The sequence below is a fragment of the Labrys sp. ALF-8 genome (genome assembly GCF_059699065.1).
Genome location: NZ_AP048537.1, coordinates 1050081 through 1106468, shown reverse-complemented (window position 1 = coordinate 1106468; position 56388 = coordinate 1050081). Strand labels below are relative to the sequence as shown.

Sequence of the window (56388 nt, the reverse complement as noted above, 5' to 3'; positions counted from 1 at the left end):
CGAGGCTGCCCATCTCGACGGCGCGGGTCCGTGGCAGATCTTCAAGGACATCACCTGGCCTTCCATCGCGCCCGTTGCCGCGACCGTGGTGCTGATCCGCCTGATCGAGGCCTTCAAGATCATCGACATGCCGAACGTGCTCACGGCGGGCGGTCCGGGCCTCGCCACCGAATCCCTGACGCTGCATTCCTTCATCGCCTGGCGCACCCAGGACCTCGGCGGCTCAGCGGCCGTAGGCTATCTTCTTCTGTTCGTCTCGACGATCACCTGCGTCTCCTTCTTCAACTTCGTGGTGCGGCCGACCAGGAGATATCAGTGATGTCAACGGCTCCCGATACACGCCCGCTGATGCAGCGCCTTTTCGAGCGCCGGAGCCTCGAAGAGATGGCGCCGGTGCCGAAGGCACTCACCTATCTCGTCCTGCTCGGCTGGACATTCGTGGTGCTGTTCCCGCTGTACTGGGTGCTCGTCACCTCGCTCAAAGTGCAGATCCAGGTCGATGCCGGGCCCTACTACATCCCCTTCGTCGATTTCCAGCCGACGCTGGATGCCTGGAACTTCATGCTGTTCCAGAACAACACGCTCTGGCCCTATGTGAACTCGATCATCGTCGCGCTCTCCAGCACCATCCTGGCGCTGCTGATCGGTTCGGCCGCCGCCTATGCACTGGTCCGCATCCAGTTCCAGGTGAAGATCGCTGCCGTCGCCTCCTTCATCCTGCTGGTGATCGGCATCATCCTGGCTGTGACGCAATTCTCGGTGCCCTGGCAGGTGGCGACCATCGCCGCCATCGTGCTGTTCTTCCTAATCCTCGGCACTATCGGCAAGCGCTTCAAGGCAGCGCTCGGCAACAGCGATATCGAGTTCTGGATGATCTCGAACCGTATCATGCCGCCGATCGTGGCCGTGCTGCCGATCTATGTGATGTTCCAGAATCTCAAGCTGCTCGACACGCAGGTCGCGCTGATCTCCACCTATACCGCCGTCAACCTGCCCATCGTGGTCTGGCTGACGCGCGACTTCTTTGCCGGCATCCCGATCGATCTCGAGGAGAGCGCGGAGATCGACGGCGCCTCCAAGCTGCGCGTGTTCTTCACCATCGCCCTGCCGCTGGTGCGTTCGGGCCTTGCCGCCACCTTCATGCTGGTGCTGATCCTGGCCTGGAACGAATACCTCCTGGCGCTGTTCCTCTCCAACGCCAACGCGCAGACCATGCCGGTGCTGGTCTCGGCCCAGAACACGACCCGTGGCCCGCAATGGTGGTACATGTCCGTGCTGATCGTCATCATGATCGTGCCGGTCATCGTCATCGCGTCCTTCCTGCAGAAACATATCGCGCGTGGCCTGATGGTCGGCGCGGTGAAGGGGTAGGGCGATGATCGGATGCGCTGGAGAAAATGCGTTGAGCTTGGCTGGACCGCATAGAATGGAGCGTGTCGCCTGGACCTTTCCTGCCCCTTATGGGGAGGAAATAGAAGGGTGGGGCGGGCTGCTCGACGGGGAGCGCCCCATCCGATACGACCCCCATCCCTTAACCTTCCCCACAGGGGAGAAGGGAATGGCCGACGTCGTGCCAGAGATACCAATGTTTGAACCAGTCGCCGGGATACGTTGCCGATGCAAGTGACGCTGAAGAACATTCACAAGTCGTTCGGCGCCGTCGACGTCGTCAAGGGTCTCGACCTGGACGTGAAGGACGGCGAATTCCTGGTGCTCCTCGGCGCCTCCGGATCGGGCAAGACCACGGCGCTGCGCATGATCGCCGGGCTGGAGACGGTGACCTCCGGCAATGTCTATATCGGCGAGCGGGACGTCACCAACATCCTGCCGAAGTACCGCGACATTGCGATGGTGTTCCAGTCCTATGCGCTCTATCCGCACAAGACGGTGTTCGCGAACATCGCCTATCCCCTCACCGTGCGCAAACATCCCAAGGCCGAGATCGAGGCGGCGGTGAAGGACGTTGCGCGGCAGGTCCAGCTCGACCATCTGCTCGACCGCTACCCGCGCCAGCTCTCCGGTGGCCAGCGTCAGCGCGTGGCGCTTGCCCGGGCGATCATCCGCCGCCCGGCCGCCTTCCTGATGGACGAGCCGCTCTCCAATCTCGATGCCAAGCTGCGCGGGCATATGAGGGCCGAACTCAAGCACATGCAGCACGAACTCGGGATCACGACCATCTACGTGACCCATGACCAGGTGGAGGCGATGACGCTCGCCCATCGGGTGGCCCTGCTCGACAAGGGCGTGCTCCAGCAACTCGACACGCCGGCAAACATCTACAACCGTCCAGCCAATCTTTTCGTGGCCGGCTTCATCGGCTCGCCGCCGATGAATTTCCTCGAGGGCGAATTGCAGGACGGAAAGTTCTCATCGCCGGCCGGCAGCTTCGGTACCAACGGCCATGCAAGCACGGCGAAAGCCGTGGCCGGCATCCGCCCCGAGGATTGCCGTGTCACCACGCCCGATCTCGGCAAGTTCGCGGGCGAGGTCTTCGCCACCGAGCTGATCGGCGATCACTCGCTCGTGACCTGCCGCTGCGGCTCTTCCACCGTGACCGTCAAGGTCGACAAGGATTTCCAGCGCGAGATCGGCGAGCAGATCGGCATCGGTTTTGACGAGAAGGCGCTGCACCTGTTCGATGCGGCAAGCGGGGAGCGGGTGGGATAGTCCGGAGCTTCAGCACCTGATCGAGATCCCTCCTTTCCGGCGTTTGCATATCCCTGCTTGCCGGGACAAGCTCAGCAATGACAAAAAGCCGGGGTTATGCCGATTTGTGAGTCGAGCTCCTTCAGGCCAACCTCCCTGGACCCCGAGTCCTTCGCAAAGAGTGGGTCTGGAAACCCTGAAGCCAGGAGATATCGATGACCACCGTCAGACTGCTCACCGATGCCGAGGTGGAGGCCATCCCCGCCGCAAAGGCCGTGTTCGACGATATCCGGGCCACGCGCAAATCGGACTTCGTCAACAATTTCTGGCGCGGCCTCGCCAATGACCCCGCATTGCTGAAGCGGACATGGGAAGATCTGAAGGCGGTCATGGTGGGCGAGGGCGCACTCGATCCCCTGGTCCGCGAGATGATCTATATCGCGGTTTCCACTGCCAATGGCTGCCAGTACTGCGTCCATTCACATACCGCGGCCGCACGCGCCAGGGGCATGACCGATGCTCAATATGGCGAACTCCTCGCCGTGATCGGCCTTGCCGGAAAGACCAACCATCTGGTCACGGCCATGCAGATCCCCGCCGATCCGGAATTCCAGATAGGGAACTAAGCGCAAGGGGTGCAATTTGGGGACCGTTACCAGACATACCCCGCACTCCGCGCATCCAGTCAGGGGCAACCGCCGTGAACAAGGCCGACCTTGCCGAGATCTATCGCAACTACATCGCCTGCCTGAACAAGCAGGAGTGGCCCAGGCTCGGGCAATTCGTCCACGGGGACGCCATCCACAACGACCGGCAAGTCGGATTGTCGGGGTATCTTGCAATGCTGGAGCGGGATTTCGACGAGATCCCCGATCTTTATTTCGACGTCGGGATGCTGATTTCGGATCCACCTCGCATCGCGAGCCGGATACTCTTCGACTGCCGGCCGAAAGCAAGGTTCTTCGGGCTACCGGTGAACGGCAAGCGCGTCCGCTTCGCCGAGAACGTTATCTATGAATTTCGTGATGGAAAGATCGCGCAGGTGTGGTCGGTCATCGACAAGGCCGCCATCGAGGTGCAACTCCAGGGGGCGCCGGCTTGAGTTCGCCAGCTGTGCTCCTGGATGGCCGAAAGCCACCGTGGTATCCATGACGCGCTCGTGCAAGAGCCTGTGTTCATGGATTCCGGTTCTTGCGCCGGAATGACGCCTACCCGTCGTTTTCAGCGTTGAGCTCATCCGGGCGCAGGCCCTCGGCCTGGTCAATACCGGAGGCTTCCCTCAGGATCGCGTTGATGCGGTCCTGCCAGCCCGCTCCTTCAGCCTGGTAGTGCTCGATCATGTCCCGGTCCAGGCGCAGCGAGACCAATTCCTTTGCCTTGGGAATGGCGGGCTTTGCGGGCGCCGCGGCAGCCTTCGGGCCCTTGGCCTTGAAAACGGCCTCGGCCTGTTTCCAGGGATCGGCCGGCCGCCGTGTTCTGTCGTTGGTCATCGCGGGCTCCTGCTCTGCCGGATCGGGATGGGATGCTGTGCCACACCCATACGACGTTGCGTCTGCAGCGCCAAGGGCCCTCATACCGGCAGTCCCTGATCCGCCTTGACCTCCTCCATGACTGTATAGGTCCTCGTCTCGCGTACGCCCGGGACGGTCCAGAGCGCGTTGCCGAGGAAGTCGCGGTAGGCGGCCATGTCGGCCACACGCACCTTGAGGAGATAGTCGAAACCGCCGGCCACCATGTGGCATTCGGCGACGTCCGGGGTGCGACGCACGGCGTCGGCGAAGCGGTCGAATACATCGGGCGTGGTCTTGTCGAGAAGGACCTCGACGAACACGAGAAACGAGCGGTCGAGCTTGGCGGCATCGAGGCGAGCGCCGAAACCGGTGATGAAACCGTCGCGCGTGAGACGTTTGATACGCTCCGTCGTCGCGGTCGGCGAGAGACCGATGCGCTCGGCGAGCTCGACGGTTGCGAGGCGGCCGTCGGCCTGCAGGAGGCGCAGGATCTTGCGGTCGGTACGGTCGATGGCGGACGTTTCGGGCATGCGCGTATCCTGCTGTGCCGGCCTCCGGTGCGGCATGATGATATCCTGGCGTCCCACCCAAGGGTGGGTCGGTCCGGAGGCCCGCACACCAAGCCCGCAGGTATGGAGGATATCTCTATATATATCGACTAATATAGGGAATATCGCTACAATTTTGCAAAAATTGCCGTCGAAAAACTATGAATTCGGTGAGAGATTCCAGCATCTCCAAGGGAGTCACTGAAATGCCGAGCCTTCCGCAGTTCCAAGCGCCCTATGCAGCCGACGATTCCACCATTGTGGCGCAGTTGCTGGCCGATCCCGCCATCGACCAGGCGGGCCAGGCCCGCATCGACGCCACCGCCACCCGCCTTGTCGAGGCAATCCGCAAGGGCGTCGGCTCGATCGGCGGCATCGAGGACTTCCTGCGCGAGTACTCCCTTTCGACGCAGGAGGGGCTTGCGCTGATGATCCTGGCAGAGGCGCTGTTGCGCGTCCCCGACAAGGAGACGGCTGACGCCCTCATCGAGGACAAGCTTGGCCAGGGAGACTGGGCCAATCGCGAGACCAAGTCGGAGGCGAGGCTGGTGGCGGCATCGGCCTGGGCGCTTGGCGTCACCGCCCGGGTGATTCAGCCCGGCGAAACGCCGGAAGGCATCGTCGCCTCGCTCGCCAAGCGCATCGGCCTGCCGGCGGTGCGCACCGCAACCCGCCAGGCGATGAAGGTACTCGGTTCGCATTTCGTGCTGGGCCAGACCATCGGCGATGCCCTCAAGCGGGCCGCTTCAGGCGAGGGCAGGGGCTTTCGCTATTCCTTCGACATGCTGGGCGAGGGAGCGCGCACGGCGGAGGACGCCAAGCGCTATTTCAAGAGCTACAGCGATGCGATCGACGCTATCGGACGCTCTGCCGGCAAGGCGGCGCTGCCCTCTCGTCCCGGCATCTCCGTCAAGCTGTCGGCATTGCATCCGCGCTACGAGGCTCTCAGCCACGATCGCGTGATGACCGAACTGGTGCCGCTGGTGAAGGAACTCGCCCGCAAGGCCAGGGACTACGACCTCAACTTTACCATCGACGCCGAGGAGGCCGACCGGCTCGAACTCTCCCTCGATGTCATCGCCGCCGTTCTCGCGGATCCGGCCCTCGAGGGCTGGATCGGCTTCGGCCTCGCCATCCAGGCCTACCAGAAGCGCGCCTATGCCGTGATCGAATATGTCGAGGCGCTGGCAAAGGCGCTCGGCCGACGGCTCATGGTGCGCCTGGTCAAGGGCGCCTATTGGGACACCGAGGTCAAGCGCGCCCAGGAGCGGGGGCTGGAAGACTATCCGGTCTTCACCCGCAAGGCAGTGACGGACCTCAACTACATCCATTGCGCCCGCCGCATGCTGCAGGCGCGACCGCATATCTATCCGCAGTTCGCGACCCACAATGCGCTGTCCATCGCCACCATCGTCGAACTCGCCGGCGGCACCGAGGGCTATGAGTTCCAGCGCCTGCATGGCATGGGCGATCTCGCCTACAAGGCCCTGATGAAGGAGAGGCCCGGCACGTCCTGCCGCGTCTATGCGCCTGTCGGGGGCCACGCAGACCTGCTCGCCTATCTCGTGCGGCGCCTGCTCGAGAACGGCGCCAACTCGAACTTCGTTTCCGTTGCAGCCGATCCCGCCGTGCCGATCTCCAGCCTGCTGCGCCGCCCCGAGATTCAGATCGGCAACGCCAGGAAGGCACGCCATCCCCGCATTCCCATGCCGAGCCAGCTCTATGGCGAGGAGCGGGACAATTCCGACGGCGTCGAACTCGGGTCGCGCGAGGACCTCGCACGCCTGCAGGCCGACCTCGCCAAGGGCGGCCGGGTGGATGCCACGCCCCTGATCGGCGGCAAGCCCGCGGCTGGCAAGTCGCGGCCGGTGATCTCGCCCGTCGACGGCAAGACCGTGGCGGGTACCGTGACCGAAGCCGGCGAGGATCAGGCGCGGGAGGCGATGAAGGTCGCTGCGGGCGGTTTCCGCGCCTGGGATCGCACCGAGGTCACCACGCGCGCCGCCGCGCTCGATAACGCCGCCAATCTGATGGAGGCGCGCCGCGGCCAGCTTCTTTCCCTGCTGCAGGTCGAAGCCGGCAAGACCATCGACGACGCCATCGCGGAACTGCGCGAGGCGGTCGATTTCTGCCGCTACTATGCGGCACAGGCCCGCAGGCTGTTCGAGGCAGGCGAGGCGATGCCCGGCCCCACGGGTGAGGACAATCGTCTCCTCCATCGCGGCCGCGGTGTCTTCGTCTGCATCAGTCCCTGGAACTTCCCGCTCGCGATCTTCCTCGGCCAGGTCGCGGCCGCGCTTGCCGCCGGCAATGCGGTGGTCGCCAAGCCGGCGGAGCAGACCCCGCTGATCGCCTATGAGGCAGTGAGGATCCTGCACGAGGCCGGCGTGCCCGGCAGCGTCCTGCAATTCGTACCGGGCGACGGCCATATCGGCGCCACCCTGATCGGCAACGCCGCCGTGGCCGGCGTCGCCTTCACCGGTTCGACCGAGACGGCCTGGGCGATCAATCGGGCTCTTGCGGCCAAGAACGCACCGATCGTGCCGCTGATCGCGGAAACCGGGGGCATCAATGCCATGGTGGTCGACGCGACCGCGCTGCCCGAACAGGTGGCCGACGACGTGGTGCTCTCCGCTTTCCGTTCGGCTGGCCAGCGCTGCTCCGCCCTGCGCCTTCTGTGCGTGCAGGACGACGTCGCCGACAAGATCATCACCATGATCAAGGGAGCGGCCGAGGAGCTGAAGCTGGGAGACCCTCGCGACCTCTCCGTCCATGTCGGCCCGGTCATCGATGCCGAGGCCAAGGCCGGGCTTGAGGCCCACATCGCGGCCATGAGGACAGCCGCCAAGGTGCATCTCCTCACCGAGCCGCCGGCCGAGGGCAGCTATGTCGGGCCGCACATCTTCGAGATCGGCAAGGTGGAAGACCTCAAGCGCGAGGTATTCGGACCGGTGCTGCATGTGGTGCGCTGGAAGGCGGGCAAACTCGAGGCGCTGCTCGATGCTATCGCCGCGAGCGGTTACGGTCTTACGCTCGGCGTCCATACGCGCATCGACACGACAATCGAGACCGTTACCGACCGCATGCCGGCGGGCAATATCTATGTGAACCGCAACATGATCGGCGCCGTGGTCGGCACCCAGCCTTTCGGCGGCGTCGGCCTTTCGGGCACCGGCCCCAAGGCAGGCGGTCCCAATTACCTCAAGCGCTTCGCCTCCGAGCAGGTGGTGGCGGTCAACACCGCGGCCGCCGGCGGCAATGCCAGCCTGATCGCGATGGGCGAGGAGTAGGCGTCCTGGCACCGCCGGCTTCCAGCCGGCTCCCTGTGAGCGGAAGGAGCGCTCCTTTTCGCTCCGTCACTGAAAAGCCGGCTGGAAGCCGGCGGTCCCAGCGAAGTTCGCCTTTCCGGCCAGGCCTGCTATGAGGCTGCCGCAACAACCAACAGGATTCGGCATGAGCGACGTCAAGGACAGCAACGGCACAACCCTGAGCGACGGGGACTCCGTGACCCTCATCAAGGATCTCAAGGTGAAGGGAACGTCCGTTACCCTCAAGCGCGGCACGCTGGTCAAGAATATCCGCCTGACCGATGATCCCGACGAGATCGAAGGGAAGGTCGAGAAGGTCAAGGGCCTGGTCCTGCGGACGGAATTCGTGAAGAAGGCCTGATCCCAGGCGCCTTTCCTGGGGGGTCGATCATCGGTTGGTACCTTTGGTCACCCCCGCATCCAGAGCGGAAGGCGATCCCGGGGCTTCCATCCTCTCCCCTGCCATGCCAGAAATAGTCAGACATATCAGGGAGGAGAGCCGGCATGGCCAAGACGCGTTGGGGCATCATTTCGACCGCCAAGATCGGCACGGGCAAGGTGATTCCGGGCATCCAGAGGGCACCGTCCGCGGAGGTTGTCGCCATCGCATCGCGCGATCTCGCACGGGCACAGGAGGCGGCGAAGGAACTCGGCATTCCCAAGGCCTACGGTTCCTACGAGGAGATGCTGGCCGATCCGGAAATCGAGGCGGTCTACAATCCCCTGCCCAATCACCTTCATGTGCCACTGACCTTGCAGGCCGTCGCGGCCGGCAAGCACGTCCTGTGCGAAAAGCCGATCGGCCTCGATGCCGACGATGCGGCCAAGCTGCTATCCCTGCCGCAGGACCGGCTGGTGATGGAGGCCTTCATGGTGCGCTTCCACCCGCAATGGCTACGCGCCCGCGAGGCGGCCCGTTCGGGCGAACTCGGCGAGGTCCGCGCGATCCAGGCTTTCTTCTCCTATTACAACGTCGACCCAGCCAATATCCGCAACCAGCTCGACATCGGCGGCGGCGGCATCATGGATATCGGCTGCTACCCCATCGTGGCGGGCCGCTTCATCTTCGGTGCCGAGCCGCAGCGCGTCGTGGCGCTGGTCGATCGCGATCCGGATACGGGTGTCGATCGCCTCGCCTCGGCAATTCTCGATTTCGGCGGGGGGCGGCGCACCGAGTTCACCTGCTCCACCCAGCTCACGCCCTTGCAGCGGGTCGATATCGTTGGCACGAAGAAACGTTTCCAGGTCACCATTCCCTTCAACGCGCCGCAGATGGAAGCCGTGACCGTGATCACCGATGACGGCTCGAAGCTCGGCGACGTCTCGGCGGTGCCTGAGGTCATACACCCCGTCGATCAATATGCGGAGCAGGCCGAAGCCTTCTCGAAGGCCGTGCGCGGCGAGATCACGCTGCCCTATGGTCCAGCCGATGCGGTGCAGAACATGAAGATCATCGACGCGCTGTTCCGCTCGGAAAAGAGCGGGGCCTGGGAGAGGGTGTAGGCTTTCCTGGAACCGCCCGCATCCTGCCGGCCTCCTGGAAGCAATGCCTTATCCGGAAAGCATGGTGTTCGCTTGCCGACCTCCAGGCCGGCAAGGAAGTGGTGCGCCTGACCAGAAATCGTCCTGCTGCCCCGGGGCCGGCAGGATGCCGGCGGTCCCGGGGGACTACCGCCTTCTCCTATCGTACGGCACCTGCTTCCAGTTGCAGATCTTCGTGCGGACCCGGATGGGCCTGCCCCGATATGTGGAGCCGGGGGCGAACCAGCGGCAGCCATACCAGGGCGGGCGGCGGGTCGTGGTCTCGATATGGACGGAGCGATAGACGCCGGGGGTGACCCGGTGGCCGCCGACGAAGACATCGTTGCCGATATGCACCTGCGCCCGGGCCGTACCGCTGGCGACGAGCATCGCCAGCAGGAATGGCAGGATGAGGATACGAAACGGCCTGAGGGTCACTTCGGCGCGACGAGGGCGGCCTCGAGAATGTCGAGGCCCTCCTTCAGCACGCGGGGCTGGATGGTGAGGGGAGCGAGCAGGCGCACCGTCTCGCCGAAGACGCCGCAGGTGAGGATCATCAGCCCACGCTCCAGGCAATCGGCCGCCAGCGCCTTGGCGGCGTTGGGATCGGGCTCGCTGCCGCCGTGGCTGGTGACCAGTTCGAAGGCCGTCATGCCGCCGAGGCCGCGGATGTCGCCGATCGGGCGGCCTTCCTTGCGGCGCTTGATCGCCTTGAGGCGCTTGATGATCGTCTCGCCCTGCTTCAGCGATTTCTCAAGCAGGCCCTCGGTCTCGAAGGCCTCGATCACACCGAGAGCGGCGGCGCAGGCCACGGGATTGCCGGCATAGGTGCCGCCGAGGCCTCCCGGGTCGGGAGCGTCCATGATGGCGGCCTTGCCGATCACGCCGGCGAGGGGGAACCCGCCGGCCAGGCTCTTGGCAGTGGTCATCAGGTCCGGCTCCACACCGGCATGCTCCATGGCGAACCACTTGCCGGTGCGTCCGAAGCCGGTCTGGATCTCGTCGGCGATGAGGAGGATGCCGTGCTCGTCACAGAGTGCGCGCAGGCGCTTCAGGAACTCCGGCGAGGCAATGTAGAAGCCGCCTTCGCCCTGCACTGGCTCGATCACGATGGCGGCGACATTCTTCGGATCGACATCGGTCTTGAACAGCCATTTGAAGGCCTCGAAGGTGTCGTCCGCCGAGATGCCCTTGTGCTCGATCGGATAGGGCACGCGCCACACACCGCCTGGGAAGGGGCCGAACTTGCTCTTGTAGGGCACGACCTTGCCCGTCATCGCCATGGTCAGCAGCGTGCGGCCGTGGAAGGCGCCGTTGAAGACGATGACGTCGGAACGGCCGGTGGAGGCCCTGGCGACCTTGATGGCGTTTTCCACCGCCTCGGCGCCGGTGGTCACCAGCATCACCTTCTTCGGGCCGGAGATCGGCGCCATGGCGATGAGCTTCTCGGCCAGCGTGACGGCCGGCTCATAAGGCGTCACCATCAGGCAGGTGTGCGTGTATTTGTCCAACTGCTCGTAGACGCGCTTCATCACCGTGGGGTGGCGGTGGCCCGTGTTGAGCACCGCAATGCCACCCCCGAAGTCGATGAAGCGCCGCCCTTCCACATCCCAGATCTCGGAATTCTTGGCCTTGGCTGCGAAAACGGGCTGCCCCGCGCTCATGCCGCGCGAAAAGACATTGGCGCGCCGTTCCAGGAGCTCGTCCGTCTGGGTTCTATTGGCGCCGTGTGCCTTCACTGGTGCGTTCATGGTTCCTCTCCGATCCGGGCGATTCTGTCCCGATGGCCTCTTGCTATGGCGCTGGGACGATGCCGCGTCAATCGGAGAGGTTGTCTCGCAAGCCTGCGCATAGCGGCGGGTGTGTGGCCGAAAGGCGGCGGATCGGGGCTCGTCCGCGGAGAAAGACTCACTTTCCGGCAGAGCCCGACCTCGCCTGTCTGCGCATGACGAACTCTGTCTCTCTCAGCCAAAAACGGGCTTATTTGTCAGACAAATTGTTGCAGATTCGCCACTCTGTGGCAAGAAAGTGCTAACCATTCCCTTAAAAAGACCCCCATGTGGAGAAGTTTTGTAGCGCCGTTGTTTTTTCGCCACATAATTCGTTACCGGTCGTTAACTTCCCCACAGCACAACGAGCGTATGAAAACAGACACCCTCAAATTTGCCGCACGTTTCTTCGCGATCGCGATTGCGACGTCCGGCCTTGGCGGCTGCGCCCTCTTCTCCGGCTCGCGTGTGGCCAGCACGACCAATGAGCGTGAGTGCCTGGCGCGAGCGATGTATTTCGAATCCAACCGATCGAGCGACGACGGCATGCTCGCCGTCGGAACGGTCGTGATGAACCGGGTCGAATCCGGACGGTATCCGCGGTCCGTCTGCGGTGTTGTCGGCCAGCGCGTGCAGTTCGCACCCGGCGTCCTCACCAAGCAGATGGCCGATTCCGGCAAGCCGCGTGCCTTCCGCATGGCCGACGCGGTCCTCTCCGGCAAGCGTTATCCCGGCATGGCGAAGAATGTCATGTTCTTCCACACCGCCGGCTACACCTATCCCTACAGCAACATGCACTATGTCGCCGTTGCTGGCGGCAATGCCTTCTACGAGAAGCGAAGCACGCCGCGTAACGGCGCACCGGCTCCGGCACCCGTGATGGTGGCGCAGGCCGACATGCCGCCGCTTCCGTCGCCGGTCCCCGCTCCGCTTCCCAAGCAGGCTCGCATGGTCGTGGCTTCGGCCGAGACGCCCTTGCCGCCGCTCGAGCCCCGCAAATATACGCGTGGCGCTGCGGCTCGCCCCCTGGCGGCTGCGGCTTACCAGGCCGATGCCGGCCCGCAGGCGGATCCTGTCATCGATATCCTCCCGCCCTCGCGTCCTGCCCGCCTGAACGCTGCGAAGAAGGTGCGCGCGCCTGATACGGAAGTCGCGCAGAACGATATCGACGCGGGCAATGTGACCGAGCCGCTGCCGCCGGTTCGTCCATCGGTCGGTCAGGTTCACCTGGCGCCGGCACGCAATCGTCCGTCGCAGCCCCAGTTCAACTTCGAACAGGGTCCGTCGGGTGTGGCCGATGCGGCTCCCGCTCCCAAGCCCCAGCGCCCGAAGGCGGTCGTTGCCCAGGCCTCCCGCTCGGTGCCGACCGTGGCCATTCGGCCGGTCGCCGTCGAGGCCAACATGGGCGGCATGCCGGAACCCGCACCGAAGCCGCGGCCCAAGTCCCGCTCGTCGTTGGAGCCCGAGCCTCTTTTCTGAGGCGGGCGTTCTGAGAGGATATCGCCCTCCCCAGGGAGGGCGTCAAAGGGCGGATGAGGGGTCTCTCCGCCCTTTTCCTTTGGATGAGGGCTGTGCGCCTCACGCGATCATTGCATATCCCTGCGCCCTGGCTTCCCGATCCCAGGCAAGCGTGCGCTCGAAGTCGGAGAGCTCCACCGGCGCGAAACCGGCGAGGCGCAGCGTCTGGCCCAGCGGCGCGAACCAGGGCTGGCGATGGGCGGCGGAGAATGCGGACCTGAGCTTCCCGATCGTCTCCGGCGGCAGGCCCGGGGCGGCGACGAAGGAAGGAATGGGAGCAAGATCCGTGCTGCCGATAACCCGGATGCCGTCGGTGAGGTCGGGGCGGTGGGCGCGGATCAAATCATGCCAATAGGCATCGAGCGGGCCGACATCGATCTCGCCCGCCAGCACCTTGTCCAGGATGCCGCGCGCGGTGATGAGGTTGCCGTGGACCTCGCCATAGAGCGTTGGACGCTCCGGCCTGCGATAGGCGAGGAGATGGTAGCGCAAGGCATTGAAGCCCGAGTGGGAGTGCTCCACCGTCCAGCCGATGCGATGTCCGAACGTGTCCTCGATGCGCTGGAAGGGGCTGTCCTTCCGGACGATCAGGTCCGAACGGTAAAGGGGCTTGCCTTGCGACCAGGAAGCGGAAGGGATCGGCGCGGCGATGGGGATGACTTCCGATAGCTGGAAGGCGATCGGGTAACCGCACATGAAGACGCAGCCCAGATCCTCCCGCTCCCAGAGCACCTCCAACGGTTTGGGCGCGGGGTAGGGCACATAGTCAAAATCGGCGCCTGCCATGGCCAGCACGTTGCCGAGGAGCACCTTCCAGCTCTCCTCCACCTCCGGCGTGACCGAGTACATGCGGGCATTGGCGATGAAACGTGTCATGGAGGGTTTCTTGTTCTTATGCCTGGGACCTGCGCGGGGAGGGCAAGGCCTATAGGCCGCCCGGCTGGATGGCCAACCCGGTGCCGATCATGGAATCGCGGGTGATGAGCTGGGCGAGCGCCATTTCACTCCAGCCCTTGGTGCCGTCCGGCCTTTCGGGCAGCACGAGGTAGCGCAGTTCCGCGGTGGAATCCCAGACCCGGATTTCCTTGTCGGCCGGCAGCTTCAGACCGAATTCCTCCAAAACACCACGCGGATCGATCACCGCCCGCGAGCGATAGGGAGCCGACTTGTACCAGACCGGCGGCAGTCCGAGGACGGACCAGGGATAGCAGGAGCAAAGCGTGCAGACGATCAGGTTGTGGACCTCTGGCGTATTCTCCACGACCTTCATGTGTTCGCCCTGTCGCCCGGAATAGCCTAGCGAGGCGATCGCGGCCGTCGCGTCCTTGAGAAGCCAGTTGTGGAACTCCTCGTCACGCCAGGCGTGGGCGACCACATGGGCCCCGTTGCGCGGTCCCACCTTGGTCTCGTAGGTGTCGATGTAGACGTCGAGGGCCGCCGGATCGACATAGCCCTTCTCGACCAGCACGGCCTCGAGTTTCTTCACCCGCTCGGCCATCGGCGACGGCGGCGCGCCATGATGGTGTCCATCATCATGGTCATGGTCGTGATCATGCGTGCTCATGGCCGATGTGTCGCAGAGATTGTTGCGGGAGGCAATGCGTTTTGGGGGCCCATGCCGCGCAAACGGCTGCTCGGGCCCCTTGCCGTGCGGCCGGGTGCTCGCTAGATCATGAGAGGTAAAAATGACCAGGAAGCCACGATGCGTCCCCTTCTCGAGATCGTAATCTATCTCCTTCAGGCCTATGTCTTCGTCATATTGGCGGCCATCGTCCTGAACTGGCTCGTGGCCTTCAACATCGTGAACCGGCGCAATCCAGCCGTCGCCTCCATCGGCGATGTCCTCTACCGCCTGACCGAGCCCGTGCTGGCGCCGATCCGCCGTCGCCTGCCGGATTTCGGCGCGTTGGATCTGTCCCCCTTCGTGGTGATCCTGCTCATCTATTTCATCCAGCGGGTGATCGCCCTCTACATCTATCCCAACGTCTTCTGATCGTGGGGGAGGCCGTTCCCTGGCGCGTCACGCCGGACGGACTGGTCGTCGCCGTGCGCCTGACCCCGCGCGGCGGCAAGGATGCGCTCGGCGCAGTCGAAGTTCTCTCGGACGAAAGGCCGGTGCTCACGGCGCGCGTGCGCGCCGCGCCCACGGAGGGCGAGGCCAACCAGGCGCTGGTGAAACTCCTCGCGAAGACCCTGAGAGTGCCTGCCTCTCGCGTCTCGATCGCGCAGGGCGCGACTAGTCGCGTGAAGATGGTGCTCGTGGAAGGGAACGGACAGGATCTGTGCGCGGCACTCCAAGGACTGTTGCGGTAAGCCGGGGCGTCCGCGCGTCTGCCTTAGCGCGACACGTCGCCCAGGCTGGTATCCTTCTCCCATCTCGGCCTCACCAGTCCTTCCTGGGCGACGGAGGCGATCAGCCTGCCCCCCTGCCAGATCTGGCCGCGGGCGAAGCCGCGTGCACCGCCGGTGAAGGGGCTCTCCTGGGCGTAGAGCAGCCATTCGTCCATCTTGAAGGGAGCATGGAACCAGAGGGCGTGGTCGATCGAAGCGGCCTGCACGTCTATGTCGAACACGCTCTTGCCATGGGCCACGAGCGTGGTGTCGAGCAGAGTCATGTCGGATGCATAGGCGAGCACGGCTTCGTGCAGCGCGGGGTCGTCCGGCAGCTTACCCGCTGCCCGGATCCAGATATATTGCCGCGGTTCCTGCGGGATGCGGGCGACATAGCGCGTGAGATCGACCGGACGGAGTTCGATCGGCCGCTCGCGCTCCCAGTAGTCGCGGACGCTCTTCGGCATGAGCGCCAGGAAGCGCTCCTTCAGCTCGCTGTCGCTCGGCAACTGGTCGGGCTTGGGCACCTCGGGCATGGTGGACTGGTGATACCAGCCCTCCTCCTGGCGATGATAGGAGCAGGACAGCGAGAAGATCGGCTGACCGTGCTGGATGGCGATGGCGCGGCGGGTGGCGAAGCTCTTGCCGTCGCGCAGGCGGTCGACTTCGTAGATGATCGGGACGCTCGGATCGCCCGGCCGAAGAAAATAGCCATGCAGGGAATGCACCCGGCGCTCGGCGTCGACGGTGCGGGTTGCCGCCACGAGGGCCTGGCTGATCACAAGGCCGCCGAAGACCCTTTGCCATCCCACCTGCGGGCTCGTGCCGCGGTAAAGGTTATGTTCGAGTTGTTCGAGATCGAGTATCGAGAGCAGATTGGATATGGGATCGGGCATGGAACTTTCCTTGGTAGCCGCATGCCAGCCGTCCCGGCCGCCGAAAGTCAAGTGTGAGGATCAACAATGGTGAAGCAAGCCGATCTCATCATCGCGGGTGGCGGCTTTGCCGGTCTCGGCCTTGCCGTGGCGCTGAAGGTTGAACTCGGCGCCGGGTTCGACATCGCAGTCGTCGATCCCCTGCTCGGCGGTGCACCTTCGCGCGATGCCAGGGCATCCGCCATTGCCGCCGGCGCGCGCCGCTTCTTCGAGAGGCTCGGCGTCTGGGGCGAGGTGGCCGCGGAGAGCCAGCCCATCCTCGACATGGTCATCACCGATTCCAAGCTGGACGACCCGATCCGCCCGACCTTCCTCTCCTTCGGCGGCGATGTCGAGCCGGGCGAGTCCTTCGGGCACATGGTCGAGAACCGCCTCCTGCTCGATGCGCTGGCAAGGCGCGCCGAGGCGCTCGGCGTCGACTTGCGAGGCCAGGGGGCGACCGTCAGCCGATACCGGTTGGACGGCGAGGAGATCACCACGATCCTGCCGTCGGGAGACGATATCACGGCGCGTCTGCTGGTAGCCGCCGACGGTGGGCGCTCGCGCCTGCGTGAGCAGGCCGGCATCGCCATGCATGGCTGGGACTATGGCCAGTCCGGCATCGTGACGACTGTGGAGCACGAACTGGACCATGAGGGCCGCGCCGAAGAGCATTTCCTGCCCGCCGGCCCGTTCGCCATCCTGCCGCTGACCGGGCGGCGATCGTCGCTGGTGTGGACGGAAAGGACCGCGGAGGCCCAGCGCATCGTCGGCCTCGACGACGATGCCTTCCATGCCGAACTCGAGAAGCGCTTCGGCCTCAGGCTCGGAGAGTTTCGCGCGGTCGGCCCGCGTGCTGCCTTTCCACTCGCCATGCGCATCGCCCGCAGTTTCGTCGGCGAGCGCCTCGCCCTTGTGGGAGACGCGGCCCATCTCATCCATCCGATTGCCGGGCAGGGGCTCAATCTCGGCATACGCGACGCGGCCGCCTTGAGCGAATGCATCGCCGACGCGGCGGGACTCGGCCTCGATATCGGCTCGCCCGATGTGCTCGAGCGCTATCAGCGCTGGCGCCGCTTCGACACGGTGTCGATGGGCATGGCGACCGATGGTCTCAACCGCCTCTTCTCCAACGACCACGATGCCATCCGCCTGGTCCGCGATGTCGGCCTTGGCCTGGTGGAGCGCTTTCCGCTCGCCAAGCGCTTCTTCATCCGCGAGGCGACCGGACTGACCGGTACCGTGCCGCGCCTGATGCAGTAGCGCCGGAGGCGCAAGCCGCCTTGCCTTTAGATCTATCCCGGCCGCCATTTCTTCGTCAGGCGGGCTTCACGTCCGGCCGGCGCGTAGGAGCGGCAGCGAGAGGAGTAGATGCAATGCGGGGTCTTCCATCGGCTCGCGCCACGTTGCTCATTCCTCCGCCATCTGACACTCTCTGCTCCCTTTTGAAGTGAGCAGAGCATGGATCTCGAATTTGCCGGCAAGGTGTTCGCGCTGACCGGCGCATCGCGCGGTGTGTGTCTCGCCATTGCCGAGCGCCTTGCCGCAGAAGGAGCGGCCGTGGCGATCGCGGCGCGTTCGGCCCAGGAGCTTGCCGATGCGCATGGCGTGATCGAGGGACATGGCGGGCGTTGCCTCGCCTATGCCTGCGATCTCTCCGTTCCCGGCGAAGCCGCGGCCTTCGTCGCCAGCGTGGTCGAGATATTCGGACGCCTGGACGGCCTGGTCTGTAACGGCGCCATTGCTTTGAAGAGCGGCCCTGATCGGGACATGTGGCAGGCCGGGCTCGCGCTCAATGTCGGCCACGCCGTCGAGGCGATCGAGGCGGCCGCGCCGCTGATGCATGCCTCCAGCTCTATCCTTCTGGTCGCGGGCGCGGAGAGGAAGGGAGAGGCCTGGCCCTCCGCCGGCATACGCGGCGCCCTGGCCGAGACCGCGCGGCACTTCAGCGATGCGTTCGCGTCGCAGGATATCCGTGTCAACCAGGTACTGGCCGGCACCCCGGCATTCGCCGACATTGCGGCCTTCCTGCTTTCCAGTCGAGCCGCCGATGTGAGGGGCACGACGCTGCCGCCGCGTTGAGGGGAGTGTTCACGACAGGGCGACCGCTTCCTGTCCGCTGCCTTGCGATGCCCTTCGTAGGGCGATCGGCGTCACGCCGAAGGCTTCCTTGAAACGCCGGGAAAAGTTCGAGGAATGGGTGAAACCCGTCACGCCGCCGATCTCGATCATGCTCTTTGCCGTCGACGTCACCATCTGATGCGCGATCTCGAGACGAAGGCGGACATAGGCCGCGTTGGGTCGCGTATTGAGGGTATTCATGAAAACCCGCTCCAGGCCGCGGGTCGAGAGACCGCAGCGGCTGGCGATCTCTGAGATCGGCAGCGGATCGGCCATGGATTGCTCCATGATGAGCAAGGCCCGGCGTACGCGGTTGTCCGAGACCGGCGGCTTGGCCACGGGCATGTGCGGCTGGGGATCTGAGGGCGCGCGTGCCTTCTCGATCTGGAGGACGTCGAGGGCCTTCTGCTTCGTCGCAAGGCCGAGATGGCGCTCGATCAGCAAGGCGGCAAGATCCGCCGCCCCCGCGCCGCCGGAACAGGTGATCCGGTTGCCATCCACGAAGAAAAGTCGGTCGGCGATCGGTGGGTTGTCGGGGAACTCCGTGCGGAACTCGTCGAGGTGATACCAGCTCACGCAGACCTTGCGGCCGCGCATCAGCCCGGCGCGCGCAAGGATGAAGGCACCGGTGCAAACCCCAATCAGGGGGACGTTCTCATGTGCCGCCCGGCGCAGAAAGGCGAGGGCGGCGACGCCGACCGGCTCGATGTCCCGAAGCAGGCCGCCGACCACGGCGATGTGCGTGAAGCGGCGGGGATCGCCGAACGTCGCCGTCGGTGCCACCTCGATCCCGGTGCTCGAGCGGATGAGATGGCCGTTGGCGCTGAGCACATCCCAGTCGCAATGGATCTTGCCGCTCCGGTCGCCTTCGTCGCTGGCGAGGCGCAGCGTGTCCACGAAGAGGGAGAAGGCCGAGAGCGTGAAATCGTTGGCCAGAATGAAGCCGATGCGCAACGGCTTGCTGACGGTGATTTCGGCGCGAAGGGGCATATCGATCTCGGTTTCGGATCCCTGACGTCTCAGGCCGCCAGTTCCTGCTGGGAAACGGTTTCCCGCAGGAACGCAGCAAAGCGCCTGGTCGCGACGCTTGCATTGGCGGGAACCACCAGAGCGATGTCCAGCGGCGGCAATTCCGGAAAGCCCTCGGCCTCGCCGAGGCGGCGCCATTCCTTCGGGATCGAGGAAACGCCGAGGATCGAGACCGCCATCCCCGCATTCACCGCCGAGTGGATCCCCGGCATGTGGCTGGAGGTATAGGCGATGCGACACGGCCGGCCCATTGCCTCCAGGGCGGCAAGCGCATCCGGCCGGCAGCGGCAGCCTTCCGGGAACATCGCGAGCGGGAGCGGGTCGAGAAGCTCCGGCCGATGGTCGCGCGCGGCGCACCATGCGCGGGGCTCGCGCCGCAGAACCTCTCCAAGCGGACGGATCGGATCCTGCGTGATGATGGCGAGATCCACTTCGCCACGTTCGACCATCGGCTCCAGGCGAAAGGAGAGATCGCAGCGCATTTCAAGTTGCACGCGCGGGAAACGCCGCGAGAAGGCGCCGATCAGCGGCGTCACCATCATGTCGACGAAGTCGTCCGGCACGGCCAGGCGCACACGGCCCGCGGCTTCGTCGCCGCCGATGGCAGCCAGGGCTTCATCTTCCAGGCTGAGGATGCGGCGGGCATAGCCGATCAGGATCTCGCCCGCGAAAGTGGGTGTCACCCCCTTGCGCGAGCGCTCGAGCAGGCGCTTGCCGACGCGCGCCTCGAGGCGCGACACGATCACGCTGACGGCTGCCTGCGTCTTGCCGAGGGCCTCGCCCGCGGCCGTGAAGCCACCGCGATCGACGATGGCGACCAGCGTTTCCAGACTGTCGGTATCGAAATGGCGCATGGCTGCGATCCATAAGGATTTGATATCCAACTATATGATACATTCGTTTTCGATTATGAGAAGCCTCGCCTATGGTCGGGCGCTGAATTATTGCCCCCCTTTGTGTACCCATGAGCGACATTACCTCATCGAGCCGTTCCGCCGCCCTGCCAGCCGTTGATTCCGTCGGTCTCGGCGCCATGATCGCGGCCGTGCTCGCGATCTCCTGGTCGCCTATCCTGGCTCGTTTCAGCGACGTCGCGCCGGCGGCAACGGCTTTCTGGAGGCTGTTCTTCTCCTTGCCCGTACTCCTCCTGTGGGCCCGTGCCGAGACAACCAGAGCCGGCGGTGCGTCCCCCATCGCCTTGCTGCGCAGACCGGGCCTCGTCGCAGCCATCCTGGCCGGTGTCGCCTTTTCCGCCGACCTCGCCTTCTATCACGCCGCGCTGCCGCTCACTTCGGTCGCCAATGCAAGCTTCATCTCCAATCTCGCTCCTGTCGCTTCGGTCGTCGCCGGTTTCATTTTGCTCGGAGATCGCCTGCGCCTGGTGGTGATGATGGCTCTCGCGGTTGCCCTCGTCGGCGTGGCGATCACGAGCGGAGCACACCATGGCGGCTTCGCGATGGGGCGCGGCGACCTGCTCGCCACGGCCGCGGCGTTGTCCTATGCCTTCTATCTCGTTGCCCTGCGCGTGGCTCGCGGCAGTCGCCTTGCCGCCGACGTGACGCTGGTCTCCACCGTCGCCGCCACGCTGTGCCTGCTCGTCATCGCCCTGGCCGAGGGAGGGACCCTCGTGCCTCGCTCCGTTGCGGGATGGGCCGTGGTCGTCTCTCTCGGGCTGATCTGCCAGGTGCTGGGCCAGGGGCTGAGCGCAGTCGGGATCGGGCGATTGCCGGCCGGCATCGTCGCGACGATCCTGCTTTCGCATCCGATTCTCTCGGCCGTCATCGCCTATTTCGTCTTCGGCGAAGCTCTCAGCATGGACCAGTTCGTCGGCGGCGTGTTGATCCTGGGCGCGGTGATGATGACCAGAATCAATATGAAGTGATCGCCTCCAATGGCTTGAGGTCTCGACTCCCGTGCATATTGAGGATTACCTTGTGACAGGAGTGTTACGGAGAGTGACGTGACGCTCATTTAGGTGACCCATGCGTCTCATCTGCATGTTGTCGGCCCTGATGATCGTGGCCCTGCCGGCAACCATGGCTGAGGCAGCCGGTCGCAGCGCCACGACTGATCCGACCTTCGGCGACGTGAGGCTGTTCAAGCCATTCGCGGCACCCAAGAACGTGATCGTGCTCCTGTCCGACTCCGATGGCTTCAACCGTGACGAGAGCACGCTCGCCGTCGAGTTCATGCAGCGCGGGGATCTCGTCGTCGGCCTGAGCTGGCCGATCGTTCGTCACGCGGGTGGCCTCGGCCGGGCGATGAGCTGTTCCGAGCTCGCTGGCCATATCGAGAACGTCACCCTGCATGTCGAGCGTGCGCTGGATATCGAACCCTACCGGACGCCGGTGCTGGCCGGCGCCGGCCTCGGCCAGAATGCCGCGAGGGCGCTGGCACTGGAGGCGGCGGGCCACAGCATCGCGGGGGTCATCGCCCTTCACACCACCAGCATGAAGCCCGATACGGTGCCGGCCTGCACGGTCAATGCTTCGGCTTTGACCAATGCGGACGCCAGCGCGGCGACTTCGGCAAGTTTCACGGCCTTGCGTGAAATCGAGGATGGAGACGAGACTGCTGCCGAGGAGGCGGCCGAAGCGCTGGGAAGGGACGCCGGCCCGCATGGCCCCACCGATCTCGCCGACCTGCCGCTATATGTCGCCCAGCCGGCCACGCCTCCCCATCGCCTGGCCGTAGTGCTCACCGGAGACGGAGGCATGGGCCCGCTCAACCGCAATCTCGCGACCTCCCTCACCAGGCGTGGCGTCGGCGTGGTGACCGTCGATTCCCGGCGCTATTTCTGGGCCAAGCGGGATCCGGGTGATGTCGCGGTGGATCTGCGCCGGATCATCCGCCACTTCCGTGCGGCCTGGCCGGTCGATCGTGTCGCCTTGGTCGGCTACTCCTTCGGGGCGGACGCCTTGCCGCTCGTCTACAACCGCCTGCCTCCGGCCACGAAACGCATCGTGGCGGTGGTGTCGCTGCTTTCGATCGCGCCGGTGACCGACATGCGCGTCGAACTCAGCGACGACGACTATCCAAACGAGACGCCGCTGCTTCCGGAGGCCGCACGCATCGACGCGCCGAGCGTGCAGTGCATCTACGGCAAGGAAGACCGCATGGCGGCGATGGCCTGCCCGGCGCTTGCCAATGCCCGGCCGGATTTCACCATCCTGCCGGAAGCCGGTGGCCATGGCTTCGATGGGGACGCCGACCGCCTCGCCGACATCATCGTCTCTCCCTTGCTCTCGGCGCCGCCCGTTCCTCCCCGCCAGAGACCTGCGCCGTCGCAGGCGATCGCGAGGCATTAGGGCGGGCTGCATCTAGGTCGAGACGATCGTCCCGGACCGTGGATCGCTCAACTCCCGGTCTTCTGCAACGGCAGGGCCTGCTGGTGCCGGGCATCGACCATCGCCTGGAAATGCCGGAGCAGCTTGCGATAAAGATCCTCGCCGGCTGCCGCATCCTCCATGCCGATATCGATGTTGGGATTATCGTTGATCTCGATGACCAGCACGCCGGCCTTCGTCTGCTTAAGGTCGACGCCATAGAGCCCGCCGCCGATCAGGCGAGCGGCAGCAATCGCAGGATCGAGCACCTCGCGCGGCACATCCTGCACGGCCACTGCCTGAGTGCGGCCCTCGACATATTTGCCGGCCCCCTCATGCTGAATGATCTGCCAGTGGCCGGAGGACATGAAATACTTGGCCGCGAAGATCACCTCGCCGCCAAGGATGCCGATGCGCCAGTCAAACGAGGTGTAGATGAATTCCTGGACCAGGATGAGATCGGATTCCTTGAGCATCGCCGTGGCGATCTCCTGGAACTGCGGCCAGTTCTCGGCCTTCTTGACGCTGAGGCTGAAGGCTCCGTCCGGCACCTTCAGCACGACCGGATAGGCGAGGCCGGCTTCGAAAGTCGTCAACGTGCGCTTCGTCAGGAACAGGGTACGGGGCGTTGCAATGCCGTTTCCCGTGAGGAGCTCGGAGAGAAAGGCCTTGTTGGTGCAGCGTAGGATGGAATCGGGATCGTCGATCACCGGCATTCCCTCGTTCGCCGCCTTGCGGGCAAAACGGAAGGTGTGATGGCCGATAGCCGTGGTTTCGCGAATGAACAGCGCGTCGAACTGCGTGAGGCGCGGAAAATCCTTCTTCTCGATCAACTCCACGGCGATGTCCATGTCCCTGCCGATGCGCGCCATCGCCTGCAGCGTCTTGAGCTTGGAAGGCGGCATCGGATCCCTGGGGTCGTGCAGCACGGCAAGGTCCATGCGAGGGCCGCTCGATGCCGGGGCCGCCCTCCAGGGCCTTCGCGAGAATTTGCCGAGTGCGTCGAGGAAGACCTTGTCGCGGCTGACGTCGACATCGCGCGGATCGAGGGGATGGAGGTTGGCGATCCTCCAGCCATCGCCTCCGCCGATGCGTTCGAGATCTATGGCGAGCAGGGGGCAGCGGAACAGCTCGAAGCTGCGCGCTGCCATTTCTGCCAGTTCCCGATCTTCGGCATGGCCGAAGAAGACCTGTACGCGCATGGCATCCACCGAACGCGGCACCGACGGCAATGGGCCGAGGCAGCGGTTGAGCCCGGCCAGCTTGAGGGCCTGCACGCCTTTCTGCTGGAGATCTGTAATGGTCTCGACGCTCGGCGTCACCCGGTCTCCGCGCGCCTCCGCCAGGAGTGAGACGTAATAGCCGATGCTGAGATAGGCGTAGCTTCGGCAGAGATTGATCACCCGATGCGAGCGATGCAGGGGGGTGCGGCCTTCGGCAATGAATTCCTGTGCCGTCAGGACACGGGCTTCGGGCGCGGACCAGCGGAAGTCGCTGCGCTTTTCGACGATGATCAGTTGAGATGACATGGCTTGCTTTCGGATTGGGCGCTGACTTCGTCATCTGAAATCATGCGCTGGTAACGGATGGCCTCGGCTCCGTCCTCGTAGTAGGCGGAGACGCGCTTGAAGGGCTTGAAGCCGAGGCGAACGAACAGACGCTGGGCTGCGAGGTTGTCGAAGCGGGTCTCCAGACGGAGCAGGCAGGCGCCGGCCCTGGCCGCAGCCCTGATGGCGGCATCCATGAGCAGCGCGGCAACGCCCTGCCGGCGCGCTTCTGGCGTGACCGCGATCGAGTAGAGGCGCGCAATGGCGCTGCGCCGGTTGAGGAGCATGACGGTACAGCCGACGATGCTTTCACCGTCGGCCGCCAGGGTCACCGCCGCCGAGGGACTTTTCAGAAGATCGCGCCAGCTGCGCCGGGAGATGCGGTCACCGGGAAAGATGGAGAACTCGAGATCGACCAGGGCGTCGAGATCGTCGGCCTGGGCTTTGCGAAGTCGGATCGTGGCCATGAGCTTGGGGGAAATGCGCTCTTGAGAACGGTCCGAAAATAGGCTGCCCGGCAACCGCCGACAAATAAGGAAAGTGTAAGGAGAATGGCCGCCCTACAGGCGGCGATCCCGGATTAAGCCATTGAGGAATAATACTTTTCGGATCACCGCTCTTTTCGGCGGGCTCCGTCAGATGCGGGTCAAATCATTGACGATGGGTCTGATTGATGTGCCTTTGCGCGCAAGCGCTGCCTTCCGCTGCCGGCGTTTTCCTCGCATGGCTCTATCGCAGGATGATCCGTCCCTCCACGCCCGTGGAGATCGCACCTTTCTGGCGCACATAGACCATCACTTCGTTGGCGAGCAGCTTGCCGTCGGTCGCACCGATGAGCACGCGGCCCTTGGCCAACGCGGTATAGCCGTCGCCGCCGGCCAGCATGAAATTGTTGGACGCGAGCTTGTAGCGCCTGTCCGGATCGAGCGGTTGCCCGTCGATGCTGACCGAGAGGATGCGCGAACCCACCGGCGCCTTGCGGTCAACGGTGACGACCATGCCGGAGACCTGCGGGAAACGGCCGGCATAGTTTTCCAGCTGCGAGACGCCGTTCTCCAGGGCCGCCCTGATGTCGGAGCCCTTGATGTCGACCAGCACGGTTGTATTGCCGAAGGGAAGCTCCGAGAGGATGTCGCGGCGGGTCAGCTTTGCACCTGCCGGATAGACTTTGTTGGCCCGGATGCCGCCGCCGTTGGTGAGCGCGCAGTCGGCGTTCGTACGGGCCCGGATCGCATCGGCGATGAGGTCACCCATGGCGGTTTCCTGCGAGCGGACGCTGGCGGTGCGGCTGTCGAGCTCGACCGACGTGGTGCCGATCTCGACGTTGAGTTCCTGGTTGAGGTCCGCCTCGAGCTTGTCGACGACCGCCTGCACCTCGGGATCGGGCGTCACCGTCATGCTGTCATGCACACGGAAGCTCGGCAGCCAGCTCACCTTGCGCGCATCGCCCTCGCCGCTGACTTTCACCGTGAAGTCGATGGCCGTGACGAAATTGCCTTCCTCGTTGGATTCGACCATCACTGTGCGGCCGTCATACCCGATGGCAAGATCATGGTCGTGGCCGGAAAGCAGCACGTCGACGAGGCGCGAGCGCACGATCTCATTGTCCATCTCGCGATCGGTATGGGCGACGCAGACGACGAAGTCGGCTCCCGCCTTGCGCAGGGCCGCCGTTTCGGCGCGCAGGGTTTCCATCTCCGGCTTGAACACCAGGTTCCCGCTTTGAGACATCTGCGGCGTGGCCGCGAGCGCCAGGCTGGTGACGCCGACCCTGATGCCGCCGAGTTCCACGATCGTATGATCCTGCATGCCCGGGATGGATGTGCCGTCGGCCTGGCGCATATTTGCTGCGAAGAAGGGAAAATTCGCCTCCTTCATGCGCTGGAAGTAGACATCGGTGCCGAAATCGAACTCGTGGTTGCCGGGTACGAAGATATCCGGCCGGATCATGTTGGTCAGGGTGACGATGTGCTCGCCCTGGTCGAACCCGGACATCAGCGACGGCGAGAAGCAATCCCCCGCATGACAGAACAGCATGGGGACGCCTCTTGCCCGCTCGGCCTTGACCACTGCCGCCAGCTTCGGAAACCCGCCGCGCCCGTTGCTGTCGCCGGCCTTGTAGATGTCGTTGACGAGCAGGAGCGAAAAGGTGGTGCCGGCCGGCGCTGCCCGCGCGGTGTCCTCGCCGCCGGCCAGCATGGTGACGGAAAAACCGGCGGCAAGGCCGAGTCCGAGGGTCTGGCGGCGGGAGATCTTCGACATGGCGTTTCCTGCGGGCGGAATGGGTCGGCCACCAAGCTTCCACAGGCGTGTGACGGCGGCAAGTCGGTTGAAGGTCTTCCCCGGGGTTGCAGGCCTGTTGCCTGCGGTCCGGCTTGCCTGGGCTGGCTCTTCATCCATCGCGAGGTAGCCGGTACGCCTCGCGGGAAAAGAAAATGGCGGTCGAAACCGCCATTTCATCTCACTTCTTGAGCCGATCCAGAATTGCTCGCGCCACTGGTTCGTAATTGCCGTCGAAATGGTGCCCGCCGGGCCGCTCGATGATCTGGGCCTTCTTCATTTCGGGGAAGACGCAGGCGGTGTCGTTGTCCGGAACTTCCTCGGCGCCGTAGAAGCACATCGTCTTCTCGAAGGGGAGGCCGGGCAGGAAGGGCTTGAGGTCGACATCGGAGGAGGAGGCCACGCCGAGCCAGCCGGAGACCGAGATCTCGAAATCGGCGGTAGGCTCCAGCCCCAGCATGGCGAGCAGATTGATCTTCTTCTGCACCTGTTGCGGCAGCTTCTGCCAGGTGAAGGGGATCACGTCGGCGCCGAGCGAATAGCCGATCACCGCGATGCGCTTGGCGCCCCACAGCTTGGTATAGTAGCCGATGATGCGCGTCAGGTCCGAGGCGATGACGTCCGGTTCCTTGGTGCTCCAGAAATAGCGAAGCGAGTCGACGCCGACGACCGCGACGCCCTCCTTCTGCAGGATCTCACCGATGGTCTTGTCGATATCGCGCCAGCCTCCATCACCGGAGATGAAGATGGCGAGGCCGACGGGCGGTCCTTCCGTCGGAAGTTCCACCAAGGGCAGGTCGCCCAGCTCCTGGTTGGGGGGAGCGCCCATTTCGACGGCTGCCTTTATGGCGGCATCGGCAACGGCGTCGTCACCCCCGGCGGCAACCACCGACGATGCCCCCTTGGTGCCGTCGATGAAGGCCTGCTGGGTTGCATCGGGCGACGTCGGGGTAACCAGCGTCCAGCGGCCGGGCATCTCCTTCAGGGGCTTGTACTTCCAGTTGCCATCGGTCGCCTTGTCCACCGGCGCGCCCTCGCACATGCGCAGCTTGGAAGCCATCTCGTCGCTGAAGTCGGTCGAGACGGCTCCCGCGGCGGTATTCTCAGGCGCCTGGGCCAGGTTGATATAGGCGTAGGTGCCCCCGAGCTTGCCGAGGCCCACCACCACCGGCCAGCGCCAGGTCTGCATGCCCAACTGGCGCTGCGCTTCGCGGGAGGAATCCTCGATGTCGCCGAACGCATAGTGGCAATCTTCCTCGTCGCCCTTGGCAAGGCCGTCGATGAAGGCCTGGGAGTCGATCAGCATCACCGCGCTGCCCTGGTCGACGAGTTTCTCTGCAAAGGCGTTGTAGGCCGGCGAGAACCCATCCTTGTCGGAGAGCAGGGCGATGAACTTCGTAGGTTCGTCCTGGGGAGCGAGAACCGTGACCTTGCCGAGGATCTCTTCCTGAACCTGTATCTGGCGCGGCGCCGCGAGGGCAGTGGTCGTACAAGCCAGCATGGCAACGCAGAACAAGGCGATGCGCCGCATCAAGTAGTCTCCTCAGACAAAGCTCGTCTCGGGCTTGACGAAATCAAGCCGGTAACATCCATGAGAATTTGCGGTAGGGCCAATCCACCCGGGAATGCAAGATATTTTGGCCGCCATTCAGGCTTGAATTTGTCCTTGTAGGACCGAAGCCCTTCGAAATTATAAAAGCGATCGCCCCGACGATAGACGAAAGCTCCGATCCTGCTCCACAGCGAGGCCAGTCGATGGCGGGGGAGGCCGGAAAGCGGTGCCATGCCGAGGTTGAACCACTGGTAGCCCTCGCTCTTGGCCTGCGCGAGCAGGCCGATGAAGAGCAGGTCCATCATGCCCGCCGGCCCATCCGGCAGATAACGCATGAGGTCGACCGTGTATTCCTTCTTCCCGGCGCCCCGCCAGATATTGGCGAAGGCGACGATGCGCCCGTTCTGGCGGATCACGGCCTGGTCATAACGCTTGACGTAGTCGGGTGACCAGAAGCCGAGCGAAAAGCCTTTTTCGTTCTTGCCCTTCTCGTCCAGCCAGGCGTCGGAGACGGCCTCGAGTTCTCCGAGCATGCCTTCGACCTTTTCGGCGGGCACGATCTCGAAGGTGGCGCCGGAGCGTTCCGCCTTGGCCTTGGCCTGGCGCAGGCGCCGACCCTCGCCGCCTTCCAGGGTGAACTTGCCGAGATCGACCCAGGCCTCCTCGCCGAGCTTGGCCAGGGAGAAGCCGGCGTCGAGATAGGCAGGCAGGTGGCCGGTGGTGATCTGGTAGAAGACAGGCATGCCGCCGTTGCGGTCTACCAGTTCCTTGAAGCGCCAGACCATGCCGTCGATCTCTTCCTCGGGCGCCACCGGATCGCTCATGGCGATCCAGCTGCGACCCTGCACGCCGTACATCGTGAACCCCTTGCCGCTGGCGGAAAGCAGGAAGCGCTTGTCGCCCAGCATCGCGAGGTGGGCGTCCGACCGGGTGCTGGTCTCGATCAGTGGCGCGATCGTCTCCAGTTCCTCGCGCGTGGCGGGATCGAAGGCGGCGCGGGTGCGGTGCATGATGATGTAGGCCGCTATGCCGAAGGCGACGACCACGGTCGCCAGCGCGGCGCGCAGGAAGCGTGGGGCATCGGCATTGTAGGCGAAGTCCCACCAAAGCCTGTGCTGGTAGTCGACGTTGGAATAGACGAAGAAGCCCAGCCAGATGGTGGCACCCACCGCGACGACGCAGGCGATGATCCACTCGAAGGAGGGGCGCACCGAAAAGAGTTCCGCCTGGCGGTAGAACTCATCCTTGTAGAGCACGAGCAGGCCGGCGACGATCGAGCAGATGGTCGCCTCCTCGATGTCGAGGCCCTTGAAGAGGGCGCAGACGGCGCCGGCCAGGAGCAGCAGCACCGCCATACGCTGCGCATTCGCCATGCGGCGCACCAGGCCGTAGGAGATGATGAGCAGCACCATTCCCGCAATGCTGCCGGCAAGCTGCGAGAGTTCGACGAAGGGCAGGGGAATGATCGTGCGCAGGATGGCGACGCGATAATGTTCTTCCGGCGTGGCGCTCGAGAACAGCAGCACGACACCGCCGAGGAACACTGCGATACCGGCCACGCGCGGAGCGATGGGCCGTGCGAAGGAGCGCAGCGCCTTGGCGAACTGGCCGACCGCCTGCTGGCGCTGGCGCACTTCGTACGCGCCGAACAGCAGGCAGGCGATGGCGAAGGGGACGATGTAGTAGACCAGCCGGAAGAGGATCAGCGAGGCGGCCATGTCTCCCAGCGGAATCTGGGGCTGGGCGAGGATCAGGGTTGCCTCGAAGATACCGACGCCGCCGGGGATATGGCTGATCACGCCGAGCACCGTCGCGATGGCGAAGACTGCGAGGAAGCTGATGAAACCGGCATCCGGTCCTGCGGGCAGGATCAGCCAGAGCGCCGTCGCTGCCGCGACGGTGTCGAGCAGCCCGACGACGATCGCGCCGAGCGTGGCCTGCGGCCCCGGCAGCGGCATGGTGAGTTCGCCAACCGTCAGGGTGCGCTGGCGGATGGCGGAAACGGTCACCCAAGTGGCGACGCCTCCGAGAACGGTGAGCCCGATAAGGAAGTTGAGATTGGGCGAAAGCCCGTCTATCGGCGCCAGCGCGCCCGGCCGGAACAGCAGGCAGATCGCCGCCACCGTCGCGATGCCGAGCCAGAAGGTCAGCGTGGTAAGGGCCCCGACGGCAAGGATCTGGCCGGGCTTGAGGCCGTAGCCCTGGTACATGCGCCAGCGCACGGCACCGCCGGTCAGGACGCCGAAGCCAAGTGTGAAGGTAAAGGTCTGGCCGACAAAGGACGTGAAGGCGACGGCTGGCAGCGGCACCAGCCTGGCCCCGACATGGCGCAGTGCCAGGATGTCATAGCCGATCAGCGCGCAATAGGAGAGGGCGGTGGCCACCAGCGCAAGAGCCACCTGATGCCAGACGATACGCGACAGTGCGTCGGCCACTTCCTGCCACGTCAGGTCCTCCAGCGTATCGTAGAGGACGATCGCGGCGATGACGAAGAGGGCGAGGCCGACCAGCAGGCCGGCTCTGCTCCAGTCGAGGCGCTTGAACCAGGGCTGGCGGACGGCCGCGTCCTCGTGTGTCTCCGTTCCCACAGCAACGGGCGAGGGGCCGGGATCATCGTCGCGCGTCACGGCGCGATCGAGCGATCCCACTGCTTCAACCATGTCCAGCCCCGTCTTCTGAAAGCGACCATTCCATCGGATCCGCCGCGTGCCGTCTCGTCACTGCGCCCTGAACTGGATAGCGACCGACTGAAAAGGGCACATGCCATCGGGAGAGCACTAACAAGGCGCCCCCGGCGATTCAAGATTGGCGGTCAGTTATCACGCGCAATGTTCATGCTGGCCGAACGTGGCATTCCCGCGGCGACGATGTGAATTGTATGTAACAATTCCCGGTGTTTTCGGGTGCGAGGCCGAGTTGCGCGACTTCCATCGAAGTCGAGAGAACCTCGACCTCCGGGCTGCACCCGCCGTCCCGCCCGGGCTAGAGTCCCGTCATGGCTTCGGCCGGGATGATGGCGCCTCGGTGCGTGATCACCCGGGCAGCGAGACGGTGGCCTGCGAGAGCCGACGTCTCCTCGGAACTTCCGCGATGGCGCGCGGCGAGATAGCCGGCGTTGAAGCTGTCTCCTGCTGCGGTGGTGTCGAGAGGCGTGACCTTTTCCGGCACCGGTATGTGAGTTTGCGCGGTACCGCTGCGAATATGGGCACCATTGGTGCCATCCTTCACCACGATCTCGCGAATGCCGTACCGGGCTAGCCGCGCCAGTGTCTCCTGCGGCCGGGCGTCGCCCCAGAGCGCCTGCTCGTCGTCGAAGGTGGGCAGCATGACGTCGACCAGAGGCAGGAAGCGCGAGAAGGTCCGGCGTGCCCGCTCGGTGCTCCCACCCCAGCCGCGAGGACGGAAATTGCCGTCGAAGGCGATGGTGGCTCCCAGGCGCTTGGCAGCCTTCAATACCTGCTCGAACCGGTCGAGGCCGGCGGGTGTGTAGAGGGAGAGAGTTATGCCGGAGAAATAGACGACCCCGGCCTTCTCGATCCGGCTGACGAGATCCGCGCTCTCGGCGAGTTCGAACAGGCTGCGTGCCGGCGCGCTGTCCCGCCAGTAGAAGAAGCGCCTTTCCCCCTTGTCGTCCGTCTCGATGGCATAGAGGCCCGGTACACGGCCTGCGAGGCGTGGCACGCCCGTCATGGCGATGCGCTCGCTGGCGGCGAGATCGCAGATGCCCTGCGAATAGGGATCGTCTCCCAGCGCGGTGGCGTAGGCGACGTCGAGGCCCAGGCGCGAGGCATAGACGCAGGTGTTGAAGGTGTCGCCGCCATAACCGAGCGTCATGACATTGCCGCCATGGCGCGAAAGTTCCACCATGCATTCGCCGATGGCGATCAGGTCGGTCATGGTGTCTGTCCTGGCTGGTTCCGGTTCGGGATATGGCGCCGAGCGAGGCCGGCGCTGCGTGCGGCGTTCATTTCGATGGTGCGGACGTCACACGCTGCTCCCCGGATTGGCACTGAGGAATTCGCCCATACGCGCCAGAGCCCGCCGGATGTTCTCCGCGGAGTTGGCATAGGAGAGGCGGATGTAGCCCTCGCCATGGACGCCGAAATCCGGGCCGCCGATCGTGGCGACGCCTGCCTGCTCGAGCAGGGCGGAAGCGAGCGGCTTTGCCTTCCAGCCGGTCTTGCTGATGTTGGGAAAGGCGTAAAACGCGCCCTTCGGCGTGACGGAGGAGACGCCGGGCAGCGTGTTCAGGCCGTCGACCACGATCTTCCGCCGCCGGTCGAACTCGGCGACCATGGCATGCACCTCGTCCTGGGGGCCGGTAAGGGCGGCTAGCCCGGCCCACTGGGCGCTTGCATTCACGCAGGAATAGGAATTGACGGCAAGCTTTCGTGCTGCGTCGCCCCAAGGCTTGGGCCAGATCGCGAAGCCCATGCGCCAGCCCGTCATGGCATAGGTCTTCGACCAGCCGTCGAGCAGGATCAGTCGATCACGGATGGAAGGATAGGTCAGGAGCGATACGTGCTCCAGCCCATCATAGCTCATCTGGCTGTAGATCTCGTCCGACAGGATGGCGACGTCAGGATGGTCGGCCAGTCCCTTCACAAGCGCATCGATCTCAGCCTTTGGAGTAACGCCGCCGGTGGGATTGGCGGGCGAGTTGAGGATGAGGAGGCGCGTGCGCGGAGTTATCAGGGAGAGTGTTTCCGCGGCCGAGAAAGCGAAGCCGTTCTCCTCGCGGATCGGCACCGGCACGGGCGTGGCGCCCGTGAATTCGATCATCGAGCGGTAGATCGGGAAGCCGGGATCCGGGTACAGGATCTCGGCGCCGGGCTCGCCGAACATCAGGATCGCCATGAACATGGTGACCTTGCCGCCCGGTACCACGATCACCTCGTCCGGGGAGACGGCAACGCCTGTGCGCCGCTCGACATCGGCGGCGACCGCTTCTCGCAGCGGCAGGATGCCGGTGGCCGGCGTATAGCCGTGATGGCCGTCGCGCAGGGCCTTCACCGCGGCTTCGACGATGTGGGCCGGGGTGGGGAAGTCCGGCTGGCCGATGCCCAGATTGATGATGTCCTTGCCCTGCCGGGCGAGGTCGGTGGCTCTCGCAAGCACCGCGAAGGCGTTCTCCTCACCGATGCGGGAGAAGGCAGAAACCAGATGTGGCGGCATTTAGGGCGTTCCGTGGGGGGAGGAAGTCTTCTATGTGAACGCAGGCTACAACGAGAATCACAGCGGTGGGAACCGCTTTTCGGCGCTCGCCTGCTTTGATCGTTGCGAATGGTCTGACAAAAGTGCTAGATCGTCACTTGCGCAAGAAGGCGGCGGCCTGATGCACAGGTCCGGCATGATATTAGGGAGTCTCACGATGGCTGACAGCACTGGTAAACCCCGGAAATTGCGGTCTCAGGCCTGGTACAACAATCCGGAAAATCCAGGCATGACGGCGCTCTACATCGAGCGCCAGCTCAATTTCGGCCTCACGCGCAAGGAACTCCAATCTGGCAAGCCCATCATCGGCATTGCGCAGACCGGCTCCGACCTTTCCCCCTGCAACCGCCATCATCTCGTGCTGGCCGAGCGCATTCGCGAGGGCATTCGCGAGGCTGGCGGCATCGCTTTCGAGTTCCCTGTCCATCCGATCCAGGAAACCGGCAAGCGCCCCGGCGCGGCGCTTGACCGCAACCTCGCCTATCTCGGGCTGGTCGAGCTGCTCTATGGCTATCCCATCGACGGCGTGGTGCTCACCATCGGCTGCGACAAGACCACGCCGGCCTGCCTGATGGCGGCCGCCACCGTGAACATTCCCGCCATCGCTCTGTCCGTCGGCCCGATGCTCAACGGCTGGTGGCATGGCGAGCGCACGGGCTCGGGCACCATCGTCTGGAAGGCCCGCGAGATGCTGGCCACCGGCGAGATCGACTACGAGGGCTTCATGGAGATGGTGGCTTCCTCGGCCCCGTCGACCGGCTACTGCAACACGATGGGCACGGCCACCACCATGAACTCCCTGGCCGAGGCGCTGGGCATGCAGCTTCCCGGTTCCGCGGCGATTCCCGCGCCCTACCGCGAGCGCCAGCAGATGGCCTACGAGACCGGCAAGCGCATCGTCGACATGGTGCACGAGGACCTGAAGCCCTCCGACATCATGACGCGCGAAGCCTTCGAGAACGTCATCGTCGTTAATTCGGCCATCGGCGGTTCGACCAATGCACCCATTCACATCAACGCCATCGCCCGCCATATCGGCGTCGAGCTCGACATCCGCGACTGGCAGTCCGTCGGGCACAAGGTGCCGCTCCTGGTGAATCTGCAGCCTGCCGGCAAATATCTCGGCGAGGACTACCAGCATGCCGGCGGCGTACCCGCCGTTGTCAACGAGTTGATGAAGCACAAGCTCATCCACGAGAATGCGCTCACGGTGAACGGCAAGTCGATCGGCGAGAACTGCAAGGACTCGAAGATTGAGCTGCCGGACGTGATTCGAACCTTCGATACGGCGCTCGTGCAGGATGCGGGCTTCATCGTGCTTTCGGGCAACCTGTTCGACTCGGCCATCATGAAGACGAGCGTGATCTCCAAGGAGTTCCACGATCGCTATCTGTCCGACCCCAAGAACCCCGGCGCATTCGAAGGACGCGCGATCGTGTTCGAGGGGCCGGAGGACTATCACCATCGCATCGACGATCCCTCGCTCAACATCGACGAGCACTGCATGCTGTTCATCCGCGGCACCGGGCCGATCGGCTATCCCGGAGCGGCCGAGGTCGTGAACATGCAGCCCCCGGCGGCGTTGATCAAACGCGGCATCACCTCCTTGCCCTGCATCGGTGACGGCCGGCAGTCCGGCACTTCCGGCTCGCCTTCCATCCTCAATGCCTCGCCGGAAGCGGCGGCCGGCGGCGGGCTCGCGATCCTCAAGATGGGGGACCGCGTGCGCATCGACCTCAACAAGGGCGAAGCCAACATCCTTATTTCCGACGGGGAACTGGCGCAGCGCCGGGCTGACCTTGCGGCGGCGGGCGGCTTCCACTATGCCCCGAGCCAGACCCCGTGGCAGGAAATTCAGCGCGCCATGGTGGATCAGCTCGGAGACGGTATGGTGCTCAAGCCCGCAGTCAAGTATCAGAAGGTCGCCCAGACCTATGGTGTGCCGCGCGACAACCACTAAGTTCGCGCTCCGACATGATTTTGTCGGGATGCTCACGTAGGCCGGGGTGGAGCGGTGTAGCGCTCCTCCGCGACCTGCCAGGAAATTCGACATGACGACCAGACGTTTCGCTGCCTCCCTTGCCGCCGGATTATTGCTGGCAGGCGTTGCGACCGGCAGCGCGAACGCCGGCTTGTTCGATTTCCTGTTCGGGCCGCGCCAGCGTCCCCAGCCCGTCGCGCCGCCGGTGGCGCCGCAGCCGCAGGGCCAGCCCCGACCCAAGGCGGCGCCAGCACCCGCGGTGACGGCGTCGCGTACGCGCGGCTACTGCGTGCGTACCTGCGACGGCTACTATTTCGCTACGGGCTTCGTCCGCAACCAGCATGATCAGGACATGCAGTCCTCGATGTGCGAAGCGTCCTGCACCGGCGGCCAGATGGTGCTCTACACGGCCACGGTGAACAATTCGGACAGCAACGGCAACACCAAACCCGCGATCGAGTCCGCCGTGGATTCCGGTGGCAATCTCTACACGGCACTGCCGAGCGCCTATGCCTTCCGCAACGGCGAGAACCCTTCCTGCAGCTGCCAGTCCACCGCGCGCGGCCTGCCCCAGATTCCGATCTCCGTCGATCCCACGCTCCGCAATGGCGACATCGTGGTCATGCCCGACGGGCTGAAGGTCTTCCGCGGCTCGAACGACGTGCCGCACCAGGACAGTGACTTCACCTCCGTCGCATCGTCCAAGGCGCTACCCAGCGTGGTGCGCCAGGAAGTGCTTTCACTTGAACAGCGCATCGCTCCGCAATAATCCTGCCACGGGACTTTCTGCTTTCTGACAGGAATCGAGTGATGGATCTTTCGACCTGGAACGGGGTGCCGCGCCCCGAACGCGTTGTTCTCGAAGGTCGCTATGCCCGCCTTGAACCGCTCGACCCGGAGAAGCACGGGGCAGAACTTCTCCATTCGGCCCAGGAGCCGGGCTCGGACTCTCGCTTCCGCTATCTCTTCGAAGGCGTGCCCGCCGATGCCGTCGAGTTCTCGGCGTGGCTCGCCAAGGCCGCGGCCGGGCAGGATCCCATGTTCTTTGCGGTGATCGACAAGGCCGCCGGCCGGGCCGAAGGCCGCCAGGCTCTGATGCGCATCGATCCGGTGCATGGTGTCATCGAAATTGGCAGCATACTGTGGGGACCAGCCATCGCGCGCACGCGCGTGTGCACGGAAGCGCTCTATCTCTTCGCGCGCTACGTCTTCGATACGCTTGGCTACCGGCGCTTCGAGTGGAAGTGCAACAATCTCAATGAACCGTCAAAGCGGGCGGCCGAGCGCTTCGGCTTCACCTTCGAGGGCATTTTCCGCCAGCACATGGTCGCCAAGGGCCAGAACCGGGACACGGCCTGGTTCGCGATCGTGGATGCCGACTGGCCGAGGCTGAAGGCGGGCTACGAAGCCTGGCTCAAGCCCGAGAATTTCGACCAGGCCGGGCAGCAGAAGACAAGGCTGCGGTTCGACTAGAGCAAAGCGCGTTTAGGTAGAAACGCGGCTTTTCTCCAGCTCTTTGTTTTTCGACGCGTCCTTGCGTTTTGCCGATTCCGTCAAAACACAAAACGTTCTAGTCCCCAGGAGAGCGGGCACCGACATGCACCTTCGCCGCGCCCTTCGCGAAGACGTTCCCGCGATCTCGACCCTCCAGATTGCGGCCTATGCGCCCCTGAAGGCGCGCATAGGCGTATCCCTGCCGCCCTACGATGCCGACTTCCACGCGCTCTTCGAGACCATGGAGATCTGGATCGGGGGCGATGCGGAGGCGCTCGATGCCGCGCTCATCCTCGATCCCAGGCCCGATCATCTGCTGATCTGGAGCATCGCCGTGGCGCCCGAACGCAAGGGCGCGCGGCTCGGGACGGCCCTTCTGGATTTCGCCGAGCAGCGGGCCTCCGAGGCCGGGATCGGGGAGGTCCGGCTCTACACGAACGAGCGCTTCACGGAAAATGTCGCCTGGTACCAGCGCCGAAGGTATTCGATCGAGCGGATCGAGGAACGACCCGACCGGCGCATCGTGCATTTCAGGAAACGCCTCTCCGGCGCCTGAGGCCGGCCCCGTCTACTTCGTGGCGACCAGAACGGGATCGGCGCGATAGTAATCGGGGAAGAGCTGCTTCAGCGCAGCGATCTTGGGCAGGTCGTTGATGACGATGTAGGGATAATCAGGGTTTCTCGTCAGGAAGTCCTGGTGATAGTCCTCGGCCGGATAGAAGCCGCGCAGACTGCCGATCCTGGTCACGACGGGCGCGCTGTAGGCGTGGGCGGCATCGAGCTGTTTGATATAGGCAGCGGCGACTTTGGCCTGGTCGGATGTCGAGGTGAAGATCTGCGAACGGTACTGCGTCCCGGTGTCGGGTCCCTGGCGGTTCAACTCGGTGGGATCGTGCGCCACCGAAAAATAGATCTGAAGGATCTTGCCGTAGGAAATCCGGGAAGGGTCGAAGGTGACACGCACGGATTCGGCATGGCCGGTGGTGCCCGTGGAGACGGTTTCGTACTGCGCATGCGCCTTGTCTCCGCCGGCATAGCCCGACACCGCGCTCGTCACACCCTTCACATGCTGGAACACGCCCTGCACGCCCCAGAAACAGCCGCCAGCAAGCACGGCGGTCTCCAGCTTGCCGGAGGAGGTCGCCTCGACCACCGGCGCCGGCACCAGATGTGGCGCCTCCTCGGCACTCGAACTCGACAGCCACAGGCCGGCGCCCACCGAGACGGTGAGGCTGGCGATGAGCCAGTTTCGGATTTTCGAGAAGCTCGTGGTCATGGAAATGCTCCGGCCCGATGTTGGTTGCAGCCATTATACGAGCGTATGGCCGGAGTTATTACGGGCTCACACGGAATTGACGGGCGTCATGCCGGGATCACGGCCCCGTCATCGATGGTGCAGCGACCTCAGCATCTCCGTGAGGGCCGGCCCGATGGCGGCCAGTTCCTTCATATGGGCCGACGACAACGCATGGAGCTTGTCCTCGCCCGATGAAGTGAGGCGCACCAATACGCGGCGGCCGTCGGCCGGGTCGGCGATGCGTTCGACCAGGCCGAGCTTGCCGAGGCGGTCGACCAGTTCCACGACGCTGTGATGGCGAAGGATCAAGATTTCGGCGAGTTCCCCGATCGACAGGGCGCCATCGCGGGAGAGACCTCGCACGGCCAGCATGGCCTGGTGCTGCTGGGACGTCAGGCCCGCCGCGCCTGCGGCGGTCTCGCTGAAGGCAAGGAATTTGCGTAACTCGTGCCTGAAGCGTGCCAGGGTCTCATAGTCGGGGCCTTGCTGCCCGGTCTCGTCCATCGTTCGCCGATTCTCCTTAGTGCTTCCCACTCTCTACGAAAAATCGTTGACTTGCGCAAAATATATCGTATTGCGATATAAAATCCTGAGAGCCACCGCTCCCCCTTTCGGACTTCTGCGGACATGACGATTTCTACTCTCGACGCGCCGGGGCATGACGCCGAAGCCGGCACGCGCAAACTTCCCTTGCGCCTCGGCGATTTCACGACCGATCGCCGGGTGCTGCTTCTGATGGCCCTCGCCACGCTGGTCGGTACAGCCGGCGTGGGCGCGGCATGGGTTCTGCTGAGGCTGATCGGCCTATGCACCAACCTCTTCTACTACGGACGGCTCTCGCTGGAGAATCTGCCGATTTCGGGTTCGCCGCTCGGCTGGATGACGATCTTCGTGCCTGTCGTGGGTTGCCTGATCATCGGCCTGATGGCGCGCTACGGTTCCGAGAAGATCCGCGGACACGGCATTCCCGAGGCGATGGAGGCCATCCTCATCGGCAAGAGCCGCATCAATCCGAAAGTGGCTGTGCTGAAGCCGCTGTCCTCGGCGATTTCTATCGGCTCCGGCGGCCCTTTCGGTGCCGAAGGGCCGATCATCATGACAGGCGGCGCAATCGGCTCCCTGATTGCACAGATGATTCATCTCAGCGCCAATGAGCGCAAGGCGCTGCTCGTGGCGGGGGCGGCCGCGGGCATGACGGCGATCTTTGGTACGCCCATTGCCGCAGTGCTGCTCGCCATCGAACTCCTGTTGTTCGAATGGAAACCCCGCAGTTTCCTGCCGGTGGTCGTGGCGGCCGCTGTCGCCGCAGCCGAGCGGGGACTCCTGCTCGATCCTGTTCCGCTGTTCGCCTTCACCGGCAGCGTGACCGTCAGCCCCACCGGTCTTGCCGGCTGGTCGGCGGTGGGGCTCGCCGCAGGGCTCGGCTCTGGCCTGCTGACCGCCATGGTCTATGCCAGCGAGGATTTCTTCCACAAACTGCCGCTGCACTGGATGTGGTGGCCCCTGTTCGGTGGCCTCGCCATCGGTCTCGGCGGCCTCGTGGATCCTGCTGCCCTCGGCGTGGGCTACGACAATATCCGCCACCTACTGGCCGGCGACATGACCGTGAGGGCCATCGTATTGCTGCTCGTGGTGAAGGCACTGATCTGGTCGATTTCCCTCGGATCCGGCACTTCGGGCGGCGTGCTCGCGCCCCTGCTGATACTGGGCGGCGCTCTCGGTGCCCTGGCGGGGCTGGTCCTTCCCCACGCTGATCCGGGCTTCTGGGCGCTGCTCGGCATGGCGGCAACGATGGGCGGCACCATGCGCGCACCGCTCACGGCCACGCTGTTCGCGGTCGAACTCACCGGCAATCTCGGCATGGCGCTGCCCCTGCTGACAGCCTGCGGCGTCGCCTATGCCACGACGGTATTAACCATGAAACGCTCGATCCTCACCGAAAAGATAGCGCGGCGGGGCCATCACATCACCGGCGAGTATCACACCGATCCCTTCGATCTCACCCGGGTCGGCGACATCATGGTACGAACGGTGGACACCCTTCCGGCATCGATGCCGGTGGTGGAGGCCGCCGTCTTTTTCTCCTCTGGCGAGCATCGCCACAAGAGCTATCCCGTCGTCGGGGAAGACGGACGCGTTGCAGGCATGGTCACCAGTGCCGACATGCTCGACTGGTCTATCCATGACGGGGAGGAGGAGGCGACCCTCGGCGATATGGTCGAGGAGCGGGACCTCGTTGCCGGCTACTCCGACGAACTCGTGGGAGCGCTCGCCGACCGGATGGCTCTTGCCGATACCGGCCGCGTCCCCATTTTGGATCGGGCCGGCGGCAGGCTCGTCGGGCTCGTCGCCCGCAAGGACCTTCTCAAGGTGAGGACGCGCAGGAGCAGTGAGGAGTTCGAGCGGTCCAGGCTGATCAAGCTGCGCGGGTCCTGAGGCGGTGCTTCAGAAGAACATATCGTATTCGCGCACGCTCAACTCCGACAGCAGTTCCTCATGCTGGCCGTGGATGAGATGGGCGTAGGTTTCCAGATAACGCTTTGAGAAATAATCCCTGAGCAACCTGGCGCCGGCCAGCCGACGGGCGGCATCGAAGACGTCTGCGGGCAGTCCCGGATCCTTGCTGTGGCCTGCATGTTTGTGCGCCACCGGTGCATCCGGCTCGAGCTTGTGCGTGATGCCGTAGTGAGCGGAGGCCAGAATGGCCGCGACCACGAGATAGGGATTGGCGTCGGCACCGGCGACCCTGTGCTCGATCCGGCGGCCTGCTCCCTTGTCGGAGGGGATGCGCAGCGCCACGGTGCGGTTGTCCTCGCCCCATTTGCGGTTCACCGGCGCGAACAACCCGCCGAAGCGTCGAAACGAGTTGTGATTGGGGGCGAAGAAGGCGAGCGACTCCGGCATCAGGCGCTGCATGCCGGCGACGGCGTGCCGGATCATACCCTCTCCCGTGCCGGGCGCGGCGAAGATGTTGCGGCCTTGAGCGTCGGCCAGGCTGACATGGACGTGCAGGCCGGAGCCGGCCTGATCGGGATAGGGCTTTGCCATGAAGGTGGCATCCCATCCTTCCGCCCGTGCCGTGCCCCTGATCAGTCGCTTGAGCAGGATGGCGTGGTCGGCCGCGAGTACGGCATCGCTCGAGTGATGCAGGTTCGTCTCGAACTGGCCGACGCCCATCTCCGCGATGACGGTGCCCATCGGCACGCCCTGTGCCCGGGCAGCGTCGTCGAGCCTGGCGGACCACAGCGCCACCTCTTCCAAGGTCAGCACGGACAGGTTGGTGGGAGGGCCGATCGGGCGACCGGTGCGCCGGATCACCGGCGGGCGTATGCGGCCGTCCGCTTCACGCATGCCGTCCGTGAGAAAGAACTCGTATTCGCAGGCGACGGTCGGGAAGAGGCCATCTGCCTGCAGGCGCTCCACGATGGACTTGAGCCATTGGCGCGGGTCGCTCCAGAGCGGCTCGCCCGTGGCGGCCAGGGTAATGTCCAGCATCACCTGCGCCGTCGGCACCGTGGCCCAGGTCATCGGCTTGAGGGTACCCGGGATCGGCATGCCCTTGGCGTCGGGATCGCCGTCATCCCATCCGATGCCGCCGGAGCCGTAGCCGCCGTGCTGCGGATTCAGGACATAGGGTGCGGCGGAGAAGCCCATGCCCGAGCGGTACAGCCCGTCAATTTCCTCCACGGGCAGGCGCTTGCCGAAACCGTAGCCGGTCAGATCAGGCGTAAAGGCCTCGATGAAGCGGGTGTCGGGGTGGGCGGCGAGGAAGGCGGCGACTTCGGGTTGGCGGGACGCCAGGGTATCAGCAGGCATGATGGATCTCGATGAGGTTCCAGAGAGAACGCGAGCGCCATGACGGCGTCAACCCCCTCCCGGAGTTGCGAGCCACGGCATGCACAGCCTTGCAGAGCCGCCCCAGACGCCGATTTTAAATTTTCTTCAACCGAATCGGCGTCGATATCGGAAAGTGCGGAAACTGTTCGTGATCGCTCGGCCTGGCAGAAGGGGACGGTACAGGCGATTTTCTCGGCTCAAACCGGCACTCGTTCCGCATGCCAGAAGTTTCGAGTATCGGAAACCAGACGAAAGGCCATTCCTTGCAGATATCGACGATGACAGGACGGCGTCGCGCCGGTGCCGCGATGGCGGTAAGCCTCCTGCTTGTGGTCCTTGCCGCAGGCCTTCCCGGAATCGCGAGGGCGCAGCAGTCTCCGCCGCCCGTCGCTCCGGCAGTAACCGCGCCTGCCACGCCCCGGACCTACAGGATCACCTCGGATATGACCCTTGTCCTGGTGCGCTCGACCCTTATTGCGCTCGATCAGGCGAACAAGACGGGCAATTATTCCGTCTTGCGCGATCTCGGCTCGCCGGATTTCAGGCGCAGGAACTCGGTCGCCCAGTTGAGCGACACTTTCTCGGCTCAGCGCGAGGCAGGTCTCGATCTTGGTGGTGCGGCCATCCTTCAGCCGACCATCACCGGCCAGCCGCAGACCGACAAGAGCGGCATGCTCCGGCTGGCGGGCTATTTTCCGCTCAACGGCGACAGCCGCCTGAATTTTGAGCTGGCCTATGTGGTGACCGACCAGAAATTGCTGCTCTCCGGCATCAATGTGGTCGTGACCGGCACTCAGGCAGCCGCTGCTTCCGCCGCGCCGCCGCCGGCCGCGCCTCCTCCACCCGCCACGAAGATCACGCCGGGCAAGGCAGAACCGAAGCCGAAGCAGGTTGCCAAGCCCGCACCCAAACCCAAGTCTGTACCCAAGCCGAAGCAGGTGGCCAAGCCCAAGCCGGTTCCGAAGCCACAGCCTGAGGTTGCGCCGGCGCAGTAGGACAAAGATGGACGTCGAGGCGTGGCGCGTCAGCCCGTCTGCTTCCGCATGATCGCCTGCTCCAGCCTGGCGATCTCGGCGGGCGCGAAGACCTCTATGCCGCTGGCTCGAAGCAGGGCGGCGGTCACCCCCGCCCCAGCCCGCATCGTGCCGCTGAAACTGCCGTCATGGATGAAACTGCTGCCGCAGGACGGGCTGCCGTCGATGAGAAGGGCGAAAAGGCAATTCTCCGTCCGGGCAAGTGCGAGCGCTGCCTCCGCACCTGCGCGGTAGAGCGTCGTGACATCGGAGCCGCCGCTTTCCAACACCCGGGCGTGTCCGGCGAGGACATTCTCGCCTGATCCGCCGTCGGCAATTTCAGCCGGTGGCCGGGGCACGCTGAAGCCGGCCGAAAGTTCCGGGCAGATGGAAACGACGCGCCCTTCCGCCTGCCAGCGGGCGAGGGCGGGGTGGACGAACGGCTTGGCTGAGCCGTTGTAGCGCACGGGCCGGCCGAGAAGGCAGGCGCTGACCAGGATTTTCGCCGTCATGGCGTTTCCTTGCGGCCGCTTGATCGGGAGGTCAAGCCGGCGGATGTGGCTTCCCGAACCGGGGTGATGATCGCGACGGCCGCATCCGGCCTCAGGCTAAAGCAGCAAGCTGCCGGCGTAGGCTCTCGGCGCCGCCGGACAGCTTTGCCTCCAAGGTCTCGTGCGTCGCCTTCCAGATCGGCACTGCACTGGCCAGAAGGTTTCGGCCTCCAGGCGTGAGGGCGAGCAGGCGCAGGCGCCTGTCCCCGGGATCCGGCACAACGGTCACCAATCCACGTTTTTCGAGCACCCTCAGCGCCGCGGTCAACGTGGTGCGATCCATGGCGAGGAGGGCGGCCACCGGCGCCATGCTCGGGGGACTGGGGCGATTGAGTGCCATCAGCAGTGAGAACTGGTTGTTCGTGAGCCCTATCGGGCGCAGGGCAAGATCGAAACGGCGCGCCAGCGCCCGGGCCGCTCGCTGGACGTGCAGGCACAGGCAGGAATCTTTCACGAGCAGTGTCGTCTGGAAGGGAACCGAAACGTCTTCCACGGGTGAGGGCAGGGGAGATGCTGTGGTGTCTTTGGTCTGGCGCATGGTTCTGGTCGGATATCTGCTGCCTTGGGGACGTCTTTGACAGTGAAAAATAATGTTGATATCAACTTATTATGTCAAGAAGCCTGCTGCAAACGTTGAAGGAGGATGAAATGACGCAACATCCGGTCGTGTCGCGGGAAGAATGGCTCGTGGCGCGCAAGGCGCTGCTGCTCAAGGAAAAGGAAGCAACGAGGGCGCGTGACAGGCTCAACGCCGAGCGCCTCGCCCTGCCCTGGGTGAGGGTCGACAAGCCTTACCAATTCGATAGCCCCCGGGGCCGGCGGTCGCTCTCGGACCTTTTCGACGGCCGCAGCCAGTTGATAATCTACCATTTCATGCTCGGGCCGGAATGGAGCGCAGGCTGCCCCGGTTGTTCGTTCCTGGCCGACCATCTCGATGGTGCGCTGCCGCACCTGGAGCATCATGATGTCACGCTGACGGCGGTGTCGCGGGCTCCGCTCGCCAAGATCGAGGCGTACAGGACGCGGATGGGGTGGCGCTTCCCCTGGGTTTCCTCCAACGGGAGCGATTTCAACTTCGACTACCACGTCTCCTTTGCGCCGGAAGAGTTGGAGAACGGCTCCGTCTTCTACAATTTCCAGGAAATTCCGGGTGCCGACGCCCATGACGAACTGCCTGGCCTGAGCGCCTTCAACAAGGATGAGGACGGCACGATCCATCACACCTATTCGAGTTATGGCCGGGGGCCAGAAGAGCTGATCGGCACGCTGATGATCCTCGATCGGGCGCCCAAGGGCCGCAACGAGGACAGCACCATGGATTTCGTGCGCCGTCACGACGAGTACGAAAGCCGGCAGGCTCACGGCTGCTGCGGATCTTCCGTGACGGCATGAGTGCCAGATAATCGTCACCTTTCTCGTTTAGTTTTCGTCCGCCATCGCGGGCCAAGTCGCAGCCGATATTCCACAGGGAGAAAAGACATGACCGACCATCACGGCACCTTTGTCTGGTACGAACTGATGACGAGCGACACCAAGGCTGCGGAAGCCTTCTACAAGGCGGTCACCGGCTGGGATGCCGCCGATTCCGGCATGCCCGGGGTGGACTACACGCTGTTTTCCACCAACGGCACCCGGGTCGCCGGCCTGATGACCGTGCCACCCGATGCCGCCGCAATGGGCGCCCGACCGGCCTGGATTGGCTATGTGGGCTGCAACGACGTCGATGCGGTCGCCGCGGAGATCAGGAAGGCGGGGGGCAGGATCCTTCGCGACCCCGACGACATCCCCGGAATCGGCCGTTTTGCCGTGGCGGCCGATCCGCAAGGCGCAGTATTCTGCCTGTTCAAGGGCCAAGGCGAGGCGCCGGAGATGCCGCCTATGAACACCCCCGGCCTGATTGCCTGGCGCGAACTGCATGCCGGCGACGGTCCGAGCGCCTTCACGTTCTATTCGAATCTGTTCGGGTGGCGGAAGGGCGAGGGCATGGATATGGGCCCGATGGGCATCTATCAGATCTATGGCAAGGGCGACGTCGACTTCGGCGGCATCATGACCAAGATGCCGGAAACCCCCATGCCGTTCTGGCTGTATTATATCAACGTCTCCGACATCGAAGCCACCACCGGCCGCATTTCGGCCAATGGCGGTAAGATCCTCAACGGCCCCATGGAGGTACCCGGCGGCATGTGGATCGTCCAGGGGTTTGATCCGCAGGGAGCCATGTTCGCCGTCGTCGGGCCGAAGGTCTGAGGGCTCGCCGGCCTCACCGGCCGAGAGCCCCTGGATGGCGGCTGTGAGGCAAATGCCGGGCCGGCCGGGAGGCCGGCTCGCCGCACAGTAATTGTAAGACCACGGCTTGCCTCGTCTCCTCAAAGGTCCTATCGCTAGTGCGTCGCCCGTCCGGGCGGTTCACAAGCAAGAATTCTGGCAGGGCGTGGCGCCGCGAATCTGGCGGTCGACCGCACCCGGGGAAATGACGAGGCGTGGCGATGAAGGTGCTTATTCTGGGTGCGGCCGGCATGATCGGCCGCAAACTGTTCGAAAGCATTGCCCAGAGCGGCATGTTTGGCGGCAAGCGAGTCGATGAGGTGCTGCTCAGTGATGTCGTGCTCCCTCTCGTTCCGGCCGGCCTGCCTTTCACCTGCAGCGCTTCCCAGGACGATCTGCCTGCTCCCGGTACGGCCGAGCGGCTGATCGAGGCGCTCCCTGACGTGATCGTCCATCTGGCCGCCATCGTCTCCGGCGAAGCGGAAGCCGACTTCGACAAGGGCTATCGCATCAATCTCGAAGGCACGACCAGCCTGTTCGAAGCCATCCGCAAGGCCCATGGCAACAGCGCTCCGGGCGAGGGTTACCATCCCCGTGTGATCTTCTCCTCCTCCATCGCCGTGTTCGGCGCGCCCTTCCCGGAGCGTATCGGCGACGAGTTCTTCAACACCCCGCTCACCTCCTACGGCACCCAGAAGGCGATCGGCGAACTGCTGCTGTCCGATTACAGCCGCAAGGGTTTCTTCGACGGCATCGGTATCCGCCTGCCCACCATCGCCGTGCGTCCGGGCAAGCCGAACAAGGCGGCGTCCGGCTTCTTCTCCGGCATCCTGCGCGAGCCGCTCAACGGCCAGGAGGCGGTCCTGCCGGTATCCGATCAGGTGCGGCACTGGTTCGCTAGCCCGCGTTCGGCCATCGGCTTCCTGCACCATGCCGCGGCAATCGACACCTCGCAGCTCGGCTGGCGCCGGAATCTCTCGATGCCTGGCCTCTCGGTCACTGTCGCCGAGGAGATTGAGGCCCTGCGTCGTGCCGCTGGCGACAAGGCCGTCGCGCTGATCCGCCGCGAGCCCGATCCCGTGATCGAGAAGATCGTGGCCGGATGGCCGCGCGACTTCGACACCGCGCGAGCGCTCTCGCTCGGTTTTGTCGCCGATCCCGACATGGATGCCATCATCAAGGTCTATATTGACGACGAACTGGGCGGAAAACTGCCTCAATATTGATCGACCCATTGCCGCCTGCCTCGTCATTGCCCGTTCCGGATCCCTGCCGCCATGTCTCGTCCCGATCTCCTGATGCCCCGCCCGATGCAGCCCCACGCCATGGCGGTGCTGGAGAAGGAGTTCACCCCGCACAGGCTCTGGGAGGCGGCTGACCCGGCGGCGATGTTGGCGGGGCTCGGAGACAAGGTGCGGTTCATTGCCGCCGGCAGCCATTCCGTGGTCGATGCCGCGATGATCGAGGCGCTGCCGAAGCTCGAGATCATCGCCAATTTCGGCGTGGGCTATGACACCGTCGACGCCGTCGCGGCGGCAAAGCGCGGCATCATCGTCACCAACACCCCGGATGTGCTCAACGAGGATGTCGCCGACCTCGCCATGGGGCTGTTGATCTCCACGGCGCGCGAGCTGCCACAGGCGGAGAAATATCTGCGCGAAGGCAAGTGGCTCGGGGCGAACTACCCGCTGACCAGGGGCACCCTGCGAGGCCGTACCCTCGGCATCGTCGGCCTGGGGCGCATCGGCAAGGCCATCGCAAAGCGTGCCGAGGCCTTCGGGCTCAAGATTGCCTATTTCGGCAGGCGCCGGCAGGCGGATGTCGCCTATCCCTACTACGACAGCGTGCTCGCCCTGGCGGAGGCCGTCGACACGCTGATCCTGATCCTTCCCGGCGGCCCCGAGACGCGCAATATCGTCAATGCCGAGGTGCTGAAGGCGCTCGGCCCCGAGGGCATCCTGATCAATGTGGCGCGCGGCACGGTGGTCGACGAGCCCGCCCTGATCGCGGCGCTTCAGAACAAGGAGATCCTCGGCGCCGGCCTCGACGTGTTCGCGGAGGAGCCGAAGGTGCCGGCCGCCCTGATCGCGCTCGACAATGTCGTGCTCCTGCCCCATGTCGGCTCGGCATCACACCATACGCGTGGCGCCATGGCCCAGCTCGTGATCGACAATCTCGTTTCCTGGCGTGACGGCAAGGGACCGCTCACCCCGGTTGCCGAGACGCCCTGGCCGAAACCGTCCGTGCGAGAATAGCGTTCGTCGAGGCCCCCTGTTCCTGCAATAGTCCTCACACCCGGTCATCGCTGCTGCATGGCCTTGCATGTGGATGCCCACTCCCGTAAATTTCCTCCATCGTACTCCGACAGGATGGTGCTTCATGGACAACAGCCCGATCGCAATGCCGCTTCGCCTTGCCACCGGGATCTCGTATGTCCATGCCTGCCTCGATTACTCTTTCCAATCTTTCCTGGTCCACGCCTGAGGGGCGGACCCTTTTTTCCCATCTCGATCTGACTTTCGGAGCTGAGCGCACCGGGCTCGTCGGACGCAACGGGATCGGCAAGACCACGCTGCTCGGCCTGATCGCCGGGCAGACGCGGCCTCAGGTCGGGGCCATCGCCGTCAACGGCACGCTGGGCATGCTGCGCCAGGGTGTCCGGGTCGAGCCTCGGGAAACGGTTGCCGACCTCTTCGGGACATCCGGGGCGCTGGCCGTGCTGGGCCGTGCGCAGACTGGCGAGGCCTCCGCGGAGGAACTCGCCGGGGCAGACTGGACCCTGGAGGCGCGCATGGCTGCGGCCCTTGCCCGCGCCGGGTTGCAGATGGAACCCGATACCCCGCTCGCCGATCTGTCCGGCGGACAGCGCACGCGGGCGGGCCTTGCCGCCCTTGTCTTCGCTGAGCCGGATTTCGTGATCCTGGACGAGCCGACGAACAATCTCGATCGCCAGGGACGCGAGGCCGTCATCGCGTTGCTGGCCAACTGGCGGGCTGGTGCAATCGTCGTCAGCCATGACCGGGAATTGCTCGAGACCATGGATGCCATCGTCGAACTGACCATGCTTGGCGCCACGCGTTATGGAGGCAATTGGAGCCGGTATCGCGAGCGCAGGGCGCTGGAACTGGCTTCCGCGCGGCACGATCTGGCGGAGGCCGAGAAGCATGTCTCGGAGGTTGCCCGCAACGCCCAGGCGGCGGTCGAGCGTCAGGCGCGACGCGACGGCGTCGGCAGGAAAAAGGCGGCAAGGGGCGGCATTCCCCGTATAGCGCTGGGCGGGCTGAAGGAAAGAAGCGAGACGACATCGGCCGACAATACGCGCATCACCGAGCGCCGCCGTGCGCAGGCGCTCGACGAGATGGCAGCCGCGCGGGAGAAGATCGAGGTGCTGCAACCGTTGTCGGTCGCACTGGCGTCAACAGGTTTGCCCACGAGCAAGGTTGTGCTGGAGTTGGAGGGGGTGACCGCGGGCTATCGGCCGGAAGTGCTGGTCATACGCGACTTCTCCTTCCAGATCACCGGTCCGGAACGCATCGGTCTCATCGGCCCGAACGGCTCAGGCAAGACGACGCTGCTCAAGCTGGTCAACGGCGCACTGAAACCCTCGGCCGGGGTGGTGCGCGCGATGGTCCCCTTCGCCATGCTCGACCAGCAGGTGAGCCTGCTCGATCCCGCGCAGTCGATCCGCGACAACTTCCAGCGCCTGAATCCGGGCGCGGACGAGAATGCCTGCCGTGCCGCGCTCGCGCGCTTCATGTTCCGGGCCGAGGCGGCACTGCAGATCATTGCGACGCTCAGCGGCGGCCAGACCCTGCGGGCCGGCCTCGCCTGCGTGCTGGGCGGCCCCAGGCCGCCATCCCTGCTGATCCTAGACGAGCCGACGAACCATCTCGATCTCGACTCCATCTCCGCCGTGGAGAGCGGGCTCAGGGCCTATGACGGCGCCCTGCTCGTGGTGAGCCACGACGAGATGTTTCTCGAGGGAATCGGGGTGACGAGGCGGGTGAAGATGGACTGCAGCGAAGGGTGCCGCGCCGAGCCCTCTCCGTTTCGCGGAGAAGGCTCGGGATAACGGCCGCTCAGCCATCACTCTCCATACGGCACCCAGATGTTCTTCACCTGGGTCGCGTGGCGCAGGTAGTCCTCGCCTTGGCTCTGCGCATCGGCCTGCCAGTTGATCGGCTTGCCCTGGTTGGTCCAGGTGGCCTTCAGGTTGCCCGCCGAGGCCTTTTCCGCCGTTGCGGCGCCGCTCTTGGAACCGTAGTACCAGAGAGCGTCGACATCGTCGTGCTCGGCCAGCGTCTTGGCGAGTTCGTCGCGGGCGCCGGTTACGATGTTGACCACGCCGGCCGGGACGTCGGATGTCTCTAGGATCTGGTAGAAGTCCGTCGCCGCCAGCGGGAACGCGGGCGAGGGCACGACGACGACGCGGTTGCCCATGGCGATCGCAGGCATCACGAGCGAGACGAAGGCGAGCAGCGGCGCCTCGTCCGGGCAGAGGACGCCCAGGATGCCGAACGGCTCGTTCATCGCCAGCGTCACGTTGCGCGAGCGCGTCGCGTGGACGCGGCCGTCATATTTGTCCGCCTGTGCGGCATAGTAGAAGATGCGGCGGATCGCCTTTTCCACCTCGGCCTTAGCCGCCTTGGCGCTATGGCCGAAGCTGACCAGGCGTTGCTCGAACTCTGCGGCGCGGGCCGACAGGTTTTCCGCGATGTAGTACAACACCTGGGCACGGTTGTGCGCCGTGGCGCCGCCCCAGCCGCCCGCCTTGGTGGCCGCCTCGACGGCATTGCGGATGTCCTTGCGGTTGCCGAGGCCCGCCTGGCCGAGTGTGGCGCCGGAGCCGCTCTTCACGGTATAGCTGTATCCCGAATCTGGCCGCGCCTGCTTGCCGCCGACGAACAGCTTGGCGGTGCGGTCGATGGTGGGCAGTGCATTGCCCGTGGGAGCCTCGGCCGGCGAGACGCTGAGTGCACTCGCCTTGACGTCCTCCGCCGCGGCCAGGGATTTCTCCCAGTCGGGCTTGAGGTATTCGTACATGCCCTCGCGCCCGCCCTCGCGGCCGAAGCCGCTTTCGCGGTAGCCGCCGAAACCGGCCGCGGCGTCGAAGAGGTTGGTGGAATTGACCCAGACCACGCCTGCCTTCATGCGCGCGGCGGTGTCGAGGGCCCGGTTGATGTTCTCCGACCAGATCGAGGCGGCAAGGCCGTAGCGCGTGTGATTGGCGAGCTGGATCGCTTCGTCCGGCGTCCGGAACGTCATGGCGACAGCGACCGGACCGAAGATCTCGACTTCCGAGACGGTCGAGGAAGGCTCGACGTCGACGAAGATCGATGGCGGGAAGAAGTTCCCCTTCGACGGCAGCGGGCAGCTAGCCTGCACCAGCGTGCCGCCTTCGCTCTCGCCCTTCTTGACGAGGTCGCGGATGCGCTGGAGCTGCACGGGAGCGACGATGGCGCCCATGTCGACGGATTTGTCCAGGGGGTCGCCGACACGCAGCGTCTCCATGCGGCGGCGAAGCTTGCCGAGGAAGCGTTCGGCGATGCCTTCCTGGATGAGCAGACGCGAGCCCGCGCAGCAGACCTGACCCTGGTTGAACCAGATCGCATCCACCACGCCCTCGACTGCGCCGTCGAGATCGGCATCCTCATAGACGATGAAGGGCGACTTGCCGCCCAGTTCCAGCGACAGCTTCTTGCCGGACCCCGCGGTTGCCTGCCGGATGAGGCGGCCGACCTCGGTGGAGCCGGTGAAGGCGATCTTGTCGACATCGGGGTGGGCGACCAGGGCCGCTCCCGTGGCACCATCACCGGTGACGATGTTGACGACGCCGTCCGGCAGGCCTGCCTCGCGGCAGATCTCGGCGAAGGCGAGTGCGGTGAGCGGCGTGAACTCGGCGGGCTTCAGCACCACTGTGTTGCCGGCGGCGAGAGCCGGGGCGATCTTCCAGGCCAGCATGAGCAGCGGGAAGTTCCAGGGGATGATCTGGCCGCAGACGCCGACGGGGCCGTAGCCGGCGAATTCGCTCTCCAGCAATTCGGCCCAGCCGGCGTGGTGGTAGAAATGGCGGGCGACGAGGGGAATGTCGATGTCGCGGCTCTCGCGGATCGGCTTGCCGTTGTCCATCGTCTCCAGCACGGAGAGGAAGCGCTCGCGTTTCTGGATATGGCGGGCGATGGCGTAGAGGTAGCGGGCGCGCTCATGGCCGGGCAGGCCGGACCAGACGGGAAAGGCCTTGCGGGCCGCTTTCACCGCGGCGTCGACATCCTCCGCGGTGCCTTCGGCGACCTTGCCGAGCAGGGTGTCGCGGGCCGGATTGGTGACGTCGAAGGTCGTCTTGCCCTTCGAGGCGACGAAGGCGCCGCCGATGAAATGACGGAAGCCCTTTTCATGCTGCGCGAGCCAGGCGGCGACATGGTTCTCGGCTTCCGGGGCAGGACCATAGTCCATGGTTTGCAGGATTTCCTTGACGGTGGGCATGGGAGTGACTCCAGGGAGGAGAAGAAGGGGCGACACCGGAGCTCCTCCCGCCTTCGGGGAGAATGGACCGGCGAAACCGGGACGGCTGGAAGAGCGGAGCGCTACCTGTGAGGCGAAGAGGGTCAAAGTTGCGCCACTCTTCCCTTCCGGCGCTTCGCGCCGCCCTCCCCGAAACCGGGGAAGGGCCAGGTCACGCTCCCTGTTTCCTCAGGCCAAGGCGTGGTGCGTGAGCGCCGAATAGCGCCCGGTGACAAAGTGCTCGAGCTGACGCTCGATATCGGCCAGCATGGAGCTCGCGCCGATGCGGAAGAGGTTCGGCTCCAGCCAGGGGCGGCCCAGTTCCTCGTTCATCAGCGTCAGCCAGGAGAGGGCGTCCTTGGCGGTGCGCAGGCCGCCGGCCGGCTTGAAGCCGACCATCTCGCCGGTGAACTCGCCATAATCGCGCAGCGCCCGGATCATGGTGAGGCTGACGGGCAATGTGGCGTTGACGTCCTCCTTGCCGGTCGAGGTCTTGATGAAGTCGGCGCCCGCCATCATCGCCACCATGCTGGCCTTGTAGACATTGCGCAGTGTCTTGAGGTCGCCGGTGGCGAGGATCGCCTTGAGATGGGCCTCGCCGCAGGCCTCGCGCATGGCCTTCACCTCGTCATAGAGGGCATTCCAATCCTGGGTGAGGACCTGGGCGCGGTTGATCACGATGTCGATCTCGCCGGCGCCCTGGTCCACGGCATAGCGGATCTCCGCGAGGCGCTGGGGCAGCGGCGTCAGGCCGGCCGGAAAGCCGGTGGCAACGGAGGCCACGGGGATGCCCGAGCCCTTCAGGGCCTTCACCGCCGGGGCGACCATGGTGGGATAGACGCAGACGGCGCCGACCGTGGGCGGTGCATCGGCCAGGCCGAGGGCGACGACGATATCCTCGCGGATCGGCCGGCGCGCCTTGAGGGCGAGGCGATGCACGCGGCCGGGCGTGTCGTCGCCCGCAAGCGTGGTGAGATCGATGCATTGGACCGCCTTGACCAGCCAGGCCGCCTGATACTCCTTCTTCACCGTGCGGCGCCCGCCTAGTGTCGCGGCGCGACGTTCGGTGGCGCTCAGATTGACCTGCACATTCTCGAACCATTCGGGCTTCAGGACCGTGCCCGGATTGCGGGCATGGGCGCCGTGGCCGAGCACGGTGAGGGCCGATCCAGTCGATACGACGCTGAGGGCAGGGGTGGCGGAAGCGGACTTTTTGGAGGCAGCCGGCGTGCCTTGTTCGGTCTTATCCATGGTGTGTCTCATCCAGGAGGAAACGCGCTGTCTGCTCGTCGGTGACGAGCACGTTGATATAGCCGGCCCGGAGGCAGGCGAGGGTGATGGCTTGTTTCGACTTGCCGGCCGCGACGCCGATCGAGAATTTGCGCTCTCGGCACAAACGCAGGTCCAGCCCGATGGTTCGCGCGTCGATGTTGGCATCGACGATATTGCCATAGGCATCGACGTAGCGGCTGAGAATATCCCCGACGGCACCCCGGGCCTTGAGCGCTGCCGTTTCGGCCTCGGTGACGAAGCCGGACTGTACAAGCACCGAATCCGGACTGATTGTGCCGAGCCCGAAGCAGATCACCGGCGCGCGGCGGGCGAGATCGAGCACGCTGGCGATGGTGGGGTCCTGCTCCAGCGCCACGCGGGTGGCTGCGTGGCCGAGAATGGCGGGCACCGGCAGCAGCGTCGCCGTACCGTTGGCGGAACGGGCGAAGAGTTCGGCGACGTTGTTTGTGCGCACCGAAGGCGAGCGGATGTTCATGGCCCCGTTGAGCAGGACCACTTCGACGCCCTCGTTCCAGAAAGGCGGCAGCCGATGGGCCACCGCGCTCATGGTGCGGCCCCAGGAAACACCCATCAGGGGCACCTTGCCGAGCCCCGCCAGCATGCGGGCGGCGGCCTGGGCCACGCTTTCCAGCAGCAGCCCTTCGTCCTCCTCACCCGTATTGGGCACGACCACCGCTTCTTTCAGGCTGTAGCGGCGCTGCAATCGTGCTTCGATATCGGGACTGCGGGGCGCGCGCGGCACGATCTCGATACGCACGATGCCGGCTTCCCGGGCATCGCTGAGCAGGCGGCTCGCCTGCCAACGCGTGAGGTTGAGCTCCTTGGCGAGTTCGCCCATGGTCATGTCGAGCTCGTAGTAGCGCTTCGCCACCTGGATCATCAGGAGTTCGCGCTGTTCGCCCGACAGCGTGCGGAACTGGATGTCCTGGTCGAGATTGGTGATGCTCATGACGAGGCCCCCAGCGTATGGATGGACAACCCAGTCATTTGGTGGACGGAACCTCCGGCTTTTGTCATGCCCGTGCTTGTCCCGGCAATCCACGACAGCGCAGAGCTCGGAGAAGTTGCGCCTGGATGCCCGGGACAAGCACGGGCATGACGAAGGTCGCGCCTGCTTGCGCTAGCCAGCGAATGTCGAATGCGGCCCTTCATGCTGCGCCTCCCAATTGCCGGGTGGCGAGGCGGCGCGAGAGCGGCGCGAGCAGTTCGGTGGCTTCCAGATAGTCCTGAAGCAGTTCGCCATAGCGCGCATGTGCAGAGAGATCGGGTTCGATCAGGGTGGTCGGTTGGGTCACGGCATCGGCAGCCGCGAAGAGATCCGGGAACAGACCCGCCCCCGCCGCGGCCGAGGCGGCCGCGCCGATGATGGTGAGATTGGCTTGCGAAAGAAGTTCCACGGGCATTCCCAGAGCGTCGACGGTCGACTTCAACCATAGACGATTTTTGGCATAGCCGCCCGAACTGACGATACGGTTGCAGGGAATGTCGAGTTCGCGGATGCGCCTGAGCACGTTGGCGGAGCCCAGCGCCACGCTCTCCACCGCCGAGCGGTAGATATCCGCCCTGCTATGGCTGAGCGACAGGCCCATCACGGCGCCGCGCAGCAGCGGATCGCGGTAAGGCGTGCGGTTTCCCATGAAGTAGTCGAGCGTCAGCAGGCCCGTGCTGCCCACCGGCTTTGCTGCGGCTTCCTCCCAGAGTGCGGCAAGGCCGGCCTGATCGATCTGGAAGATGTCGCGCGAGGCCCAGGAGAGCACGGAACCCGCGGAGACCTGCCCCGCTTCCACCAGCCAGTAGTCGTCGACCAGCGCATGGGGGTAGGGGCCCCAGAATCCCGTGACCGGCGCTTCCGCCGCGAGCTGGAACAGATGCACCACGGAGGTGCCCCCGATCATCAGGTGCTCGCCCGGCCGCAGCGTGCCTGCGCCGAGGATGCCCGTGTGGGCATCGATGCCGCCCTGAGCCAGCATGGGGCGGTTGATCAGGCCGAGATGGTCCGCCGCCTCGGCACGGATCTCGCCGATCGGCGCACCGACAGCCTTGATCTCCGACGGCAGCCTGCTTGCGAGATCCGGTACGCCGAACTCCGCGAAAAGCTCTTCATGAAAGCATTTGGAGACGGAATCGTAGTTCCATTTGCAGGTCGCATTCATGCGGGAGCCGACCCACAGGCCGGTCAGCTTGAAATTGATGTAGTCGAGGCACTCGCAGATGATTTCCGCTTGTGCATAGACCTCTGGCTCATTGCGCGACAGCCACATCGCCTTCGGCACCAGCCATTCCGCGGCATCGCCGCCGCCGGCGTAGGCGAGCACGGGATGAACGCTGCGGGCGGTGGCGGCAGCCTCTTCCGCCGCGCGGCAGTCCATCCATAGAAGCGCCGGGCGCAGGGGCGTGCCGTCGCGGCGGCAGGCCACCACTGTGGAGGCCGTGGTGGCGGCGCAGATGCCGTCGATGCGGGGAGAGCCGAGGTCGCGCATCAGCCCGCGTGTCGCCTCGCCCAGGCAGCGCCACCAGTCGTCGGGCGACTGCTCGGCCCAGCCGGGATGGGGGTGGCGGGTGGAATACTGCACCTCCCGCTCACCGAGCATGGTGCGGCTTTCGAGGTCGAAGATGCCGACCCTGATACCACCCGTGCCGAAATCCAGGCCGAGAAGATGTGGCATGGTACTCCCCTGCGAGAGCGGCTAGGTCCGCTCTTGAAACGATACGCTCTGCGACGAAGGAAGAGCGGACATCGCGACATTCATCCTCGATGCAATGGCGCCGTGATATCCACCCACCCGGGTTATGGCCGGAACATCACTTTCGAGAAGAAGTCGTTCTTCCTCTTGAAAGTCTCGAACATGCCCGGAAGCTCTTCCAGCTCGAGTTCATGGGTGATCATGAACTCCCAGCGCAGCGTGCCGTTCGAGAGCGCCTCGAGCGCCACGGTCCATTGCTTGCCGGGGAAGGGCGCGCCGAAGGAATTCCAGGCGCCGTGCAGCGAGATCTCCTGGCGAAGGAAATGCTGGAAGG

At 64.8% G+C, this 56388-nt stretch carries 52 protein-coding genes (2 of these 52 running past the window's edge); 26 read left to right on the top strand and 26 right to left on the bottom strand.

The genetic code is table 11. From position 1 onward, the window contains the following. From AC6H34_RS05050 to AC6H34_RS05030, 5 genes are all read left to right on the top strand, one after another. Positions 1 to 319 carry the end of a carbohydrate ABC transporter permease gene (locus AC6H34_RS05050; protein WP_448151052.1) on the top strand. Its footprint begins 815 nt before the window's first position, so 319 of the gene's 1134 nt are visible here — the last part of the coding sequence; its start codon lies off the left edge, out of view; it ends in the stop codon at positions 317 to 319. Beyond that, the gene (locus AC6H34_RS05045) at positions 319 to 1371 is read left to right on the top strand and encodes a carbohydrate ABC transporter permease (protein ID WP_497538090.1); all 1053 of its coding nucleotides are present in this window, start codon (positions 319 to 321) and stop codon (positions 1369 to 1371) included. Before AC6H34_RS05050 ends, AC6H34_RS05045 begins: the two co-directional genes overlap by 1 nt. A 246-nt stretch (positions 1372 to 1617) precedes the next feature. Beyond that, positions 1618 to 2667, top strand: coding sequence for an ABC transporter ATP-binding protein (locus tag AC6H34_RS05040; RefSeq protein ID WP_497538089.1), 1050 nt, complete (start codon positions 1618 to 1620; stop codon positions 2665 to 2667). 194 nt (positions 2668 to 2861) lie between these two features. Then, positions 2862 to 3272, top strand: a complete 411-nt coding sequence (locus AC6H34_RS05035) for a carboxymuconolactone decarboxylase family protein (protein ID WP_448151055.1) — start codon at positions 2862 to 2864, stop codon at positions 3270 to 3272. 74 nt (positions 3273 to 3346) lie between these two features. Next, positions 3347 to 3748: an ester cyclase gene (locus tag AC6H34_RS05030; protein ID WP_448151056.1), complete on the top strand. Its 402-nt coding sequence runs from the start codon at positions 3347 to 3349 to the stop codon at positions 3746 to 3748. Positions 3749 to 3854: 106 nt separating this feature from the next. Here the strand turns inward: AC6H34_RS05030 and AC6H34_RS05025 are convergent, their stop codons facing one another. After that, entirely contained in the window at positions 3855 to 4136 is a 282-nt protein-coding gene (locus tag AC6H34_RS05025; RefSeq protein WP_497538088.1) for a BrnA antitoxin family protein, read from the bottom strand. Between the two features lie 80 nt (positions 4137 to 4216). Next, on the bottom strand, positions 4217 to 4687 hold the full coding sequence (locus AC6H34_RS05020; RefSeq protein WP_448151058.1) for an Lrp/AsnC ligand binding domain-containing protein: 471 nt from the start codon (positions 4685 to 4687) through the stop codon (positions 4217 to 4219). Between the two features lie 224 nt (positions 4688 to 4911). On the opposite strand from AC6H34_RS05020, the gene putA reads away from it, so the two are divergent. The 3 genes from putA to AC6H34_RS05005 all read left to right on the top strand — a co-directional run bounded on the left by putA (position 4912) and on the right by AC6H34_RS05005 (position 9516). Continuing rightward, positions 4912 to 7995, top strand: coding sequence for a bifunctional proline dehydrogenase/L-glutamate gamma-semialdehyde dehydrogenase PutA (gene putA, locus AC6H34_RS05015; RefSeq protein WP_497538087.1), 3084 nt, complete (start codon positions 4912 to 4914; stop codon positions 7993 to 7995). A gap of 163 nt (positions 7996 to 8158) precedes the next feature. Continuing rightward, positions 8159 to 8374, top strand: a complete 216-nt coding sequence (locus tag AC6H34_RS05010) for an alkylphosphonate utilization protein (protein WP_428184612.1) — start codon at positions 8159 to 8161, stop codon at positions 8372 to 8374. Positions 8375 to 8517: 143 nt separating this feature from the next. Further along, positions 8518 to 9516 (top strand): Gfo/Idh/MocA family protein, encoded by a 999-nt coding sequence (locus AC6H34_RS05005; RefSeq protein WP_448151060.1) that lies wholly within the window; start codon positions 8518 to 8520, stop codon positions 9514 to 9516. Between the two features lie 165 nt (positions 9517 to 9681). On the opposite strand, the gene AC6H34_RS05000 is transcribed toward AC6H34_RS05005, so the two are convergent. Both AC6H34_RS05000 and gabT read right to left on the bottom strand, forming a co-directional pair. Beyond that, positions 9682 to 9972 (bottom strand): hypothetical protein, encoded by a 291-nt coding sequence (locus AC6H34_RS05000; RefSeq protein WP_448151061.1) that lies wholly within the window; start codon positions 9970 to 9972, stop codon positions 9682 to 9684. Continuing rightward, positions 9969 to 11285 carry a 4-aminobutyrate--2-oxoglutarate transaminase gene (gabT, locus tag AC6H34_RS04995; protein ID WP_448151062.1) on the bottom strand — a complete coding sequence of 439 codons (1317 nt, stop codon included), beginning with the start codon at positions 11283 to 11285 and terminating at the stop codon, positions 9969 to 9971. The genes AC6H34_RS05000 and gabT overlap by 4 nt, the downstream gene beginning before the upstream one ends. A 390-nt stretch (positions 11286 to 11675) precedes the next feature. Between gabT and AC6H34_RS04990 the strand changes: the two genes are divergently transcribed. Then, positions 11676 to 12782, top strand: coding sequence for a cell wall hydrolase (locus AC6H34_RS04990; protein ID WP_448151063.1), 1107 nt, complete (start codon positions 11676 to 11678; stop codon positions 12780 to 12782). Positions 12783 to 12881: 99 nt separating this feature from the next. Here the strand turns inward: AC6H34_RS04990 and AC6H34_RS04985 are convergent, their stop codons facing one another. Beyond that, complete coding sequence (locus AC6H34_RS04985; protein ID WP_448151064.1) at positions 12882 to 13697, bottom strand: phosphate/phosphite/phosphonate ABC transporter substrate-binding protein; 816 nt, start codon at positions 13695 to 13697, stop codon at positions 12882 to 12884. Between the two features lie 49 nt (positions 13698 to 13746). Next, positions 13747 to 14385, bottom strand: a complete 639-nt coding sequence (nthA, locus tag AC6H34_RS04980; protein WP_497538086.1) for a nitrile hydratase subunit alpha — start codon at positions 14383 to 14385, stop codon at positions 13747 to 13749. A 138-nt stretch (positions 14386 to 14523) separates the two neighbouring features. On the opposite strand from nthA, the gene AC6H34_RS04975 reads away from it, so the two are divergent. Together AC6H34_RS04975 and AC6H34_RS04970 are read left to right on the top strand one after the other, a co-directional pair. Then, on the top strand, positions 14524 to 14814 hold the full coding sequence (locus AC6H34_RS04975; RefSeq protein WP_448151418.1) for a YggT family protein: 291 nt from the start codon (positions 14524 to 14526) through the stop codon (positions 14812 to 14814). A gap of 2 nt (positions 14815 to 14816) precedes the next feature. Then, on the top strand, positions 14817 to 15134 hold the full coding sequence (locus tag AC6H34_RS04970) for a DUF167 family protein (RefSeq protein ID WP_497538085.1): 318 nt from the start codon (positions 14817 to 14819) through the stop codon (positions 15132 to 15134). A 23-nt stretch (positions 15135 to 15157) separates the two neighbouring features. Here AC6H34_RS04970 and tesB read toward each other — a convergent pair whose 3' ends face one another. After that, positions 15158 to 16048, bottom strand: a complete 891-nt coding sequence (gene tesB / locus AC6H34_RS04965) for an acyl-CoA thioesterase II (RefSeq protein ID WP_448151067.1) — start codon at positions 16046 to 16048, stop codon at positions 15158 to 15160. A gap of 66 nt (positions 16049 to 16114) precedes the next feature. Between tesB and AC6H34_RS04960 the strand changes: the two genes are divergently transcribed. Both AC6H34_RS04960 and AC6H34_RS04955 read left to right on the top strand, forming a co-directional pair. Continuing rightward, a complete protein-coding gene (locus tag AC6H34_RS04960) occupies positions 16115 to 17329 on the top strand; it encodes a ubiquinone biosynthesis hydroxylase (protein WP_448151068.1) in 1215 nt (404 codons plus the stop codon). A gap of 198 nt (positions 17330 to 17527) precedes the next feature. Beyond that, the gene (locus AC6H34_RS04955; RefSeq protein ID WP_497538084.1) at positions 17528 to 18148 is read left to right on the top strand and encodes an SDR family oxidoreductase; all 621 of its coding nucleotides are present in this window, start codon (positions 17528 to 17530) and stop codon (positions 18146 to 18148) included. Positions 18149 to 18157: 9 nt separating this feature from the next. On the opposite strand, the gene AC6H34_RS04950 is transcribed toward AC6H34_RS04955, so the two are convergent. After that, entirely contained in the window at positions 18158 to 19177 is a 1020-nt protein-coding gene (locus AC6H34_RS04950) for a GlxA family transcriptional regulator (protein ID WP_448151070.1), read from the bottom strand. A 29-nt stretch (positions 19178 to 19206) separates the two neighbouring features. After that, on the bottom strand, positions 19207 to 20070 hold the full coding sequence (locus AC6H34_RS04945; protein ID WP_448151071.1) for a LysR substrate-binding domain-containing protein: 864 nt from the start codon (positions 20068 to 20070) through the stop codon (positions 19207 to 19209). Positions 20071 to 20180: 110 nt separating this feature from the next. Here AC6H34_RS04945 and AC6H34_RS04940 point away from each other — a divergent pair, with 110 nt between their 5' ends. Together AC6H34_RS04940 and AC6H34_RS04935 are read left to right on the top strand one after the other, a co-directional pair. Continuing rightward, a complete protein-coding gene (locus AC6H34_RS04940; RefSeq protein WP_497538083.1) occupies positions 20181 to 21098 on the top strand; it encodes a DMT family transporter in 918 nt (305 codons plus the stop codon). A 100-nt stretch (positions 21099 to 21198) separates the two neighbouring features. After that, positions 21199 to 22524 carry an AcvB/VirJ family lysyl-phosphatidylglycerol hydrolase gene (locus AC6H34_RS04935; RefSeq protein WP_497538082.1) on the top strand — a complete coding sequence of 442 codons (1326 nt, stop codon included), beginning with the start codon at positions 21199 to 21201 and terminating at the stop codon, positions 22522 to 22524. A 47-nt stretch (positions 22525 to 22571) separates the two neighbouring features. Here AC6H34_RS04935 and AC6H34_RS04930 read toward each other — a convergent pair whose 3' ends face one another. The 7 genes from AC6H34_RS04930 to AC6H34_RS04900 form a co-directional block, all read right to left on the bottom strand. Then, positions 22572 to 24071 carry a RimK family ATP-grasp domain-containing protein gene (locus AC6H34_RS04930; protein ID WP_497538081.1) on the bottom strand — a complete coding sequence of 500 codons (1500 nt, stop codon included), beginning with the start codon at positions 24069 to 24071 and terminating at the stop codon, positions 22572 to 22574. Further along, on the bottom strand, positions 24056 to 24556 hold the full coding sequence (locus AC6H34_RS04925; RefSeq protein ID WP_448151075.1) for a GNAT family N-acetyltransferase: 501 nt from the start codon (positions 24554 to 24556) through the stop codon (positions 24056 to 24058). Before AC6H34_RS04925 ends, AC6H34_RS04930 begins: the two co-directional genes overlap by 16 nt. Before the next feature lie 262 nt (positions 24557 to 24818). Further along, entirely contained in the window at positions 24819 to 26351 is a 1533-nt protein-coding gene (locus AC6H34_RS04920) for a bifunctional metallophosphatase/5'-nucleotidase (RefSeq protein WP_497538080.1), read from the bottom strand. 199 nt (positions 26352 to 26550) lie between these two features. Then, entirely contained in the window at positions 26551 to 27900 is a 1350-nt protein-coding gene (locus tag AC6H34_RS04915; protein WP_497538079.1) for a virulence factor family protein, read from the bottom strand. Beyond that, positions 27900 to 30581, bottom strand: coding sequence for a bifunctional lysylphosphatidylglycerol flippase/synthetase MprF (gene mprF / locus AC6H34_RS04910; RefSeq protein WP_448151078.1), 2682 nt, complete (start codon positions 30579 to 30581; stop codon positions 27900 to 27902). Before mprF ends, AC6H34_RS04915 begins: the two co-directional genes overlap by 1 nt. A 322-nt stretch (positions 30582 to 30903) precedes the next feature. Beyond that, a complete protein-coding gene (locus AC6H34_RS04905) occupies positions 30904 to 31818 on the bottom strand; it encodes a sugar kinase (RefSeq protein ID WP_448151079.1) in 915 nt (304 codons plus the stop codon). Between the two features lie 87 nt (positions 31819 to 31905). After that, complete coding sequence (locus tag AC6H34_RS04900; RefSeq protein WP_448151080.1) at positions 31906 to 33096, bottom strand: pyridoxal phosphate-dependent aminotransferase; 1191 nt, start codon at positions 33094 to 33096, stop codon at positions 31906 to 31908. Positions 33097 to 33292: 196 nt separating this feature from the next. Here AC6H34_RS04900 and AC6H34_RS04895 point away from each other — a divergent pair, with 196 nt between their 5' ends. From AC6H34_RS04895 to AC6H34_RS04880, 4 genes are all read left to right on the top strand, one after another. Then, positions 33293 to 35095, top strand: a complete 1803-nt coding sequence (locus AC6H34_RS04895; protein WP_448151081.1) for an IlvD/Edd family dehydratase — start codon at positions 33293 to 33295, stop codon at positions 35093 to 35095. Positions 35096 to 35186: 91 nt separating this feature from the next. Continuing rightward, on the top strand, positions 35187 to 35885 hold the full coding sequence (locus AC6H34_RS04890; protein ID WP_448151082.1) for a DUF2865 domain-containing protein: 699 nt from the start codon (positions 35187 to 35189) through the stop codon (positions 35883 to 35885). 38 nt (positions 35886 to 35923) lie between these two features. Beyond that, positions 35924 to 36589, top strand: coding sequence for a GNAT family N-acetyltransferase (locus AC6H34_RS04885; protein ID WP_448151083.1), 666 nt, complete (start codon positions 35924 to 35926; stop codon positions 36587 to 36589). Positions 36590 to 36713: 124 nt separating this feature from the next. Then, positions 36714 to 37166, top strand: a complete 453-nt coding sequence (locus AC6H34_RS04880; RefSeq protein WP_448151084.1) for a GNAT family N-acetyltransferase — start codon at positions 36714 to 36716, stop codon at positions 37164 to 37166. Positions 37167 to 37178: 12 nt separating this feature from the next. On the opposite strand, the gene msrA is transcribed toward AC6H34_RS04880, so the two are convergent. Both msrA and AC6H34_RS04870 read right to left on the bottom strand, forming a co-directional pair. After that, positions 37179 to 37886, bottom strand: a complete 708-nt coding sequence (gene msrA / locus AC6H34_RS04875; protein ID WP_497538078.1) for a peptide-methionine (S)-S-oxide reductase MsrA — start codon at positions 37884 to 37886, stop codon at positions 37179 to 37181. Positions 37887 to 37994: 108 nt separating this feature from the next. Then, complete coding sequence (locus AC6H34_RS04870) at positions 37995 to 38411, bottom strand: MarR family winged helix-turn-helix transcriptional regulator (protein ID WP_448151086.1); 417 nt, start codon at positions 38409 to 38411, stop codon at positions 37995 to 37997. Between the two features lie 123 nt (positions 38412 to 38534). Here AC6H34_RS04870 and AC6H34_RS04865 point away from each other — a divergent pair, with 123 nt between their 5' ends. Continuing rightward, on the top strand, positions 38535 to 40343 hold the full coding sequence (locus AC6H34_RS04865; RefSeq protein WP_448151087.1) for a chloride channel protein: 1809 nt from the start codon (positions 38535 to 38537) through the stop codon (positions 40341 to 40343). A gap of 9 nt (positions 40344 to 40352) precedes the next feature. Here the strand turns inward: AC6H34_RS04865 and AC6H34_RS04860 are convergent, their stop codons facing one another. Next, positions 40353 to 41723, bottom strand: a complete 1371-nt coding sequence (locus tag AC6H34_RS04860; RefSeq protein ID WP_497538077.1) for a glutamine synthetase family protein — start codon at positions 41721 to 41723, stop codon at positions 40353 to 40355. A gap of 299 nt (positions 41724 to 42022) precedes the next feature. On the opposite strand from AC6H34_RS04860, the gene AC6H34_RS04855 reads away from it, so the two are divergent. Then, the gene (locus tag AC6H34_RS04855) at positions 42023 to 42739 is read left to right on the top strand and encodes a hypothetical protein (RefSeq protein WP_497538076.1); all 717 of its coding nucleotides are present in this window, start codon (positions 42023 to 42025) and stop codon (positions 42737 to 42739) included. 29 nt (positions 42740 to 42768) lie between these two features. On the opposite strand, the gene AC6H34_RS04850 is transcribed toward AC6H34_RS04855, so the two are convergent. Both AC6H34_RS04850 and AC6H34_RS04845 read right to left on the bottom strand, forming a co-directional pair. After that, positions 42769 to 43269 carry a 2-thiouracil desulfurase family protein gene (locus AC6H34_RS04850; RefSeq protein ID WP_497538075.1) on the bottom strand — a complete coding sequence of 167 codons (501 nt, stop codon included), beginning with the start codon at positions 43267 to 43269 and terminating at the stop codon, positions 42769 to 42771. Between the two features lie 91 nt (positions 43270 to 43360). Next, positions 43361 to 43846: a MarR family winged helix-turn-helix transcriptional regulator gene (locus AC6H34_RS04845; RefSeq protein WP_497538074.1), complete on the bottom strand. Its 486-nt coding sequence runs from the start codon at positions 43844 to 43846 to the stop codon at positions 43361 to 43363. Positions 43847 to 43956: 110 nt separating this feature from the next. Between AC6H34_RS04845 and AC6H34_RS04840 the strand changes: the two genes are divergently transcribed. The 5 genes from AC6H34_RS04840 (at position 43957) to AC6H34_RS04820 (ending at position 49648) form a co-directional block, all read left to right on the top strand. Then, positions 43957 to 44700, top strand: a complete 744-nt coding sequence (locus AC6H34_RS04840; protein WP_497538073.1) for a DUF899 domain-containing protein — start codon at positions 43957 to 43959, stop codon at positions 44698 to 44700. Positions 44701 to 44787: 87 nt separating this feature from the next. Continuing rightward, entirely contained in the window at positions 44788 to 45558 is a 771-nt protein-coding gene (locus AC6H34_RS04835) for a VOC family protein (RefSeq protein WP_448151093.1), read from the top strand. Between the two features lie 239 nt (positions 45559 to 45797). Continuing rightward, positions 45798 to 46802, top strand: a complete 1005-nt coding sequence (gene denD, locus AC6H34_RS04830) for a D-erythronate dehydrogenase (protein WP_448151094.1) — start codon at positions 45798 to 45800, stop codon at positions 46800 to 46802. Positions 46803 to 46853: 51 nt separating this feature from the next. Further along, positions 46854 to 47831 (top strand): 2-hydroxyacid dehydrogenase, encoded by a 978-nt coding sequence (locus tag AC6H34_RS04825; protein WP_448151095.1) that lies wholly within the window; start codon positions 46854 to 46856, stop codon positions 47829 to 47831. Between the two features lie 182 nt (positions 47832 to 48013). Further along, positions 48014 to 49648 (top strand): ABC-F family ATP-binding cassette domain-containing protein, encoded by a 1635-nt coding sequence (locus AC6H34_RS04820; protein ID WP_497538072.1) that lies wholly within the window; start codon positions 48014 to 48016, stop codon positions 49646 to 49648. A 14-nt stretch (positions 49649 to 49662) separates the two neighbouring features. Here AC6H34_RS04820 and AC6H34_RS04815 read toward each other — a convergent pair whose 3' ends face one another. The 5 genes from AC6H34_RS04815 to AC6H34_RS04795 all read right to left on the bottom strand — a co-directional run. After that, positions 49663 to 52059 carry an aldehyde dehydrogenase family protein gene (locus tag AC6H34_RS04815; protein WP_497538071.1) on the bottom strand — a complete coding sequence of 799 codons (2397 nt, stop codon included), beginning with the start codon at positions 52057 to 52059 and terminating at the stop codon, positions 49663 to 49665. A 207-nt stretch (positions 52060 to 52266) separates the two neighbouring features. Next, positions 52267 to 53328 (bottom strand): deoxyribose-phosphate aldolase, encoded by a 1062-nt coding sequence (gene deoC, locus AC6H34_RS04810; RefSeq protein ID WP_448151097.1) that lies wholly within the window; start codon positions 53326 to 53328, stop codon positions 52267 to 52269. Further along, a complete protein-coding gene (locus AC6H34_RS04805; protein ID WP_448151098.1) occupies positions 53321 to 54319 on the bottom strand; it encodes a sugar-binding transcriptional regulator in 999 nt (332 codons plus the stop codon). Before AC6H34_RS04805 ends, deoC begins: the two co-directional genes overlap by 8 nt. A gap of 199 nt (positions 54320 to 54518) precedes the next feature. Beyond that, positions 54519 to 56036 carry an FGGY-family carbohydrate kinase gene (locus AC6H34_RS04800; protein WP_448151099.1) on the bottom strand — a complete coding sequence of 506 codons (1518 nt, stop codon included), beginning with the start codon at positions 56034 to 56036 and terminating at the stop codon, positions 54519 to 54521. Positions 56037 to 56158: 122 nt separating this feature from the next. Continuing rightward, positions 56159 to 56388 carry the final stretch of a galactitol-1-phosphate 5-dehydrogenase gene (locus AC6H34_RS04795; RefSeq protein WP_448151100.1) on the bottom strand. The gene runs 787 nt beyond the window's last position, so 230 of the gene's 1017 nt are visible here — the last part of the coding sequence; its start codon lies beyond the right edge, outside the window; its stop codon occupies positions 56159 to 56161.

Coding starts and splice junctions, on each gene's coding strand:
- AC6H34_RS05045 (WP_497538090.1), top strand. CDS start 319: ATGTCAACGGCTCCCGATACACGCCCGCTGATGCAGCGCCTTTTCGAG.
- AC6H34_RS05040 (WP_497538089.1), top strand. CDS start 1,618: ATGCAAGTGACGCTGAAGAACATTCACAAGTCGTTCGGCGCCGTCGAC.
- AC6H34_RS05035 (WP_448151055.1), top strand. CDS start 2,862: ATGACCACCGTCAGACTGCTCACCGATGCCGAGGTGGAGGCCATCCCC.
- AC6H34_RS05025 (WP_497538088.1), bottom strand. CDS start 4,136: ATGACCAACGACAGAACACGGCGGCCGGCCGATCCCTGGAAACAGGCC.
- AC6H34_RS05020 (WP_448151058.1), bottom strand. CDS start 4,687: ATGCCCGAAACGTCCGCCATCGACCGTACCGACCGCAAGATCCTGCGC.
- putA (WP_497538087.1), top strand. CDS start 4,912: ATGCCGAGCCTTCCGCAGTTCCAAGCGCCCTATGCAGCCGACGATTCC.
- AC6H34_RS05010 (WP_428184612.1), top strand. CDS start 8,159: ATGAGCGACGTCAAGGACAGCAACGGCACAACCCTGAGCGACGGGGAC.
- AC6H34_RS05005 (WP_448151060.1), top strand. CDS start 8,518: ATGGCCAAGACGCGTTGGGGCATCATTTCGACCGCCAAGATCGGCACG.
- gabT (WP_448151062.1), bottom strand. CDS start 11,285: ATGAACGCACCAGTGAAGGCACACGGCGCCAATAGAACCCAGACGGAC.
- AC6H34_RS04990 (WP_448151063.1), top strand. CDS start 11,676: ATGAAAACAGACACCCTCAAATTTGCCGCACGTTTCTTCGCGATCGCG.
- AC6H34_RS04985 (WP_448151064.1), bottom strand. CDS start 13,697: ATGACACGTTTCATCGCCAATGCCCGCATGTACTCGGTCACGCCGGAG.
- nthA (WP_497538086.1), bottom strand. CDS start 14,385: ATGAGCACGCATGATCACGACCATGACCATGATGATGGACACCATCAT.
- AC6H34_RS04975 (WP_448151418.1), top strand. CDS start 14,524: ATGCGTCCCCTTCTCGAGATCGTAATCTATCTCCTTCAGGCCTATGTC.
- tesB (WP_448151067.1), bottom strand. CDS start 16,048: ATGCCCGATCCCATATCCAATCTGCTCTCGATACTCGATCTCGAACAA.
- AC6H34_RS04960 (WP_448151068.1), top strand. CDS start 16,115: ATGGTGAAGCAAGCCGATCTCATCATCGCGGGTGGCGGCTTTGCCGGT.
- AC6H34_RS04955 (WP_497538084.1), top strand. CDS start 17,528: ATGGATCTCGAATTTGCCGGCAAGGTGTTCGCGCTGACCGGCGCATCG.
- AC6H34_RS04950 (WP_448151070.1), bottom strand. CDS start 19,177: ATGCCCCTTCGCGCCGAAATCACCGTCAGCAAGCCGTTGCGCATCGGC.
- AC6H34_RS04945 (WP_448151071.1), bottom strand. CDS start 20,070: ATGCGCCATTTCGATACCGACAGTCTGGAAACGCTGGTCGCCATCGTC.
- AC6H34_RS04940 (WP_497538083.1), top strand. CDS start 20,181: ATGAGCGACATTACCTCATCGAGCCGTTCCGCCGCCCTGCCAGCCGTT.
- AC6H34_RS04935 (WP_497538082.1), top strand. CDS start 21,199: ATGCGTCTCATCTGCATGTTGTCGGCCCTGATGATCGTGGCCCTGCCG.
- AC6H34_RS04930 (WP_497538081.1), bottom strand. CDS start 24,071: ATGTCATCTCAACTGATCATCGTCGAAAAGCGCAGCGACTTCCGCTGG.
- AC6H34_RS04925 (WP_448151075.1), bottom strand. CDS start 24,556: ATGGCCACGATCCGACTTCGCAAAGCCCAGGCCGACGATCTCGACGCC.
- AC6H34_RS04920 (WP_497538080.1), bottom strand. CDS start 26,351: ATGTCGAAGATCTCCCGCCGCCAGACCCTCGGACTCGGCCTTGCCGCC.
- AC6H34_RS04915 (WP_497538079.1), bottom strand. CDS start 27,900: ATGCGGCGCATCGCCTTGTTCTGCGTTGCCATGCTGGCTTGTACGACC.
- mprF (WP_448151078.1), bottom strand. CDS start 30,581: ATGGTTGAAGCAGTGGGATCGCTCGATCGCGCCGTGACGCGCGACGAT.
- AC6H34_RS04905 (WP_448151079.1), bottom strand. CDS start 31,818: ATGACCGACCTGATCGCCATCGGCGAATGCATGGTGGAACTTTCGCGC.
- AC6H34_RS04900 (WP_448151080.1), bottom strand. CDS start 33,096: ATGCCGCCACATCTGGTTTCTGCCTTCTCCCGCATCGGTGAGGAGAAC.
- AC6H34_RS04895 (WP_448151081.1), top strand. CDS start 33,293: ATGGCTGACAGCACTGGTAAACCCCGGAAATTGCGGTCTCAGGCCTGG.
- AC6H34_RS04890 (WP_448151082.1), top strand. CDS start 35,187: ATGACGACCAGACGTTTCGCTGCCTCCCTTGCCGCCGGATTATTGCTG.
- AC6H34_RS04880 (WP_448151084.1), top strand. CDS start 36,714: ATGCACCTTCGCCGCGCCCTTCGCGAAGACGTTCCCGCGATCTCGACC.
- msrA (WP_497538078.1), bottom strand. CDS start 37,886: ATGACCACGAGCTTCTCGAAAATCCGAAACTGGCTCATCGCCAGCCTC.
- AC6H34_RS04870 (WP_448151086.1), bottom strand. CDS start 38,411: ATGGACGAGACCGGGCAGCAAGGCCCCGACTATGAGACCCTGGCACGC.
- AC6H34_RS04865 (WP_448151087.1), top strand. CDS start 38,535: ATGACGATTTCTACTCTCGACGCGCCGGGGCATGACGCCGAAGCCGGC.
- AC6H34_RS04860 (WP_497538077.1), bottom strand. CDS start 41,723: ATGCCTGCTGATACCCTGGCGTCCCGCCAACCCGAAGTCGCCGCCTTC.
- AC6H34_RS04855 (WP_497538076.1), top strand. CDS start 42,023: ATGACAGGACGGCGTCGCGCCGGTGCCGCGATGGCGGTAAGCCTCCTG.
- AC6H34_RS04850 (WP_497538075.1), bottom strand. CDS start 43,269: ATGACGGCGAAAATCCTGGTCAGCGCCTGCCTTCTCGGCCGGCCCGTG.
- AC6H34_RS04845 (WP_497538074.1), bottom strand. CDS start 43,846: ATGCGCCAGACCAAAGACACCACAGCATCTCCCCTGCCCTCACCCGTG.
- AC6H34_RS04840 (WP_497538073.1), top strand. CDS start 43,957: ATGACGCAACATCCGGTCGTGTCGCGGGAAGAATGGCTCGTGGCGCGC.
- AC6H34_RS04835 (WP_448151093.1), top strand. CDS start 44,788: ATGACCGACCATCACGGCACCTTTGTCTGGTACGAACTGATGACGAGC.
- denD (WP_448151094.1), top strand. CDS start 45,798: ATGAAGGTGCTTATTCTGGGTGCGGCCGGCATGATCGGCCGCAAACTG.
- AC6H34_RS04825 (WP_448151095.1), top strand. CDS start 46,854: ATGTCTCGTCCCGATCTCCTGATGCCCCGCCCGATGCAGCCCCACGCC.
- AC6H34_RS04820 (WP_497538072.1), top strand. CDS start 48,014: ATGCCTGCCTCGATTACTCTTTCCAATCTTTCCTGGTCCACGCCTGAG.
- AC6H34_RS04815 (WP_497538071.1), bottom strand. CDS start 52,059: ATGCCCACCGTCAAGGAAATCCTGCAAACCATGGACTATGGTCCTGCC.
- deoC (WP_448151097.1), bottom strand. CDS start 53,328: ATGGATAAGACCGAACAAGGCACGCCGGCTGCCTCCAAAAAGTCCGCT.
- AC6H34_RS04805 (WP_448151098.1), bottom strand. CDS start 54,319: ATGAGCATCACCAATCTCGACCAGGACATCCAGTTCCGCACGCTGTCG.
- AC6H34_RS04800 (WP_448151099.1), bottom strand. CDS start 56,036: ATGCCACATCTTCTCGGCCTGGATTTCGGCACGGGTGGTATCAGGGTC.